Source organism: Polaromonas sp., assembly GCF_039932935.1.
Lineage (GTDB): Bacteria > Pseudomonadota > Gammaproteobacteria > Burkholderiales > Burkholderiaceae_C > Polaromonas.
In genome coordinates this window covers 1-51,264 of the sequence record NZ_JBDTPB010000137.1, presented here as the reverse complement: position 1 = coordinate 51,264, position 51,264 = coordinate 1, and the positions used below count along the sequence as shown (strand labels likewise).

The following is a 51,264-nucleotide window of genomic DNA, read 5'->3' as shown; positions in this document are numbered from 1 at the left end:
CGGCCCAGATTGCCGACGACGATGACTTTATTGACGGATGCCATGAGGTGTTCTCCTGATCTATCTTCAGAGTTTAACTGGCTGGGCTGCCGGCGCACCAGCATCGCCCGAAACGGCCGCGGCCTGGCGGCCGGGCGCTTTCATGGGCCAGGCCACCACCAGCCAGAGGAGCATCAGGCCGGCGCACACCATGAAAAGCCCGCCAGGACCTTGCGTTTTGGTGAGCCAGCCCCCAATGGCCCCACCGGCAAAAAAACCAAGAGACTGCAAGGTGTTGTAGACCCCGAGCGCAGCCCCGCGCGAATGGGCCGGCGCCAAGCGGGAAGCCAGGCTGGGCTGGGTGGCTTCGAGCACATTGAAACCGCAGAAAAACAGAAACAGCAGGCCCGCCAGTACGCCCAGGCTGTGCGGAGCCGGGAACGGCGATGAAGCCGACACCCACAGCAGCCCCAGCTGAACGATCCCAATCAGGCCCATGGCGCCCAGAAATACGGCGCGCAGGTAGCCGCGTCGCTCCAGTGGAAACAGCGTGCCGCCCATCACCAGGAAGGACGCCAGCACCGCCGGCAGGTAAACCTGCCAGTGGCTGGCCTTGTCCAGCCCGGCTCCCACCAGCAGCGCCGGAACCGCCATCCACATGGCCAGTTGCACCGCATGCAGCACGAACACGCCGAAGTCCAGCCGCAATAGCGCCGGATTCTGCAGAACTTCCAGCACACTGCCGCGCGGGCGGTTGGCGTGTTGCGCCGGCTCGGGCGGCACCCACCAGATGACCACCGCGATTCCGGCCAGCGCCAGCGTACCGGTTAGCGCGAACAGGCCGTGCAAGCCGATATGGCTGGCCAGCAGCGGCGCCATCACCAGGGAAAGCGCGAACATCAGCGCGATGCCGCCGCCCACCAGCGCCATGGCTTTGGTGCGCACCTCGTCACGCGTGGAATCGGCCAGCAGCGCGGTCACCGCGGCCGAAATAGCGCCGGCGCCCTGCAACGACCGGCCGGCTATGAGCCAGTTCAGATCGGGCGCCCACGCCGCGATGAAGCTGCCCAACGCAAACATGAACAGCCCGAAAACGATCACGCGTTTGCGTCCCCACCAGTCCGAAGCGATCCCGAAGGGGATTTGCAGGATGCCTTGCGTCAGGCCGTAAATGCCCATGGCCAGGCCCACCCGGGCCGGATCATCTCCTCCGGGGTATTTGGCCGCCTCCAGCGCAAACACCGGAAGCACCAAAAAGAGGCCCAGCATGCGAAGCGCAAAAATCGACGCCAGCGAAGCGCTGGCGCGCCGCTCGGAGGCGGTCATGGGGAATGACAAAGGGGTGGAAGGCGCAGTCAAGGGATAAAGAAGGCGAAAAATGCGGAAAACGGTCTGAAATAGGGCAAAAACTCGATTGACCCGGCAATTGCCCTTGAAGCGGACAAGCCCCGCCGACTTGGCCGCTCAACCGGCTATTGTGCTTGAAACAGTGCTTCGGTCTATGATGGAGAGTTTTGCGGCTGGCACATCTTGAACTCTCCTGACGACAGCAAATACCTCAAGCCCGATGTCCTGCCCGATGAGGCGATTCGTGCAGCGAAGGGCCGCCCCGAGCAAGCGACGGCCCCCTCGGGGGGCAGCGTATTACACGAAGTGAAAAGCGTGGGGGCTTTTCCCTCCCAGCGGATTAGCATTCGCGGGGCGCGCACGCACAACCTCAAAAACATCGACCTCGATATTCCGCGCAACCAGCTGGTGGTGATTACCGGGTTGAGCGGGTCGGGCAAGTCGTCACTGGCCTTTGACACGCTGTACGCCGAAGGCCAGCGCCGCTACGTGGAAAGCCTCTCCACTTACGCGCGGCAATTCCTGCAGCTCATGGACAAACCCGACGTCGACATGATCGAGGGCCTGTCGCCCGCGATCTCCATCGAGCAGAAGGCGACCTCGCACAACCCGCGCTCCACCGTCGGCACCGTCACCGAAATCCACGACTACCTGCGCCTGCTGTTCGCACGCGCCGGCACCCCCTATTGCCCCAACCACGACCTGCCGCTGCAGGCACAGAGCGTAAGCGAGATGGTCGACACGGTGCTGGCGCTGCCTGAAGACACCAAGCTGATGATCCTGGCGCCGGTGGCGCGCGACCGCAAGGGCGAGTTCGTGGACGTCTTCGCCGAGATGCAGTCGCAGGGCTATGTGCGCTTTCGCGTCGACGGCACGGCCTATGAATACGACGACCTGCCCAAGCTCAAGAAAACCGAGAAACACAACATCGACGTGGTGATCGACCGCATCAAGGTGCGCTCTGACCTGCAACAACGCCTCGCCGAGAGCTTTGAAGCTGCGCTGCGCCTGGCCGACGGAAAGGCGATCGCGATGGAAATGGACACCGCCAAAGAGCACCTCTTCAGCGCGAAATTTTCCTGCCCCGTCTGCGACTATTCACTGAGCGAAATGGAGCCGCGGCTCTTTTCCTTCAATTCACCCGTCGGCGCCTGCCCCACCTGCGACGGCCTGGGTCACATGGAGTTTTTTGACCCGGCACGTGTGGTGGCTTTCCCCTCGTTGAGTCTGGCCAGCGGCGCCGTCAAGGGCTGGGACCGCCGCAATGGCTATTACTTCTCAATGCTCGAGAGCTTGGCAAAGCATTACAAGTTCGACATCGACGCCGCGTTTGAAGACCTGCCCGACAACGTGCGGCAAGTCGTCCTGTATGGCTCGGGCGAAGAGGAAATCAAGTTCAGCTACGTGATGGACTCGGGTAATTTTGCCGGCAAAAAGATCAGCAAGAAGCACCCGTTCGAGGGCGTCATCACGAACTTTGAGCGGCGTTACCGCGAGACCGATTCTGCAGCCGTGCGCGAAGAACTGGCGCGCTACCGCAGCGTGCAGCCCTGCCCTGACTGCGAAGGCACGCGCCTGCGCACAGAGGCACGCCATGTGTACCTGGTCAGCGCACCCGAGGAAGGCCAGGACGCCTCGGCACACGGAAAGCGCAAGGCGATTTACGAAATCAGCCGTTCAACGCTGCGCGAGAGTTTTGCGTACTTCAACGGCCTCACCATGCAGGGCGCCAAAGCCGAGATTGCTTCCAAGGTCGTGCGTGAAATCGGCCTGCGCCTGAAGTTTCTCAATGACGTGGGCCTGAACTACCTGAGCCTGGACCGCAGCGCCGAGACGCTGTCGGGCGGCGAGTCGCAGCGCATCCGCCTGGCCTCGCAAATCGGTTCGGGCCTGACCGGTGTGATGTATGTGCTCGACGAGCCCAGCATCGGCCTGCATCAGCGCGACAACGACCGCCTGATCGGCACGCTCAAGCATTTGCGAGACATCGGCAACAGCGTGCTGGTGGTGGAGCACGACGAAGACATGATCCGCGCCGCCGACCACGTGATTGACATGGGACCGGGCGCCGGTATTCATGGCGGCCGTGTCATGGCCCAAGGCACATTTGAAGAGGTCAAGAACAACCCCGACTCACTAACGGGCCAGTACCTGGCGCAGACGCTGAAGATCGCCGTGCCCAAGCACCGCACGCCCTGGCTGCCCACAGTGAAGGCCGTGGAAGCCGCGGAAAAGAAAAAAGTCTCGCGCTTCCCGCAAAGCCCGGCTGCCGAGCGCCGCGCCGCGCGCGAGGCCGTTCACCAGGCCACGCTGGGCGACATGCAGGCCCTGCGCGTCATTAACGCCACCGGTCACAACCTCAAGGGTGTGAGCGTCGAGTTTCCGGTGGGCCTGCTGACCTGCGTGACCGGCGTCTCGGGCTCGGGCAAATCGACGCTGGTCAACGACACGCTGTACGCCGCCGTGGCGCGCACCTTGTACCGCGCCCACGAGGAACCGGCACCGCACGAAGCCATCGAAGGCATTGAACATTTCGACAAAGTCATCAATGTGGATCAGTCGCCGATCGGCCGTACGCCGCGCAGCAACCCGGCCACCTACACCGGGCTCTTCACACCCATTCGCGAGTTGATGGCCGAGATGAACACCGCGCGCGAGCGCGGCTACGGCGCGGGGCGTTTCAGCTTCAACGTCGCCGGAGGCCGCTGCGAAGCCTGCCAGGGCGACGGTGTGGTCAAGGTCGAAATGCACTTTTTGCCTGACGTGTATGTCCCCTGCGACGTCTGCAAAGGCATGCGCTACAACCGCGAAACACTCGAGGTGCAGTACAAGGGCAAGAACATCGCACAGATTCTGGACTTGACGGTCGAAGTGGCCGCCGAGTTCTTCAAGGCCGTGCCCACCATTGCGCGCAAGCTGCATACCCTGCTCGATGTGGGCCTCTCCTACATCAAGCTGGGCCAAGCCGCGACCACGCTCTCGGGCGGTGAAGCCCAGCGGGTCAAGCTCGCACTGGAGCTCAGCAAACGCGACACCGGCCGCACGCTCTACATCCTTGACGAACCGACCACCGGCCTGCATTTCGCCGACATCGACCTGCTGCTCAAGGTCTTGCATCAGCTGCGTGACGCCGGCAACACGATTGTGGTGATCGAACACAACCTCGACGTCATCAAGACAGCCGACTGGCTGGTCGACATGGGGCCAGAGGGTGGCGCGGGCGGCGGCACGGTGGTGGGAGTCGGCACCCCCGAAGACATCGCCGCCAACCCGGCCAGCCACACCGGCCGTTACCTCGCGCGTCTGCTCTGACGCGTTTCGCCGGGCAGCCCGTCGCGGCGCCCGGCACGTTTGCTTCCTTCTTAGTGGATGGTGGTTTGAACAGCCCTTCTTTTTTCACCCAGCGCAAGGTCGTTTTCCTGCTGGCCTCGCTGTGCTGTCTGCTTTGGGGCAGCGCCTATCCGGCCATCAAGAACGGCTACGCGTTGTTTCACATCGCCGCGAACGACATTCCTTCCAAGCTGGTGTTTGCCGGCTGGCGTTTTGCATTTGCCGGACTGGTGCTGCTGGTGTTTGCGGGCTTGAGCAAGAAGCCCGTGTTCCAGCTGGACCTCCGCACCTTCGGACAGGTGACGCTGGTGGGGCTCACACAGACCAGCCTTCAGTACCTGTTCTTCTACGTCGGACTGGCTTACGCCACCGGCGTCAAGAGTTCCATCATGAATGCCACCGGCACGTTCTTCAGCGTGCTGCTGGCGCACTACATCTACAAGAACGACCGGCTCAGCTTCAACAAGGTGCTGGGTTGTGTGGTCGGCTTTGCCGGCGTGATGGTGGTGAACTTCAGCGAAGGGCTGCTGACGTTTGACTTCACGCTGCTCGGTGAGGGCTCTGTGGTGATCGCGGCGTTTGTATTGTCGGCTGCCAGCATCTACGGCAAGAAGGTGTCGCAGCACCTGGACTCGGTGGTGTTGACCGGCTGGCAACTCACCATCGGAGGTGTCGCCTTGCTGCTGGCAGGCTACGCCGCCGGCGGCACGCTGTCGGGCTTTACGATGAAGTCCACCCTGCTGATGGTTTACCTGGTGGTGCTGTCGTCGGCGGCGTTTTCGCTGTGGACGATCTTGCTGAAGTACAACCGGGTCAGCATGATCACGGTGTTCAATTTCATGGTGCCGATTTTTGGAACCTTGCTGTCGGCGATGTTCCTGGACGAACGTTTTCTGGAGTGGAAAAACGGCCTGGCCCTGTTACTCGTTTGCTACGGGATCTGGCTGGTGACGAAAGAAGAGAAGAAGGCTACGGGCTGAGACTGGGCACTGCGAGCGCCCCGCCAGGCCCTCGGGTACTCAAACCCCGCCCGCCAGCAAAGCCGCATTTCCCCCTGCAGCGGTCGTGTTCACCGTCACGGTCTGCTCGGCGCAGAAGCGGTACAGGTAGTGCGGCCCGCCCGCCTTGGGTCCTGTTCCGGACAAGCCTTCCCCGCCAAACGGCTGCACGCCGACCACCGCGCCGATCATGTTGCGGTTCACGTAGATGTTGCCCACATGGGCGCTGGCGGCCAGCGCCTGGGCGCGCGAGTCGATGCGGGTCTGGATACCGAGCGTGAGGCCGTAACCCAGCCCATTGATCTGTGCAATCACGGCTTCCGGCGTGGCCAGTTCCCCGCTGCCCCAGCGAACGATCTGCAGCACGGGGCCGAAGATTTCGTCTTTCACTTCGGCCAGGTTGCGCACCTCAAAGGCAGTGGGAGGAATGATATTTGCTATCGAATCAGGAGCCGCTTGCGCTTGTTCTGTATGGGCTACAAGCACTTTTGATGTTGAACCGAGGCGCTGGAGGTGCTTCTGGATGTTGTCAAAGGCTTCGCGGTCGATCACCGGGCCGACATCCGTCGCCAGCTCGGCGGTCTCGCCCACCACCAGCTCCGCTGCGGCGCCCTTGATCATCTCGATCACGTGGTCGGCGATGCCTTCGTGCACGCACAGCAGCCGCAGCGCCGAGCAGCGCTGGCCGGCGGAGCGAAACGCGCTTTGCACCACGGCGTCGACCACCTGCTCGGGCAGCGCCGTGCTGTCGACCAGCATGGCGTTGATGCCGCCGGTTTCGGCGATCAGCGGGACGATGGGACCGTCTTTGGCGGCCAGCGCGCGGTTGATGATCTTGGCGACCTGGGTGGAACCGGTGAACACCACGCCGGCCACGCCGGGAGCGGCCACCAGCGCAGCGCCCACGGTGTCGCCCGGGCCGTGCGCCAGTTGCAGCGCGCCTTCAGGCACGCCGGCCTCATGCAGCAGCTTCACGGCTTCCCACGCCACGCCCGGTGCTTGCTCGGCGGGCTTGGCCATCACGGCGTTGCCGGTGGCCAGCGCGGCGGCAACCTGGCCGGTGAAGATGGCCAGCGGAAAATTCCACGGGCTGATGCACACCCAGACACCGCGCGCCGACAGGCGCAACTCGTTCGTCTCGCCCGTCGGGCCGGGCAGCGCCACCGGCTGCATGATGCGCTCGGCTTCATTGGCGTAATAGCGCAAGAAGTCCACCGCCTCGCGCACTTCCGACACGGCATCACCCCAGGTTTTGAAGGCCTCCTTCACCAGCAGTGCGCAGAACTTCGGCATCTGCTGCTCCATCGCATCGGCGGCGCGGCGCAAGATGGCGGCGCGATCGCCCACCGCAACTTTGCTCCACTTTTGATAGCTGCTTGCGCCCGTCCCTACTGCCCTGCAGGCCGATTTGGCATCAAACTCCGGCACCACCGGCACAGAGGTCACCGCCAGCGCAGCCAGCAGCGGCGCGCGCATGCTCTGCACCGTGAGGTCCAGCCCCAGGCTGTTGGGCCGGCCGGGGCCGTAGAGCGCAGGCGGCAGCGGCAACGACGATTCGGGCTCCAGGCGCAGCGGCGAGGTCAGCAGCTCGCCCATGCCGACCGACTCGTCGGCAAGCTGATGCACAAAGGAGGAGTTGGCGCCGTTCTCGAGCAGGCGGCGCACCAAGTAAGCCAGCAGGTCGCGGTGCGCGCCCACGGGCGCGTACACGCGGCAGCTGATCAACGGGTTCTTCAGCACCTCGCGGAACACGCCTTCACCCATGCCGTGCAGGCGCTGCAGCTCGAATTGGGTCCGCACCGCGGGTTCCGCCGACAGGCCGCCCTTAGGCGGAACAGCCCCCTCGGGGGGCAGCGCAGTACGCGAAGCGACAAGCGTGGGGGCCAGTACCCGCGACGCCATCTGCAAGATCGCGGCGATGGTGGCGGCGTTGTGGCCGGCAAACTGCGGATAGATCGCATCGGGCGCGGCCAGCAGCGCCTGTGCGCACGCCAGATAGGACACATCGGTGTGGTGCTTGTGCGTGAACACCGGGTAGTGCGGCAGACCCATCTCCTGCGCGCGCTTGATCTCCGAATCCCAGTACGCGCCCTTGACCAGGCGGCACATCAGGCGCAATTTGTATTTACGGCCGATGGCGGCGATGTGGCCAATCAGCTCCAGCGCGCGGGTCTGGTAGGCCTGCATGGCCAGGCCAAAGCCCTGCCACTGCGGGTAATGCTGGGCTACCAGGGCGGCCAGCGCTTCAAACACGTCAAGCGACAACTCCAGCCTGTCGACCTCTTCGGCGTCAATGGTGAGGTTGATGTTGGCCTTGGCCGACAGCTCGCACAGCCCCCACACGCGCGGCACCAGCTCGGTCATCACGCGCTCGCGCTGGGCGTCTTCGTAGCGCGGGTGCAACGCGCTGAGCTTGATGGATATACCGTCATTTTGCTCCGTAGCGCCCGTTGGGAGAGCGCCGACAGCTATTGATTTGATAGCATTTGTGTAACTGGCCAGGTAGCGCAGCGCATCGGCGTCAGTTCGCGCGCCCTCACCCAGCATGTCATAGCTGAAACGCAGGTTGGGGATTTTTTTACGTGCGTCGTCAGCTTCACCCATCGCATCGCCAATCGTCTGGCCCAGCACAAACTGCCGTCCCAGCAGTTGCACCGCACGCAAGGTGGCGGCCACCACGGTGCGTGCGCCCAGCTTGCTCATGATGTTGGGCCCTGAATCCGTACGTCCTGAGCCTGTCGAAGGATCGGGCAGGAATTTCTTGGACATCGCGATGGCCGAGGCCGACAGGCGCGCCATCACGCCGTCACCGGCGCTGTCGAAATCGGCGCGGCCGAGCTGGTCGGCGGTCAGGGCAATCGCGGTTTCAGCGTCGGGCACGCGCAGCAGGGCTTCGGCCAGCCGCATCAGCGCGAGGCCCTCGGCGCTGGAGATCGGGTACTCCTTGAGCAGGCTTTCCATGGCCCAGAAAGGCGGCGGGTTGTCTCGCACCGCCTGCACCCAGGGCTGGGCGGAGTACGCCGCCGCGGCCCAGTCGAGCGCGCCCGCCAGGCCCTGCAGGTGGCCGGCCACGATGTCGGCTTCGGGGCGATAGGGGAAAGGCAGGCGCGGGCTGGCGGCGGGCAGGGGCATCAGGGACTCCATGGAGGGTTTCACGGTGACAAATTCGGTGACAAACGCAGTGAAAAAGGCGGTGGGAAGCACGATACTCAGTTCAATGCATCGATGTTCTCTGGATTAATGCTGAATTTCCCGCTAAATTTAGCAAATTCACCGAACAACTCACTACCCATGTTTGAAGCATCACCAGAAATTGACCGCATTGACCTGAAAATCCTGAATGTTCTGCAGCAGGACGGGCGAATCTCAAACCTCAAGCTCGCTGAAAGCGTGGCCCTGTCACCCACTGCCGTCCTGGCCCGGGTTCAGCGGCTGACTCGGGACGGCTACATCCTGGGTTATGAAGCCCTGCTGAACCCGCTCAAGCTGGGCGCGGGAATGATGGTGTTTGTCGAGGTGCTGCTGGACCGCACCACGCCCAATGTGTTTGAGGCCTTCAAGGCCGCAGTGCAGGTACACCACGAAATCACCGAGTGCCACATGGTGGCGGGCGGCTTTGACTACCTGCTCAAGACCCGCATGGCCGACATGGCGGCCTACCGCTCGTTTGCCGGCACCGTGCTCTGGCAACTGCCGGGCGTGCGCGAAACCCGCACCTACGCGGTGATGGAAGAGGTCAAAAACACCACCCGGCTGGCGCTGGGGGTGTAGCGGCGGCAGGGGATCCGCGCAGAAAAATGCGGAAATCACTCCCCTTGTATGGGTCTTTTTCACAAATTCGGCCTTTAAACCGTCTACCCGGGGGCTAACGGTGTTGCCAAGACAGCGGCCTTCGCTTACCTTGAAGACCTAAGAAATGATTTGCATAGGCAGGTCGTAGCCAGACAACATCGGCTCATTGAGCTGGGAGGATCCAGGATGAACTTCAAGCCATGGTTCTTGTGCAGCGCAATGCTGCTGGCCTTTTCCGCCCATGTCGCCCACGCCGCAGAGGTCGGCGTCACCGATGCCGAAATTCGCGTCGGGCAGTTCGCCGCCCAGACCGGCCCCGCGGCCGAGCTGGGCAAGCGCATGGAGCTGGGCATATTGGCGCACTTCAATTCAGTCAATGCCACAGGCGGCATCAGCGGCCGCATGCTCAAACTGATCTCTCGCGACGACGGCTATGAACCCGAAAAAGCCGCGGCTGCCGTGAAGGCGCTGATCGAAGAAGACAAGGTGTTCGCGCTGATCGGCTCGGTCGGCACGCCCACCACGCTGGCGGCGGTGCCGGCCATCAACGCGGCGGGCATCCCGCTGATCGGGCCGTTCACCGGGGCGCAGGCGTTGCGCGAACCCTTCAACCGCAACCTGTTCCACGTGCGCGCCAGCTACTTCGACGAAACCGAGCGCATCGTGCAACACCTGAGCACGGTCGGCATCACCAAAATCGCCATCTTTTACCAAAACGATTCGTACGGCAAAGCAGGACTCGAAGGCGTCATGCGGGCCCTGACCAAGCGCAACCTCAAGCCGACGGCCAGCGTGACCGTCGAGCGCAACAGCGTAGACGTTGCCGCTCCGCTGGCGGAAATCCTCAAGGCCGCGCCCGAAGCGGTCATTCAGATCAGCGCCTACAAATCCTGCGCGGCGCTGATCAAGCAGGCGCGGACCAAGGCCTATGGCGGGCAGTTCTTCAACGTGAGTTTCGTCGGCTCCAAGGCACTGGCCGAAGAACTGGGCGACGCCGGGGCCGGCGTGACGATTTCGCAAGTCATGCCTTTCCCGTACACCCCGTCATCGGCCATCGTGCGCGAATACCAGCAGCGCATGACAGAAGCCGGCCACAAGGACTTTGACTTCTCCAGCATGGAGGGCTTCCTGGCGGCGAGGGTGTTCACCGAGGGCCTGCGCCGTGCCGGCAAGAATTTGACCCGCGAAAGCCTGATGACGGCGCTGGAGTCGATACGCGACCACAACATGGGCGGTTTCACCGTGAACTACGGGCCCAAGAACCACGAAGGCTCGCGCTTCACCGACCTGACCATCATCGGCCGCGGCGGGAAGTTCATGCGTTGAAGCGGCACCCTGCAATCTGCGCCAGGCACAAGCTGCCCGGGACTTGCCAGGCGGCGCGACCTGGCAATAATGCGATTTCAACCTTGACCCCTCCATTGACCCCCTACGAGGAATGCCCATGAAACTCACTGCCCCTTTGCTTGCCGCCGTCACCCTGGCCCTGTCCACCGGCGCCCTCGCGCAAACCACCAAGCCGGGCTTGTGGGAAGTTACCAACAAAATGCAGTCCAGCTCCGGCGAAATGGAAAAAGCCATGGCCAGCATGGAGAAGCAGCTGGCCGGCATGTCGCCTGAGCAGCGCAAGCAGATGCAAGAGATGATGGGCAAGCAGGGCATGTCCATGGGACCCAGCGCCGGTGGCGGCATGAGCATGAAGATGTGCGTCACCAAGGAAATGGCCGAACGCAACGAGCTGCCGCAGCAGCAACAGGGCGCCTGCAAGACCACCCAGTCACCGCGCAGCGGCAACACCATGAAGATTTCTTATGTCTGCACCCAGCCGCCCTCCAGCGGCGAAGGCGTGATGACCTTCAACGGCGACACCGCCTACACCATGAAGATGAACACCACGACGACAGTCAAAGGCAAGCCCGAGAAGATCACCATGGACGCCACAGGCAAATGGTTGTCATCGGACTGCGGCACCGTCAAACCAAAGAGGTAGAGCCCCCACGGTCGCTCACTTCGTGTAGCTCCCTGCCCCCCGAGGGGGCCGCCCGCCTGCAGTCCGGCAAAGCCGGCCCTGCGGCTCATGCTGGGGTGAAGATTCAGGACGTATGCAGGAGCTATTTAACCAGTGGGGGCCGCGGGACTGGCTTTGCCAGACCGCAGGCGCCGCCCCCTCGAGGGGGGGAACAGGCTACACGCCAGTGAGCCTGGACAGGGGGGGGTCTAGTCCACCGTGGGGGCTATCTCTTGCCGAAGATGGCCGTACCGATGCGCACCATGGTGCTCCCGCAATGGATGGCCGCCTCCAGGTCGGCGGTCATGCCCATCGACAGGGTGTCCATGGGCGCAGGCAATGCGCCTGTGGCGTTTATTTCATCAAATAAGGCTTTTGTCCTTGTGTGGACTGCGCAAGCAGCTACAAAATCAATAGCAGGCTCGGGTATGGCCATCAAGCCGCGCAGAACGAGGCGGGGTAATTGCGCGATCTCTTTCGCCAACGCCAGAACGTCTTCAGGGGCCAGGCCCGACTTGTTGGCGCCGCCGTCCACATTGACCTGCAGGCAAACCTGCAGTGGCGGCAAGTCGGCTGGCCGTTGCTCGCTCAGGCGCTGGGCGATCTTGAAACGGTCCACCGACTGGACCCAGTCGAAATGCTCCGCCACCAAACGGGTCTTGTTGCCTTGCACCGGACCTATGCAGTGCCATTCGAGCGCCTGCAGCGCCGGTTGCTGCCGTAGCGCGAGAATTTTCTCCACGCCCTCGCCAATATAGTTCTCGCCGAACGCCCGCTGGCCGTCTGACGCGGCATCAATCACGGCGTCGGCGCCAAAAGTTTTGGAAACGGCCAGCAGCCGCACACTGGCCGGATTGCGCCCGGCCGCGACGCAGGCCGTGGTTATCCGGTCACGGACAAGCTGGAGATTACGCACAATCGTGGTCATAATCGAACTGTAAACTTAGTTTAGAAACCATTTAGAGGGTCTTGGGATGGATATCACGCAGCTGCTGGCTTTTAGCGTCAAGAACAAGGCGTCTGACTTGCATTTGTCAGCAGGCTTGCCCCCCATGATCCGGGTTCACGGCGATGTGCGGCGCATCAACATCGACCCGCTGGACCACAAGCAGGTGCATGCCATGGTGTACGACATCATGAACGACACCCAGCGCAAAACCTACGAAGAATTCCTGGAAGTCGACTTTTCCTTCGAAATCGACGGGCTGGCCCGCTTTCGGGTCAATGCCTTCAACCAGAACCGCGGCGCCGGCGCTGTGCTGCGGACCATTCCGTCCAAGATCCTGACACTGGAGCAACTCAACGCACCGAAGATTTTCGGCGACCTGGCCATGAAGCCGCGCGGCATGGTGCTGGTCACCGGTCCTACCGGCTCTGGCAAGTCCACCACGCTCGCGGCCATGGTGAACTTTTTGAATGAAAACGAGTACGGCCACATCCTCACGGTGGAAGACCCGATCGAGTTTGTGCACGAGTCCAAAAAGTGCCTGATCAACCAACGTGAAGTCGGCCCGCACACCCTGAGCTTCAACGCCGCGCTGAAGTCGGCCCTGCGGGAAGATCCGGACGCCATTCTGGTGGGCGAAATGCGCGACCTCGAAACCATTCGCCTGGCCATGTCAGCCGCTGAAACCGGTCACCTGGTGTTCGGCACACTGCACACTTCCAGCGCCGCCAAGACCATCGACCGGATCATTGACGTGTTCCCGGCCGAAGAAAAGGAAATGATCCGCTCCATGCTGTCGGAGTCACTGCAGGCGGTGATCTCGCAAACCCTGTGCAAAACCAAGGACGGCACGGGCCGTGTGGCGGCGCACGAAATCATGCTCGGCACCAGCGCGATCCGCAATTTGATCCGCGAAGCCAAGGTCGCGCAGATGTATTCGTCCATCCAGACCGGCAACAGCGTGGGCATGCAGACGCTGGACCAGAATCTGACCGAGCTGGTGAAACGCAATGTGATTTCCGCCGCGGAAGCCCGCGGCAAAGCCAAAATCCCTGAGAATTTCCCAGGCTGAATATGGCCCCCACGCTTTTCACTGCGTCTTCGACTTCGTGTAATGCGCTGCCCCCCGAGGGGGCCGCTGCGCCTGCGGTCTGGCGAAGCCAGTCCCGCGGCCCTTGTCTGGTTGAAGAGCCCTTATCCCTTGCCGTGTTGCCGGCTACAGAATCTGTTTGAAAGGTATCGCAAATGGAACGCGACCAGGCCAGTAAATTCATCAACGACTTGCTGAAACTCATGGTCAGCCGTAACGGCAGTGACCTGTTCATCACGGGCGACTTCCCGCCGGCCATGAAGGTTGACGGCAAGGTGACCAAGGTGTCGCCGCAGCCGCTCAATGCCGGCCATACGCTCGCTTTGGCCCGTTCCATCATGAACGACAAGCAGGCGGCTGAGTTTGAGCGCACCAAGGAATGCAATTTCGCGATTTCGCCGCCCGGTGTGGGGCGTTTTCGTGTGAATGCATTCATCCAGCAAGGCAAGGTCGGCATGGTGATGCGGACCATTCCCGCCGTGCTGCCCACCATTGACGGGCTGGGTGTGCCGCAGGTCCTCAAGGAAGTGGTGATGAGCAAGCGCGGTCTGACCATCCTGGTCGGCGCCACCGGCTCGGGTAAGTCCACCACGCTGGCCGCCATGGTCGACTGGCGCAACGAGCAATCGTACGGCCACATCATCACGATCGAAGACCCGGTGGAGTTCGTCCACGCGCACAAAAACTGCGTGATCACGCAGCGTGAAGTGGGCCTGGACACCGACAGCTGGGAAGCGGCCCTGAAAAACACGCTGCGTCAGGCGCCCGACGTCATCCTGATGGGCGAGATCCGCGACCGCGAAACCATGGAGCACGCCATCGCGTTCGCAGAAACCGGCCACCTGTGCCTGGCCACACTGCACGCCAACAGCGCCAACCAGGCACTCGACCGTGTGATTAACTTCTTTCCCGAAGAACGCCGCACCCAACTGCTGATGGACTTGTCGCTTAACCTCAAGGCCATGATTTCGCAGCGGCTGGTACCCAAGCAAGACGGCAAGGGCCGTTTTGCCGCTGTGGAAGTCATGCTCAACTCGCCGCTGATTTCCGACCTGATCTTCAAGGGTGAGGTTTCCGAGATCAAGGAAATCATGAAGAAAAGCCGCAACCTGGGCATGCAGACCTTTGACCAGGCCCTGTATGACGCGTTCGAAAGCCATTTCATCACCTATGAAGATGCCCTGCGCAACGCCGACTCGGTGAACGACCTGCGCCTGCAGATCAAGCTGAATTCGCAACGCGCCAAGTCCGTCGACCTGGCGGCAGGCACCGAAAACTTCGCCATCGTTTGACCGCAGTGAATCGGCCTGCGGCCTCACGGCTGTGACGCCGGTTTACTTGCCAGGCAAAGCCCTGAATTCCGAAAAGCAGGTTTGCAGGTAGTCCATGGTGGCGCGAATCTTGGGCGCTCTGTGCCTCTCGGCCAGTATCACCGCGTGAATATGATGCTCGCCCGGCACCACATGGCGGGCGAGCACGGACTTGAGTCGGCCCTGCGCCACCAGACCGCGGCCCAGTACGTCGTTGATGCGCGCTATACCTGCGCCTGCCAACGCCAATGACAGTACCGCCGAACTGCTGTTAACGCGTATCTGCGCCTGGGTCTCCAGTGCAGTCGAAACGCCATCGACCAGGAAGTCCCACCGATTGTGGCTTGGCGAAACGGTATTGCCGATCAAGGTGTGGGCTCCGAGGTCGGCGGGCACTCGCGGTACGCCATGTTTGCGGAGGTAGCCGGGGGCGGCATACAAGGCCCGACCGTGCGTGCCCAGCAGACGCGCCACGAGAGTCTCAGCGGGAGGAACGCCAGCGCGCACTGCAATGTCAATGCCTTCTTCGGCCATGCTGACCAGCCGATCATCAATGTGCAAGGTAATGGTTAGCCCCGGATGCAGCGTACGCAACCCGCCAAGGCGGGGAATCAGGACGTGCTCGGCCAACAGTTGGCCCACCCCAATGTGGACCGTGCCGGTGGCCGCCTGGCTGCGCTGGCCGATGTGGTCGCGCAGCAACTGCTGCTCGGTCAGGATGCGCTGCGCATACTCCAGGAAGACCTCGCCGTCATCGGTGAGTGAAAGTCCGTGAGTCGTGCGGTGCGCCAGGCGCAGCCCGCATTCGGTCTCGATGCGCCGCAACCCGCGCGAGACCTGGCTGGCGGCGATATCTCGCTCGCGCGCCACATCCGAGAGTGATTGTGTCGCGGCGATCCGGGCGAACAACTGAAAGTCGTCAAGGCTGAGATTGTTCATGCTTGTGCTTTTTTTGCATAAGCATTGTGCAACACAAGGCGTTTCGCCGTTTGACCGTGAGCGCCACAGTTCCGTCTGTTGCTTGCAACATGTTCCTTCCCAATACTTTTCCTGATTGAAAGCGATCCCAACATGCCCATTTCCATCCAACTCAGCCATGGACTTCTCACCTCGCAAGGTGAGCGTGAGGTTTTTGCCAAGGTGGCAGACGCCCTGCTTGAAGTGCACGGCTTGCGTGGCAACGCGTTTATCGCGCCGGTTGTCATTGGTCATTTGGACATTTACCCAGAGGGCCACAGCTTTGCCGACGCCAAGGCGCAGTCTCTGGCTGTGATCGAAATCAAGATTCCCGCCGTTACCTTCCCCGACCAGGCTGTCAAGACGGCGTTCGTCAGCGCCGTGACCGACATCATCGACAAGCTCAAGGTGGGGCCGCACCCGCGCTCGCGTACCTTCGTCAATGTGGTTTACACCGTGGACGGAACATGGGGTATTGGCGGCCAGGCCTATACCAATGCGGATCTGGGTGCGGCCATCCAGGCCGCGGCCTGAGGCCGCCCACTAATGGGGCGTTGCCCTTGTCGGGAGTCTGGGGTGCGGCCATCACCCGGTATCCCGGCCCCATGCGCCACGATGCAGGCGAAATCATCGCCTTCGTCGAAGACCCGGACGGCGACAGGATCGAGTTGATCCAGCGCGCTGCCCACTGATTTCTTCAACCCTCTGCTTCAAGGAGTTTTAACCATGCCTCTGGTACGAATCGATCTACCCGCCACCACACCCGCCAACCAGGTGGCCTCAATCTCCGACATTGTTCATCAGGCCATGGTGACGACATTCAATGTGCCTGCTGACGACCGCTTTCAGACCATCACGCGGCGGGCCGACGACGAACTGGTCTGTACACCACAGTTTCTGGACGTCCCGCACAGTCGCCAGGTGGTGTTTGTCCAGATTATTTGCGCGCCGGGGCGCAGCCTGGAAATGAAGCGAGCCCTGTACGCCGCCATTGCCCGGGAGGTTGCCGCAGCCACCGACATTGGCATTAACGACATCATCATCAATCTGGTGGAAACCGCACGCGAGAACTGGTCCTTTGGGCAGGGTCTTGCGCACTATGCGCCAGTCGACCCTAAAATTTGAGTCTTTCTTCCCTCGTTTTTTTCATCTGACTCCGAAAGTACCCATGTCCTCCACCCAAGCCAAGACCTATTCGCCTGCTCCTTCACGGCAAGTCGCCTTCCTGGGCCTCGGCGTCATGGGCTACCCCATGGCCGGCCACCTGGCGCTGGCCGGTCATCAAGTCACGGTGTACAACCGCAGCCCAGCCAAGGCTGTCGCCTGGTGCGCCGAATTTGCCGCAACACCCAGCTCGGCGCATGCCCCCCTGCCCCGCCTGGCCGCAGCGGGAGCCGACATTGTGTTTTGCTGCGTCGGCAATGACGACGACCTTCGCTCCATCACTTTGGGTGAGGACGGTGCATTTGCCGGCATGAAGCCCGGCGCCATCTTTGTCGATCACACCACGGCTTCGGCCGACGTGGCACGCGAACTCCATGCCTTGGCGGCGAAGCTAGGTTTGCACTTTATCGACGCACCCGTCTCGGGCGGCCAGGCCGGCGCACAAAATGGCGCGCTCACCGTGATGTGCGGCGGCGATGCCGCTGCATTTGATGCAGTGAAACCTGCAGGCATGGCGTTTTCAAAAGCTTTCACACTGATGGGGCCAAGCGGCGCAGGCCAGCTCACCAAGATGGTCAACCAGATTTGCATTGCCGGCCTGGTTCAGGGCCTGAGCGAAGCCGTCGCTTTCGGCCAGAAAGCCGGACTGGATGTGAATCAGGTGCTGGACGTGATCGGCAAAGGCGCCGCGCAAAGCTGGCAACTCGACAATCGCGGCAAGACCATGGTGGACGACAAGTTTGACTTTGGTTTTGCCGTCGACTGGATGCGCAAGGACCTGGGCCTGGTGCTGGAAGAAGCCAAGCGCAACGGTGCACGCCTGCCGGTGACAGCCCTGGTGGACCAGTTTTATGCCGACGTGCAGGCCATGGGCGGCCAGCGCTGGGACACATCCAGCCTCATCAAGCGCCTGAAGTAAGCGAAAAAAAAGGCGCTGAAGTAGCGCCTGTTTATCTACGGAGTCATCGACTGCACCGGCGGCCTGCCGGCGCAGCCTCCAATGCATCAGCTCCCCGCGGGCTTGGCCTGGTTAGCCGGCGCTGCAGGTTTGGCCGGCTGCATGCGGGCCAGCTCTTCTTCGCTGATGACCTCAAATATCCGGATGACCTTTTGCACACCGGGCGTCGAACGCACGACTTCAGTCGCGCGGTCTGCCTCGCGCTGCGTCACGCGGCCCATCAAGTAGGTCGTACCACGCTCCGTCACCACCTTGTAGGCGTTCAGCGACAGGTCACGTGCATCAATCAGCATCGCCTTGACCCGGCCGGTGACGAGGGCGTCGGACGAGCGTTGCGTCAGGCTGGAACTGCCCATGACAGCCAGCTCATTGACCACCGAGCTCACATTCTCCACACGCGAAACGATCTGCTCGACCAGTTGCTTGTCCTGGGCATTGGGGACTTCGCCTGTCAACAGGACCTGCCGGTTGTAGCTGGTCAGATTGACGTGAGCACGATCGCCCACGTTGCTGCGAATCCGGCTCGCGGCACGCAATTCAATGCCTTCATCTTCCAGCTGCGCCCCCGAGGTGCGGCGGTCGGTGGCGACAAGCGCGCCCCCGGCCATGCCGCCCACCACCAAAGGAAAGCAGGCTGTCAGGCTGCTGGCAGCCAACACCATGGCGCCGATGGCCAAACTCAGCCGTTTCAACGAGGCAAATTTCATACAGAGGTCTCCTGATCACCAAGTAATTGAGTGTCCACACCATCACAAATGCAATGAAGGATTAGAAGGTGCACTTCCTGGATGCGCGCCGTCCGCTCATGCGGCACACAGATATGCACGTCGGTTTCGCGCAGGGCATGGGTCATCTTGCCGCCGCCTCGGCCTGTCAGCGCCACCACCGTCATCTCACGCTCGTGAGCCGCTTCGATGGCCGCCAGCACGTTGGCTGAATTGCCGCTGGTACTAAGGGCCAGCAACACGTCGCCGGCGCCGCCCAGGGCGCGCACCTGCTTCGAAAAAATGACCGAGAAGTCGTAGTCGTTGGCGATGGCCGTGAGAATGGAGCTGTCTGTCGTCAGTGCAATCGCGCCGAGCTCGGGCCGCTCACGCTCATAGCGACCGACAAACTCGGCGGCAAAGTGCTGCGCGTCGGCAGCCGAGCCGCCATTTCCGCAAGCCAGGACCTTGCCGCCGCTGGTGACGCTCGCCAGGATCGCCTGCACCGCGGCCGCAATCGGTTTGGACAGCACTTGTGCCGCCTGGTATTTGAGGTCGGCGCTGTCGATGAACTGTTGTTCTATACGTTGTTCAAGCATGGGCCAATGATAGCGGGTCGGGCTGCTGTGGCTAATAATTAAGTCTGATTTCAAACAATAAAGATTGATTTGAGCGACTATACAAATCAATGACTTACGAGCATGGCTGGACGTAGCGCGTCTCAATTTTGATTAAGCCCAAACCACTTTCTTCGAGAAGGCCCGCAGCCAGGCCCTGCCATATGCAGAGGCACACTGAAGCATTTGGAGTCCCGATTGCCTCACCCCTCGCTCCCCTTTCCAATCCCCGCAAACAATTTCCCAAGCGTGGCTTACCCACGCTGCGCCGGCTAGGTTTCGTGCCGTTTTTGTGAACTGGATCACATCATTCTTGTGAAATTTTGCAGCCTTGCGCAATTGAGTAAAACCGTGGAGTATTCGTAACAGAATGTTCGGCAAAAAAGGGGCGGTTCACATATGACAGAGAATGGCACGCCGCGGTATCTCCCGGCACTGAAGTGGAAACAGGGCGAACAATTTGCAGTTAAGCAGCTCACGCTAGGTCAAAAGTCTCGCCTATTGCCAATCGTTGATCTTCCAGACCGGCCGTATAACTGGGAGGAAAAGAAGTACACGAAGTCGTGGAATAAGCACATCGACGATATTGTCAAAGCGACTGTAGCGAGCTGGGGGACGATCCACGAACTTGCAGTCGATCAAGTTATCGACGACAACGATTCACTCGTCTCCAATTCAGGTACCCCTTGGGAATACCTGTTTGCTGAACTATGGGCAGCCGGAGTCAAGGCCATTCCAGTCTTGAGCAATAAGGCCAGCGCTTCCGAACAGGCGGCCCTCATTAGCATTGCCAAAACTTACAAAAAGACCCGTTGGCTACTGCGATATCGCGCGACCCCGCAGGGAGAAGTGCCCGCGGCTACACAAGCTCAAAGCTGGTTTGCTAACGCCAGAGTTGCCTTGGGTGTGAAGCCCAGCCAAATCGACGCCGTTCTGGATCTCGGCTACATAACTGGAGATCCAAAATCGCTTGTGGTCAGTACTACCCAGGCACTTCAAGCAATCGCGTCACTCGGGCCATGGCACCAGCTAGCGCTTCTCTCCGGCGGTTTTCCGGTGAATCTTGCAGGTGTGCAGAAAGGAACCAAACAGCTCTTCCGAAGCGACTGGGACTTGTATAAGCGAGTTGCAGTCCGTGCGGAGCTAGGGAGCATTGAACTGTCGTATGGTGACTATGGCGTGACTAATGTCGACGGGTTTGATGAGGACCCGCGAAAGATGGTGATGTCGGCAAACCTGCGATACACGCACTGGAAGGACTGGCAAGTCCTCAAAGGTAAAAGTGTGCGCGACTATGGCTACGACCAGTACAAGGATTTATGCGGAATTTTGGTGGCGCTACCGATTTACATGCAACCGGCCTTCAGTCATGGAGACACAAATTACGACAAAGTGGCAAACGACCCAAGGGTTGGGCCCGGCAATGCTACACAGTGGCGCCGAGATGCGACGAACCACCACATTCATGTAGTACTGCATCAACTCGCCAGTCTTCCCGAGTTTTGAGGCAATTGCGGACGTAGTCAGAAAGATCATCCACCGAGAGCGCAGCAGCCAAGGCGGCGAAGAGTGCAATTTTTGGCTTGGACTTCAGCCCTCTGCTCAACCCAAGCTCCTCTAATTTCGAGAGCAACTCGTTGCGCCAGAGCAATCGGGCGAGATGATTTCCGTCTCGAAGGCTGTTTCGTTTGGCGACCCGCAGCGGCCTTAGTGAGCCACCGGACGAATCCGCATAAGCAATGATCAGACCCCACTCTCGTGGTACCAGCCGACGAACCTCCGAGAGGTGGGCCTTTGTAGTGACCACCCATGAGAACTCGAACACCTTGTTGTACGCATCCACCTGATGTGGCAACCGGGCAAGGGTATCTCTGCCAGCCTTGATTTCGAAACCTTCGAGATGCCCGTTAACGAGAGCCAAGTCCGCCCTTACCGCGCCAAAGGCCAGCTGGAACTCATCCAAGATCCGGTCGCTGGCAGTGATCCTGTCGCTGAGATGGGCCTTGAGCAGGACACGCAGCTGATGATCGTGGGCAATGGCGTCCATGGGTGCTGGGCTGGCTTGAGAGTTGATCGCACAGTTTATGGCCATCTATGCATTATGCAATAATATACGCATGAATGTTCAAAGTGTTGTGCGGCAAATCCGCGCCTTCATGAGAGACCAGAAGCATAGCGAATCGTCACTCTCAAGAGCTACAAATATCCCCCAGCCCACCATCCATCGTGCGCTAAAGAATCCAGTGCGTTTGACAAACACACACCGCAACCTATGCAAATTTGCTGACATAGACATCACCGAGGTGCCCAGGCCGACCGAAACGCAGGACGAACTCATCCAGGAAGTGTTGGATATCTGGGACGGCAGTAGGGAGCACGCCCATTCCCTTGCTAGACTTCTCCGAGCGGCAGCCACGCTCCAAGCCTACGGGGCGACTCAATCTGGCCGCACTCGCTAAATTCCACCATGGTCGCCACGAAGAACCCCGCCAAATCGCTCATGAGTTCCTTTAAGGGACTCGGTTTGAGCGTGGGCCAAGTGCGCCACTTTGCTCCTGAATGGTGGGATGACGAAGCAGCTCTCGACGAGGGCGGGCTGTTGGAGCTGCAAATTATTCTTTCCCGCCGATTGAATGTGGCAATTGAAAGCTTGCAGGTTGGGACCTCGCCGGAATTCCGCGCGACGACCCAACGCTTCAAAACCATACATCCAGAAGGCTCAACCCAACTTGCCGTCGCCGCCGGGGTGGGGCACGGCTTGGCACACGTACTGGCCGATGCCAGCGATAGTGAGCCACCGCAACAGCTCCTTCCGTCGACAGACATACGGGCTCAAATTCTCAAGAATTACCCTGCCGTGACCCTTGAAGCCCTCTGTCGGTGGCTTTGGGAACATGGAATTCCCATAGTGCACATCACAAACTGGCCCAAACAATTGCGTCGGCCGGATGCGATGTGCGTGCGGATCGGCGCGCGCCCCACTATTCTGATTGTTCGCAAAGAGCTGGCGCCAGCCAAGCTCGCCTATCTTGTTAGCCATGAAATTGGCCACGTAATGTCTGGTCATCTGAAGGCGGACAACAATGCCGTTCTGGTTGATGACACGTTGCCAGTGGACGAGCAAGGTGTCGCGAAGGACGACGAAGAAAAAATCGCCGACAGCTACGCAATGGAACTCCTTGGTGGGGAGAAACTGCAGCAAGCTGGCATAGCTTTAGGCAAGCAAGACGAGGAGGTGAAGCTTGCTGTTGCCGCGCTTAAGGCCTGCAAGGATACCGGCCTCGATGCTGGGCAAGTCATTCTCAGCTGGGCGCGCCGCACCGAAGATTGGAAGCTTGCGGGGATGGCCATGCGCTATCTGATGACCGCTCAAGCAGCACCCATCGTGATCAATGATGTCGCAAAACGATACATCGATACGGATGCAATGTCGCCAGATGGCCTGGACCACCTCACTCGCCTGATGGGCATCCAGTTCGACGGCGAATGAAAGTCTTCATTGATAACGACATTGCCGTGAAGCTCGCCCAATGGGGGATTCTTAAGCGCTTTTCCCAGCATCTCACGAAACAAGGCGGCGCCGAGTTGTACATGGTCAGCACGCTCAAGTATCGGTTCAAGCTTGCAGAGCCCGCCAAGGCTGCCGTCTTGCTCGGTTCTGCTGCAGCGGTTGTACAGCTTACCGACTTCGTCGCTATGTGCAAGCCTGCAAAAGGGTACGACGCCGCTGTTGCTGCAGCTTTGACAAATATGCCCTCCGTCGATGCCGGTGAGGCCACACTCTTCGCCGCGGCGGCACACTTCGACGCAGCCCTCATTGATACAGGGGACAAGAATGCTCTACGTGCCCTCGGCACACTTGGGGAAGCGCACGTTGTGACTAGGTCCTTAGCCGGCAAGATTGCCTGTCTTGAGCAGACCATGCATTACTTGATCGGCCGCTGGACATTCGATGGTGTAAGCAAAGCAGTCCTGTCGGCGCCAGGGGCAGATATAGCTGCATTTAGGTGCTTCGATGGAGTGTTGGAACAAGCCGCACTTGACGCCCTGCACTCAAAAGTAGAAGAGCTCCGAATGCACTGTGCCGGCACGCTTTCGCTTGTTCCATTTGCCTGGATCAAGTAAGCGAGCGAGTTCGGACTACGCCGTAAATTACTAAAGAGCAAGGACTATGCCCAACATCGCCACCGTTTTGAAAGAAGAGATCGCCCGGGTTGCCCGCAAGGAAACTCGAGCTGATACACAACAACTGAAGAAGGCATCAGCACACTATCGCTCGGACATTGCAGCGCTGAAACGCCGGATCGCCGCTCTCGAACAACTTGTCGGCCGTCTGAGTAAAGCCGCCGCCAAAACGACGCCCGTCGACCTGGCAAATCAGCCTGCTGGCTCCTTCCGTTTCAGCGCCAGCGGCTTGCAGGCTCAAAGAAAACGACTGGGCCTGTCGGCCTCGGAAGCCGCTTTGTTGCTTGGCGTGTCCGACCAATCGGTCTACAAATGGGAAAACGGAAAGGCTAGGCCGCGAGCTAGCCAGTTTGCCTCGATAGCAGCCTTGAGAGGCCTGAGCAAAACGGAAGCGGTGACTCGATTGGCTGAGTTAACAAGGTAACCCACTTAACCCGTTGGCAAAAATTTGGCCACCAGCGCAAGTGAGGGAAGTTTCCCCGTGAGTGCTACAGCACCGAACAGGGTAGAAGCCAGGATAAGACACCGAAGCGACTTCCAGGCTTCATAAGCGAATAGCGCGCGGCGGCGCAATTCATCGTTTTTGAAGTCCTTATACGGATTTGAATTCGGTAATTTAGGTAGTTCGGGCATTGGGTATCTCCTTCGCCGTAGATATACGGACCAACCCAAATATGCTGTCACGACTGGTTTGCCGGCCGGACCCCTATTTTCCAATTCGGCGGAAAAGCCGCCATCCCACCTGCAGGCGGCTATGCCTGGCCCTGGTCGATGGAGGTGCTGTCGTCAAAGAGATCCCTGGCTTGGAGCCATCCTTGGGGAGTTTCCCAACCCGCGCCTGGCAAGGCCTCCAGCTCCTCTTTGCTAAGGTGAGTTAGATCCTCTGGCTTACGCAGCAGGGCCTCTGCCATCTCTCGGACAAACCATTCCAGAGATTTAAATTCTGTGGCCACCTTGGCCAGCCCTCTTTCTGTAATGCGAAAGACACCGGCTGCAAGTTCATCGGGATCTTTGCAGAACTGAATGGCCCAGTTTCCGTCCATTTGCGCGGTTGTGTGCAAACCCAAGGCTTTGAAGTGCGTCTTGATTTGCCTTATGTCGATGATGACGAGAAAAGATACTCTTCCGAGGACAAAATCAATGAGGTTTGCGGGTTTCAATGACAGTGTGAACGGATATGACGGTGTCCAATCTAGCGTTGGTGTCAGGTGATACACGGCATGAAATTTCCCAGCATAGGGAAGAACGCTTTGCACGACAACTTCCGCATCCCTGGAGCGAATGGCTACATACCGCAGGCCTGGCTCCGGTTCAACGGTAGCCGAAACTTGAGACAAGCTCTGGTCTATACAGGCATTGGCCGCGGCATTGTGGTTAATCTCCGGCGCGTGCATTTCGAAGCGCCGTAAATTGATCATGCCGCGAAACAATGGCGCACCATCGTTCTCGAAGTAGTTGTGAAGTTCCTCCCGATCAGCTTTTTGCCTAATGCCACGCGCATTCAGCCGCTTGCCGGACTTCGCTTCGATCGGCAGAGGGTCAGCGCCGGCCAATGCACAGACATCCCCGTGTCGAATAACGTTGGTGATGTCCGAGAGCACAACTGGAACATTCATTTGGATGCCCAGTTTCACGAGCCGCCATTCGAGGCGAAAACCGGATTTTCCTGTTAAAAACCCGGCTGATTCTTTGATATCGGAATTGCGGTCGAAATACAGGTACTTGAGCGAATATTTGCTCTGATACGCGCCGGCTATACCGTCGCCGAAACAGCGCCATATAAACATCTGCTGGCGCAGCCGCTCTTTGACGCTGGAGCATTTTTCAATGCTAAGTTTGAGCTTGTTTGCCGTCTCGCGGGAAGGCCGATCATTGCTCCGCCTCTTGCGCATGTTCTCTTCAGCGCGACCAACGCGCTTCAGCCGACGTTCAAGCCGCGAAATTTGGCGTATCAAAAAGCGCTGCAGTTCCAAGACAAGGTCAAGCCGGTCGCGGTCGCCCTTGACGGTGTGCAATAGCAATGAGGCTTTTGCCAAGTCTGACGTGTAGCGATCGAACATGCCGTTATCCTACGCGTCGATTCACGGTCGACATTTGCTTGAATCTAGAAGAGTTTTCTGGTCGCCGGAATCCGCCCCCCCCCCCCCCAGACCTACTTCAGGCCGCTCGCATCCCGCTCATGTTGATAGCGCTTCATGACGCGTTTCATGAACTCGGGCAAGCTGTATTCCAGTCCCTCAGCCAACCGCAGCAACACGCTGATGGTTGGCTGCTTACGAGCGACTTCCATAAGGGATATGTAAGGGCGATCAAGCTCGCAGCGCCCAGCCAGATCTTCCTGGCTCAATTCCAAGGCGTGCCGACGCGCCTTGATTTCAACGGCCATCGCCTGGATAAGTTCCTGATTCTTGCTGGGTCGCATTACCGACGACTATTGCAAGGCTGTATACTTTTGACACGTGTCTATAGACAGCTAAATAAGAATTGGGAGTTGATTCATGAGCGATGCCCACAAGTCCTCCAAAGCCGCCTTCGTCACCTTATATGTCTTGCTTCTTATCCCAGGCCTGAACTGGATCATCGGCACCTTGTTTGCCGGTCGGGCAGGCGTGCGACTGTTGTCCAGAGGTCAATTGGTCAGATTTCTGGGGGTGCTCGTCGGGGCAACGCTTTGGAGCATCCTCAGCTTCTACTTGTTGATCTTCACCAAGCACCCCATCCTCGCGACGCTCATGATGCTGGCCTTCTTCAGTGGGACTTGGTTCTTGCTGATGCTCATTGAGACCTGGGACACGCCGGATGAGCCCGCCCAGGTCTCCTTGACCGGCCGCATCCAGAGCTAGGAGGACGCCATGGCAAAAGGATTTGAGACGCGGATTCTGGTGATCCGATGGGGTATTTGGGTCAATCAGGCCGGAGAAGACGATAGAGCTGTCTGGGGCAACACCACGCAGGACAACGTCAGCATGTATCAAAAGATGGCTGAAAGCCTGATGTGGATCAACACTGGCGGCTGGGAGGTGGTGGCATCCATTCCGCTGGACCAGGGCGCTTATTACGGAACCGGCCTGCCGAACAGCCATGGAATGGGTCAACGGACCTGGGGCGGCGGATACGGCTACGGAAGCTCGGCGACCGCGGGCTCTGCGCTGGTGCTGAAACGAGAAATCGATGATGCCGGCAGTGTGGCGTCTTTTGACCGTGCGACCTCTTATGCCGCTGAACTAGAAAGAAGTGCCAAGGCGTGGCAGATCCGGTACACCTCCATTGAGAAGCGATCGGTCAAGAAGGGGATGTTCTCATCCTCGGATGAGGAGTACTTCTTCGATGGCAAGGGGTATCCAAGTTTGGCCGCCGCGGAAACGGCTCGTGCTGAGGCAGCGAGGCAAGTCGAAGAGGACAGCACCGCCTAGTTGAGCCTCACTGACCGTTGGCCCGATCTGCACCCCACTCATCGGTCACCGTCAGTCGTGCAGTGATGCCCAGTTCTGATTGAGCAATATCGATAATTTGCGGTTGCAATTTTTCTCTTGCAGAGTCCCGGTCCTACCTGTAATTTGCATTGGACAGACTACTCACCATGATCACGCCAGCAGCCACTCACATGAGCAAGAACCATGACATCCACACCGGGGAGATGCTCCAGGAGCGTTTCCCCTACATGTTCAATCAAGAAAACATAGGCTTCTCTTTCTACCGCGGCTGGATGCCTATCATCGCTGGCGCGTGCATCGACATCGATCAGGTTCTGGGTGAACGTCGTCAGCGTTTTTATTGGACACAGATCAAAGAAAAATTTGGCACATTAAGGCTCCATTTCGCCTTTGATGACCACTCTGAAGTCCGCATTGACATCTACTCAGCGGAAGATTTGAGGTCCTTTCGCACGCCTCTGGCCAGTGGCATCAACGCGTTGGAACTGAGAAAGGCCATTTCCGCAATAGTGTGTGCGGCAGAAGGCGAGTCGGGGCGCAGCTGCATGGTTTGCGGCGCGCCGTCGCGGCGCCAAAGCTATGGGGGGAACATCATGAATTTGTGCCCAGATCATCAGCCTCATAAAGTCAAACGGCCTGGTGAGGGAGGCTGGGAGACGATCCGCAAACTGATGGAGCCCAGGCGGCCAAGCGAGAATGGGCTTTGATACTGTTCCTGGATTTTGACGGCGTGACGCATCCGGAGTTTTGCAACTACGATGACTATTTCTGCAAATTGCCGCTCATCGAAGAAGTTTTGCGCGAATACCCCGCCGTGGATATTGTGGTGTCCTCGACCTGGCGATTGGAATTTGAGAACGAGACAGAAAGCATTGCACAAATGAGAAAACACTTCTCGTTTGACATTGCCCACCGGGTGATTGGGGTGACGCCGGATCTGAGATCTCCGGAGCGGAAAAGAGAGCCAAGCAAATGGCTGGAGCGTCCGCGCGATCGTGAGTGTATGGCCTGGCTCCACCAGTATCGGACACCAGGCACCCCATGGATCGCTCTCGATGACACCCCGGAGTGGTTCGGCGACAACACGGCGCAGGTGATGATTGTCAACGGTACTACCGGCTTCACGCTGGAGCACGAAGATGAATTCCGCCGGCGGTTGGACAACGCGTGACTTCTGTCTGGCGCGCTCAAACCAGAGACTTCACCGACCAAACCATCTGCTGAGCCAGGAGATGAGAAATGAAGCAGCTAACCATTTCAGACAGCGGTCTTTGAACCTCGGTGCCGAGAGTACATCCCAAATTGGTCAAGGCTCCGAGCGTCGCGGTATAGCCGTCACCAGGTCTGCATATACGGACTGCGCACGCACCTCGGTAATCATTGCTGGATTCCACATGAGGTACTGCTCGATCCGATATGTAAGAAGGCCTGTTCCACGCTCTTTGAAGAGAAACAGTACGCCATGAAGCACGTTCCGAATGTGCTCATACGTCTTGGCTAAGCTTTGGACATGCTCCGGGTATCCAGGGTGGGTACCTTGAAACAGCCCAAACACCTGCCTACGATAGACCTCCTCGACACCAGGGTCACCGTGCGTAGCCAACAGGCAGTCGTGCGCGTCCACAGTGCCTAGGATGCTTTGCGCCACATCAACGACGACGATGTTGATTACTCCAGCGGCAGTAGAGAAGAACTTGGTTGGTCTGCCATGCTTGTCCTGCACCTTGCTGACGATCGTATTTTTCATGCGCTCCACCTCGTCCTTTTCGGCCTGCTCGCCCATGACGACTCGGTAAAATTTTGACTTCTCCAACTGCACTTTTATTACCTCAGTGATCGACCTCGCCTGCTGCAAGAGGCGTAGTTCGAAGAAGACGCTATCTTCATTGGGTGTACGGCGCAAAAAATCAATGGAGCTCTTTTGCCGAGCGTTCTGCTTTACCTCGTAGGTCAATTGAAGGTCTCGCGATTCAAACTGGTAGGCAAAGTTCGCCTCAAGGACGAGCGCGAGAAGATTGCTCTTGTTGTTCGTTCTGACTAGTTGCGAAAGTAAAAGTTCGTACCTGCCGGTCTGCTGCAACAGATCGATGCGGGCCCATAGATCGTCAGCCTCATCCAGTGCGTTCGGGCCACCGCCAGACTTTCTGATCGCACGCTCGAGATCTTGTTGATTCATGTCGGCATCTCATCGGCCAAACTGACTCGCTCAAGAACTGATCGGTAAAGCGCCTCGGCATCATTCTGTCGGATCAGGTGTGGAGAGTGGGCGCGAGCGTCGATGATGCTCATCAACTCCGCCGGGCTGACAAGTTTGTAAAAATCGCGCAGTTTAGAACCAGACTGAGCTTCGACTTCCCACTTGAAGTTCGTAAGAATCCCGCTGCATTGGTTGCAAATAGTCACCCCGGCCCATTGACTGCGACCAACAATTGACCTGACATAGAAGCTCACTGCGCCCTTGCTCGCGACGTACACGGCCTGATTCTTTGATCGCTGACAGATTGGGCAGTGCCACTCTTGGGCGACGGAATCCCAATGCTGGGCAAAGGTACTCTCACTGCGCAGCATCGCAAGGAAGTTCACGGGTGGTGTTCTTCCGGGCTTCTGAACAACCGTTCGCCATCGGGTTAGATTCTTAACTACTTCTCTTTCCTGCGGGCCCAGAGCTTTTATAAGATCTGTGTAGGAGACCCATTTCAGTATGGTTGAATCACCAGCCCGGCGTCCAATTCCCAACACCGGAACTGCCTGGCTCGGACGGGCGTGAGGCTCGTACCAATGGGTATCAGTTGCGGCGGCATGGGCGACGGTGCGAATAAGCTGCATTCGAAGCTCATATGCAGGCATTGCCTCCGACCATACTTTCTGCGCCGTGGCCTCGTCCACCTCATGCGGCTGATGAATTTTGGGAGCAATAAATCGTGCGATTTGGCTAACTGAGAACGAAAAGTATGCAGGCGAGCCGACAAGCTTTTTGGCGTTGGTGTCCGCGTTGTTGCAGTCTTCGCAAACAAGTACTTCTTCGTATGCAGCAAACGCACCTCCGATCCGCTCCACAAGACGCTGACCTTCATTTTGTTCAACGTCAGTTCCGGCGGCCTCAAAGGCCTCATGGAATGCTCTTTTTAAAGCTTCGCCCATGTGATCGTGGTGAACGACCGACTTTGCTAATATTTGTCCCTTGCTTCCAACCCTGGTAATCTGAAATTTCGACCGGTTGCAGCAAGGACAAAACCAATCCTGAGAAGAGCCAATCCAGTTGCTGTTCATCTCGAAGTCATCAACTTTATGATGCCTTTTGATCGCTAGCGACACGGGACTGTTGACGCCATCAAGACAGGAAACCTCGCCAATGTTGACTGACTCCACCAGTAATGCCAGCGCGTCCTGCCGCAACGACTGAGTTTCTTCAAAGTCGTTTGGTTTTTGGGCTAAGGTCCAGCGCCAAAACCGGCTATCCAATAAATCGTCAGTCATAAGTGAATCCAAGGCCTATCGACCAAACTGTTGGTTAGCCGTCATTTCGCAGCTTCGAAGAAAGGTGGGCAAGCCGATTTTTGACAAATGCGGCCTTTGCATCAATTTCATTCGCGATGGAGTGCGCGTTCATATAGCAACTTGTCGTGTGGTCAACTCGTTCACCCTTGCGTTCTAGATAAAGAACATTTTTGAAATTCCCCCAAAAAACACTGATCTGTCCATCCAATCTTTCAATATCTCCCGCCAGAGTAGGTTCGTGCAAACCAGCAAATGCCCGAAGTTCATCCATCTCGCCGCAAGCTCGCAAATAGCGCAAGTCATACTGGCTTTCCGTGATCTTTGATTCTCGAAGGATGACAAGGTTGTCGACTGAGAATTCGCGAGCAATCTTGCTGAGAAGCATATGCGCATCCGAAAAGCGCCGAACAGCATCTGTCCTAGCTCGCTCCTCCCGTTCGCGGTGGTGCTTTGCGGCATCGCTTGTAAGCTGAAACTGCTGAGTGACGCGTTGACTACGCAACTGCACATAGGCAGTCAGCGCTACGCCGAGCAACGCTGATAGCGCCGTAACTATGGAAATAGGGATCGCAGTTTCCATTGACAATTACCTAAGTAGAAGTGAAGTTGAGAGAACAAGACTTTAGAGCTTCACCCTTGAGTCGGGTAAATATTCTCTACCGGGTCGTGGAGACTCATCGCCGGACATCCTCCGCAAAATCATTACCGAGCCTGCAGCTTTTCCGAGGTCCGTCGGCAGGCCATTTCGATGTTCTTAAAAACCCGATCTAAGTTTTTGAAGGCCTCGTCCGCATCATCGCCGAAGGCTTTAAAAAGAAGCATTGCCTGGTACCCGCGGCCTGGGCCTCCGGAACGCGAGATGATTTTGCCGTTCTTGTAGTGCGGTGAGGGAATGAGGTCCTTGTATACGGCAGGGCTGCAAGCAAACCCGACAACGCCTTGATTCCGGGTGAGTTCTCGATCAATAGAACTCAGTTCCCTCCCCATTGAGTTGTAGAGAAGTTCAAACCGTTCATCGCAGTTTTTTGACAAGTCGCGATGCATCAGCATCACTCGACCGTGAACGCTCAATAAGCGCTGCGAATATTTGAAGTCGTGCGGCTCAGGCCCCCGTAACGCGCAGTCGCAGCTTTCCAGCAACGAGTCAGGCCCGTTGAGCCAAGCAAGAAATCGGTAAAAGGTTTGAATTGCTGGCTCATGTCCGAGGGCAACAAAATCTTCCAAAACCTCGGCTATACGCTCCGGATGGTGTTTGAAATCAACAAAACCCGTCTCGCCGCGTCGTATCGCGACAAACGGATGCACACGCGGATTCGGGAACCCTTCGCTCTGGTCCTGATAGACGTCCATTGCTCCTCCCAATCGTTTGCCAGCTAGTTGTATCTAACATCCTCCCGTGCGGCCCTCACGCAACCGCCGGCGGCAAATTGAACTAGTTGATCGTCCCGGCCACCATCGTGCTGAGCAGGTCGGCCCTCTGCAAGACTTTGCCCTGGTACCGCACCACGCCAAACGTGTTGTCGACCAGGTACTGCCCGTCTTTGTAGACGTGCACATGTATGCCGCGCTCTTGAGGTCTTTCAGCAGTCCAGAGGACTGCTGGGGTGGACGCCCATACCTGAAAAGGCAGGCCTGCGTACTCATCCAAGTTGATCTCTGCGGTCACGTCGACATACTGATTCGCACGGCTGAACTGATCATGCAGCGGCTTGAGCGGCGTGGATGCGATAGGAATCTTGCTCCACGTGTTATCGCGTCCACAGTTGCCGCACAGATGCTTACGATGGGCTATGCGAGCGAAATCGCCCAGATCCAGGTGTGGGTAACCGCAGTCTCTGCAGTTAATGCAGTCCATCAATTTTCCGGACTCCAGCGCCAGGACGAACTCCAATGCGGACGGTGGCGTCAGATGGACCTTCGAAATCTCGGCGTTGCCAAATAGGTTGTCGGTGGCGTTGTAATGCAAGGATAGCGCCTGAAAGTCTTGATCGATGACCTTGTCTGCGCCTGGTTTCTCTCGCACATGCACATGAATTTTTGGACGCCGTGGCGGCGGAACTCCGTTATGGGTCAATGCCGGCGGCATCGAACACCAAATACCGACCTCAGCGAAGTCTTGGATCTTGATATGGCGAGGGTCCACTACATAGGACATTGGCTGAGCGTGACCTGAACAGCGCACAAGACCGTGTGCCACGGAATCTTGTATGTCGCCCTTTGTGCCCCAATGGCACTGATGTGTTCGGCACCACCAGCGGTCTTGGCCGTTTCGCATCTTGCCCGCTGCAACGATGTCGCAATCAAGAACGGCATCGTTGCCATGTTGCCCCGGGAAACGGCCTAACATGTCCTCGTTACATACCGCGATATTGCCTAGCGTGCGGCCATATGACCAACAAATCGCCTCGCGCACGACAGCAGCATGTTGCTGAGCGTTCTGGACCGGTTGCTCGTACCCGAGAAAGCTCCGGTTGACCTTCTTTGACACACTCTGCGTCAGGTCCCACTCGTAGGCATACAGCGCCAGCCGGCCCGTGTTCTCCTCATACTGCCGCTCGATTTCCATCTTTGGCTCCCAAAGTGCACCGTAGCGCCAAGACGCTGGGCTACATGTCGTAGTTGTACCGCTTATTATGGATGCGCGTGCGCGCTGAATTCACGCCTAAGAGGCGTTACGGCCAAAATGCTGAGTTCCATATACCTCCCATGAAACCCTGCCAGGTAGCTACCCTTCGATGATTCACGGCCTGTTGCTTGACTCAGAGCGGCCTACGCTCACCGCATCCCTTTCACCGCGCCAGAGCTACCCGCCTACCTGGCGGACCGTCGGCGTCGTGCGAGATCTACACACCAGAGTAGGTAAGGAGCCTGCACCCCGTCGCGTCTCCAGCCTCCAAGTGCTCGCCAACTACGGTATCGTTGGCGACCGGCATGCCTCCCCAACCTCACCGCGGCAGATTCTGCTAGCGGGAGAGATCGCGTATCGCAGGTTCCGGTTACCCGAAGCCGCATTACGCGAGAACCTCTTGGTCGACTTCTCCATGGATCTTCTGCGATCGGGCGACCTGCTCCGCATCGGTTCAGACGTCATTCTGTGGGTGACGTTCCAATGCGAGCCGTGCAGCCTGCTTGAGCGCCGCTGCCCAGGGACGATTAAGTCCATAGGCCCTGAGCGTGGCATGTTGGCCAGGGTTCTGCGTGGCGGTGTAGTGCTGGACGGTGACACGGTCTCACTGACAAGTTCTCCGATTCCAGCGATGAGCAATGACTGGCAGACACGGATTTTGAAGGTCGCCCGCGCCGTCCCACCGAAACACTACATCGGGTATCGCCAACTGGCAGAACTGGCGGGCGTGGCGAACGCCTATTGCAGGGCGTTCCCCAGAGTCCTCGCACGACTTCCTGCAGAAATTGGTGGAAGGGTTTTAAGCGCTTCAGCTGTCACGTCAGAACACCTTTGGGATGGCGCCGACTTGTTCGACACAAGTGCTCTTTTTATGAAGCCGGAAATGTGGGAGAGCGCTGAGCGGGAGTGAGTGCTACTCAGAGTAAAGTCGTTCAGGGTCTCGCGCGATCACGCACATTTGTTCTCAGCGTCGGCGTCATGCCACTCCCCCTGTGAAGAGCAGCTGGCGATGCCGTACGGCCGGATAGCTTAACCACCAGATCGTCTGAGACCTTAGCGCCTGCTTGCCAGCGCGTTGACAGATTTTCAGACCAGTATCACCTATTGATCGACTAGCTACGCTGCAGTCGCGCATGGTCATGGAACCGCTACTTCTTGACAGGGTAAAAATTCGCATAATAATATGCATAAATGCCAAGAATAGCCAAACCACCCCAGGCGAATTTGCCCCGCATCCGGAAAGAGCTGCATGCCTATCTGGAAAGGATGGGCTTGACACCCACTGCCTTTGCTACAGCACGGGGAGTCAATCAATCGACGATCCAAAGATTCCTGGCGGCGCGTACCAAGAACGTGACGCCCAAACTGAAGCCGTTGTTAGAGCATGCAGAGATTGACGTGAATATGTGCATAGACGATGTGGCAACTGCGGGGCGCGACAACGTCCGGATTCGCCAGGCGTTGGACAAGGTATGGGACGGCCGAGAAAGCACTGCTGAAATTTTGGCCACGCTGATCGAATCCGTGGGTCCGGTCATCGTGCAGGCGAACCATAGGAGCGCCCCTTGACGTTGGTCAGCCGCTACAGAACTTGTCAACGGCACGTGGACAAGTGCCAAAAACTTGTACGGTGTATATTCATACACCAAAATACGTCAATGGGCAAAGCTAACACCGACCACCAGCATCTCTTGAAGCTGCGCGACCTGTATGCAGTTGACCGCGCATTGCCCAGTTCACTGGCCCGGATGGCTGAGGTCCTGGGATTCAGCTCGGCCAACGCGGCTTTGAAGCTGTGCGACCGTTTGTGTTTGGCCGGTGTTTTGCGTAAGGGACCAGATGGTAAGGTGCTGCCGACGGATCGCTTCTTTGCATTGCCGGTGATGGAGACCAGCGTGCGTGCCGGCACGCCGGACGCTGTCGAGCCTCAGTCGTGGTCGGACGCGATGACGCTGGATAGCTTTCTGATCAGGCGTCCATCGAAGACAGTACTGCTCAAAGTCAAGGGAGACTCGATGCGGGACGCCGGCATTCTGGATGGGGACTTAGCCATCATCGAGCGCACGAAGCAAGCCCGGGAGGGGCAGTTTGTAGTGGCCTTCGTCGACGGCGCCTACACGCTCAAGGAGCTACGGTACGAGGGTAAGCGGCCGGTATTAATCCCGCACAACCCGGAACACAAACCAATCCGTCCTCAATTGGATTTAGAGATCTACGGGGTTTTTCGGGGCCTGGCGCGCAGCCATTGGCCCACCAATGCACAAGGAAGGAGCACTTCATGACTACGACCAGCAAAATCGAATGGACTGAGCAGACCTGGAACCCAACGGTTGGCTGCACCAAAATATCCGGAGGCTGCAAGAATTGCTACGCCGAGAGCATGGCGCACCGGCTGCAAGCCATGGGCACGCCTGGCTATGAAAACGGCTTCCAGCTCACCATGCTGCCGCAGCGGCTGAACGATCCGATACTGCGCAACAAGCCGACCACGTACTTTGTCAATTCGATGTCTGATCTGTTCCATGACCGAATCCCCGACGAGTACATCGAAAAGGTCTTTGAGGTCATCCACAAAACACCGCGTCATACTTACCAGATCTTGACCAAGCGCGCGGCTCGCATGGCGCGCTTCTTCAAAACCCGGGAGGTTCCAAAAAATGCTTGGCTGGGCGTCTCTGTGGAAAACAAGAAGCACGGCGTGCCGCGCATTGACCATCTTCGTAAGGTGCCGGCACACATCCGCTTCCTCTCTGTAGAACCGTTGTTGGAAGATGTGGGCGAACTGGACTTGACCGACATCCATTGGGTGATCGTCGGCGGCGAATCCGGCCCGAAGGCCAGGCCCATGAAGCCTGAATGGGCCGAGTCCGTCCGCGAGCAATGCGAAGAGCAGAGTGTTGCCTTTTTCTTCAAGCAGTGGGGTGGCTGGGGTGCCGATGGCAAGCGCCGCGCCAAGTCCGCCAACGGGCGGCTGCTGAATGGTCGAACCTGGGACCAAATGCCAGCGCAAATGATGGCGCTGGCCTGACGCTGCCGCGCCTGCCTTGAAATTAGCGTCAGTTGTACTAGCATAGGAGCTTCTTAGACTCAACTACAACTACATGACAAAGCGGGGAGACAAGTACAAATGGCGGATTGGTGCCGCGCCACCCTCCATAGACCACCATAGCCTTGTCAAGCACCAAATCGTCCGAGAGTATCTTGGACGCTATATCAAGGTGCTGATGAGCAACTACAACATCGAGAGATTGGTGCTGTCCATCGTCGACGGCTTTGCCGGTGGTGGCGAGTACATTGCGCCGGACGGCAAGGGGCACAGCCCGGGTTCCCCGCAGATCGTGGTCGACACCGTCACCGAGCAAGAGGCTTTGCTCAACATCGGTAGGGAAAAGCCTCGCAAGGTAGACGCCAAGTACTACTTCGTGGAGCAACATCCATCCACACATGCTTACCTGAACGCACTGCTGGCTACGAAATACGGCGATGCACGGTTGGGAAAGGACATCATCTCGGTTCCAGGCGCCTTTGACGCCCTCGTTCACAAGATCAATCAGGACATCATCCAACGACAAGGTGGGGGACGCGCGGTCTTCTTGCTTGATCAGTACTCCTATGACAAAGTGCCGGCTCCACTGATTAGAAAGATTTTCACCGAGGTGGAGAAGCCCGAGGTGATCCTGACCTTTGGCGTGGACTCGCTGATTTCATTCTTGGCAGACAACTCTCAAAGCCGAAAAAAGATGGAAGAGCTCGGCCTGGACGCCCACATTGACTGGGCATCCCTCGAATCGCTGAGGGGCGCGCCACCGGCGGTCTGGCGCTCGGCCATCCAGCGCAACTTGGCCAAGGGCCTGATCGAAAGCAGCGGTGCCACCCATTCCACCATCTTCTACATTACGCCCATGGGCAACTCGTCCTGGACGTACTGGCTGGTCCACTTGTCCAAGAATTACAAGGCGCGCGACGTCATGATGGAGTTGCACTGGGAGATGGCCAATCATTTCTCGCATTATTTAGAGCCCGACCTGTTCACCCTAGGCTACCGCGCTGGAAGCGACAAGGCCGCCACCAAGCAACATGACATTGAGCTGGGCGAGGCTCATTATTTCGATGCGATTGCCTCCGATAAATGCAAAAGAGGGCTTGGCGAAAAGCTCGTACCTCTGCTATTCGACCGCAGTGATCCTATTGAGTTCCGACAGCTCACCGAGTTGATTGGCAGCCTGACGCCGGCGACGGCCGGCATGATCAGGGACTCGCTCGACGAAGCTGTCCGGGCCGGCGAGTTGTTGGTGATGTCTGCAGATGGCAAGACCCGCACCAAGGGGAGCTCCATCAAACCGGGCGATCGGCTTCAGGCTAAACAGAGGCCACTGATCTTCCTCAGTTGAGGCCAGGGGGCGTCAGGACGAGCTGTTCCTTTTTCTCGTAGTGCAGTGGGTGCTTTGGCCGGAGGCTGGTCGAATTGACATTGCTGACTTTGCCCGCTTTGATCAAGCGAGCCAACGACGCCTGCAGGTCGTTGGGTGTCCACCCCTGCCGCTCCAAGATATCGGCAAAAGCGCCCTCGTCCACTACCGTGGGATTGGTCGACAAGTAACCCAGCCAGAACTGATCCACAACCTCTGGGCTGGCTTGCTCGCTATCGTCGTTCAGGTCGTCGTTCATATCAGCGAACATGTCGTTCATCCCACTTTGCTGCTGCCGGATCTCGACCTTCTTGGCGGCGCGGACGCGCTTCTGAATAAGCTCGACACCCTGCGATATTTGCATGAACTCAATGATGCCCACGGGGTGGGTAGTCAGGTAGACCAGGTGGTACTTGGCGCGCTCCCTGTCTCTGTCCATCACACGCACATAGGCCGTTCTCGGCCCAAACCTGGCCCGTTGAGGTGGTAGGGCGTTCTTGATGCCCGCGCGGTAGGTGCTAAGTAGCGCCATCTCCCGGATCTGGGGGGCCGCTCCTTCCAACCCCTGGACAACCTCAACTGGCTGATCGAGAAACTCGGCGATTTCATTCTGCCACTCGCGCATCGCTGCGGTGCGGTTGATAAAGTCGTACATGAAATTGATCAGAAATTCCGACCGTGGCCGAGCGAGAAGTGTGCGCAGGTTTGGAACGCCAACCGTTTTCCAGCCCTTGGGGTCGATGAAGAAGAACGCAAATGCTGTGTTCCCGCACCATTTGAGGATGTCCTGACGAAGGGCGAGGAAGTCGCCTTCCTTGCACTGGGCATCGACGCCTGCAGGTGTCGCCTTTTGCAGGTAGTCGGATAACCGCCCGAAGGCCCGCTTGTCCAATTCGATGTACAACGCGCGCATGGTCGCGTCGACACCGAGCTTGGCCAGCTTCTGCTTGCACATGGCCATGGTGCGCATAGAGATGGCGATGGAGGTGCCCTCCATTTGCTCCGAGTCGTCCCCCCAAGGACCAGCAAAGCAGTCGACGTAGCAAATCTCGACCTTGCCTTGGGACCGAGCAGCCATTCCTATGATCAGCAGCAACTTTTCCAGGTAGCTCTCAAGCAATTGGTGCTTGATCCAGGCCTGCTCGCGGCCATCGTAGATCGCAGGCACCAAGATCGCATTTTTTGTCATTTGTTCTCCCCCGAGGTTCACCCCTGAAACATTAAGCCACATCCATGGCTTCAGTTCATTAACAAGCCGCAGGTTTATCGGCGGCCTGTCGAGGGCGCCAGCAGCTCCCAAAGAGGGAGCGGAAGCTTCCGCTGCGCAGGAAGCGCCCCGCCCAGTATTGCCGCCTCCAACTGATTCAAGCTATCAAACGCATTAGCACTCAGCCCTCCCCGAAGATGCCGAACATAGTCGGCAATAGCCTCGTCGGTTTTCTGCGAGGTTATCCAGTACAGCACCTGCTCGATAGGGGCGATCTGTTGAAGAAACTTGTCGACTTGAGAACAACCCTCGGGGGTCAAGCAATAAAACTTCAATCGCCCATCACTGGCCGCGCGTCCAGGAACCTGATCGACCCGCGAGATAAAACCACGTTTGACAAGCTTAGGTAGCTGGTTCGCAATCCGGCTGTCGGGAATACAAAGTTTGCCCGCTAACTGGCCCAAGGCCTGCGGGGTGCGCGGCCGGACCGCGCCCTCCGCCGGCTCCGCCAATATCCAACAGACCTGAATCTCTGTTTGATTCATGTCCAGGCTGCGGCATGCCTCCCCCACGAGACTGCTAGCGATATCGCCCAATACAAGAAGATCTGTTAGACGCACGGCTTCATACAACTATGAGCCGCAAATTGGCAACAGGTGAGACCACGTTGTACTCCGGCGACGGTTTCAAAATTATTTTTACCCGGAATAAATTACGGAGTTCATTCAAATTTGAATGAACTTTATTCAATATTGAACGACTTTGAAGTTTACACAAGCGCGCGTTGCAAAGTTCCGCCAACTACATTTCTGCAGAAATTTTCCTTCAATTTCGAGGCGTCCGCGGAGGACTTGCACCGAATTGGAAGGCTGCTCATGATGAGCGGATGAGCAATGTAGATGCCTCCAAAGAGGCCGAACCTGTGCAGACCAAGGCCGAACTTGAAAACCTTCGGTTGCGGGAAATGGAGCGCTCCATCGCGGCGCACCTGATGGATCGCTACGGCCCTGTTCTCGATATTAATGCGTTGGTCGCCACCTTGAAATTCCCAAGCAAGGACGCTCTGGAGAGAAGTCTTGAGCGCGGACACCTTCGGCTCGCCATTACCGATATGCCGAGCCGGCGTGGAAAGTTTGCGCTTGCGCAAAACGTTGCACGTTATCTGGTGGAGCGGTCGGCCGACAAGGATTTTCAGGAAAGCGCAGAGGAGGCGCTCGACCTGGGAAAGGAGCGGCCGCAATAAGCAGCGCCGATAACAGCAGGTCCTGACCAGGTGTGAAGACCGAGGTCAGGACCTTTCGAGAGCTGCATCCACAGAGGATGTACTCATCTTATTGACCGCAGATTTCCTCGTCAAACTCGTGGGGGAATGAAGCGCGCATGCTGTTCTAGGTTGCCCTAGGTTCCACTCAGTTGCCCAATAGTCGTTGCCGAATTGCGACATCGCAAACCGGCATCTGGGCGGAGCCTTGCCGAAATCGGCCGCATTAAGCCTCGCGAGAGGTGTTTTTGTGGAGTGAACAGCATGTTTGAGCAAGCGAAATACAAGAAGCCCAACAAGGATTTGGAGCGACAGAAACGGGCCATGAGGAAAGGGCGCGGCCTAGGAGAAGAAGACCAATTCAGTCCGTTTATCCAGGTAGGGAGAGGAGACTTCCCGTCCCACGGGCGCTCGGAAGTAGTGAAGGATCCAGTGTCGGGGCGGCAGCACCACTTCCTGTCCTGGTTGGAGTACTTCATTTTCCTGATGCTTCTGCACTTGGGCGCAGTGGAGATCCGTGAGCAATTTCCTTTGGGCCTCGAAGATGATGATGCCGACTTCCCGGGTAGGAATTGGGAAGGCTTGGGAACCCTCTCCGCCGCGCAAGCGCTGTCCATCAAGCATCCGCAAATCACGATCGACGTGCCCCGAGTCCAGACCACCGATCTACTGGTGATTGACCCGTGGACTCATTTCGCAATTTTTATCCGGTATGAAAAGGACGTCCCTCGTTTTGGCCGTCAACTGGATCTTTTGAAGCTGCATACACGCTATTGGACTGAGCGAGGCATCAAGCACTATGTCCTGACGGACAAGGACATCCACCTACCGTTGATAGACCTTTTGCTCTGGGCCTTTCCAAGCCGACGAACTCATCCAGACGGAGCGTCAGCGGAATTTCTGGACTTCCTGAAAAGTTGCGAGCCGCATAACAAGCTGCAGGCTGAACTCATCAAATGGCGCGGCATCGACGGGCTACCTGATACCTTCGACGAATTTAAGGCGGGCGTTTTCGCCGGTCAGATTGCCGTTACTGTCAACTCATCCATGTTGCGCCCGTTGAACCGGCCTTGGGACTTCACGGTGGTTGATGACCCCTGTCCACATACACGGCTGCAGCGCTTCTTCAAAAGCAAAGTGGCGCAGCATGACTGACACCCAAGACCCTCCGGCGCCAGCGGTTCTGAAGCTGATGGTCCGCGATGCTATTTCAGTTTCTGGCTCGAATCTCTTGCCCGACGGTGCTCACCGATTGGTCTATATCAATCCGGACAACGACAGACATGTTTTCAAACGACTTACCACAAAGACCCTTGGGTCCGACGGCATACCGGTTTCCTCGGCCGGGAGAATCCGGGAAGACCTTATCAGCTCTGTACGGGTTACAGACCTCAAAACCCTCGAACGGCAGTCTTCAAGATTAAGCCTCATCGAGCCGGTCAAACGCCTGTCGACGGCGAAGGAGAGCTCAAAAAAGGCAGCCAAGCGAGATAAAGCCGCGCGAGACCCCAACGGTACAGCCGTAGAGCTAAAGCCCAATAAGCGACTCGTGCTCCTGAGGGCGATGTGCCATCAAGAAGTTCTCCACGAAGTATTGATTGAGAAATCGCACAAACCGTTATATGCGCTGGCAACCGAACACGGGGTAGCGCGCCAGCAGGTCAAACGCTTGTTCTATCGGCTTCTGGACGTTGGGTTAGATCCCGAAAGGGCCGCGGCCAGAGGCTACTCACGCGCGGGGAAACAGAAAAACCGCAGCTACGAGAAAAAGCAGGGACGGCCATTGAAGATGGTCAAGAACGAACTTGGCGCCATGTGGAGGGGCCTCAATACCGACGATCAGCACCGTCGCGATATTGCAACCTTCATCCAGAGCGGCTATAGGCCTGAAAATTCAAAAAAAACGAACTATCGAGATTTCAAACAGCGATTCGCCGTTCGGCAAATTCATGCGCTGGACAATGGCAATATCGTGAGGGAAATGCTTCCTGAAGAGGAGTACATCACCTATTCCCAATTCACGTATCACCTTCAGAAACTTATACCGGCCATACATGACCGGCTGAAAGCCCAGACCATTGAGGCAATCACGCTCCGGGCCATGCGCATCCACATCGGCAATGCGCGATCACACATCCTGTGCCCAGGCCATACCTTGCTCATCGACAGCACGGTTGCGGATGTCCATCTCGTCTGCTGTTTTGATCGTGCGAAGTTGATTGGCCGCCCCATCCTGTATTTTGTGGTGGACGCACTCACGTCAACGATCGTCGGGCTTCACATTGGCCTTCGATCACCTTCCGGCGTGGAGGCCAAAATTGCGCTTTATAACGCGATGTCGGACAAGACCGCGTGGCTGAATCGGTATGGTCTGGGTGCCTACGCGCCTCTTTTTCCGTGCGCACCCCACCCTCATGAGGTTCTGTCGGATCGCGCCGAACTCCATTCCATTGCCGGCCGCGCCATGTCAAATGATCTGTCGTTCAACATGGGATATCCGCCCCCGTATCAAGCAGCGTGGAAAGGCATTGTCGAGCGGCTGTTTAGAACCACGAACGACATCAGCATCCACTGGCTGCCGGGCTCAACGCGCGGACGCGCGCGTGAACGAGGTGAACGTGACGTCAGACTGGACGCAGTACTGACTCTGGACGAATTCATCAAGATCATCCTGTACGGCGTCCTGTTGTGGAATCAACGAGGCAGTACCACCGCCTTTCTCCCACCTGAGGTTTTTGAGGATGAGGTGTCTCCCGGCCCAGTTGGCTACTACAACTGGGGGTTGCAGAATCTTCACGGGTCACCGCGTTACTTTCCCCAGGACGAGATGATTGTCCGCCTGCTTGAGCCTCACGACTGTCGGGTCGCGGGCGCTGGCATTGAGTTGGATCGCCTCCGCTGGGTAGGCGATTGGATGAAGCAACCTGACATTACGCTCTCCGGTTTGATCCATCAGGAGGCGCAACTGTACCGTGATCCTCACAACCCAAAGGAGGGTTTTGTACGCTTGCACGGCGAACAAATATTGCGCCCGGTGCACATGCACGATATGCCGATTGACGGCACCGAACGTGACATCGAAGAGTACCAAGCGCACTTGCAAGCCGCGCAACAGATCCATCTCAAGAAGACCGAAAACCTGGAAACCACGTTGTTGCACCACGCGGACAAGGTTGTCGTCCAAGCCAAGCATCTCACCAAACAGGCCAAGGTGGCGAACCCTCAGTCCAACGCGTCGTTTCTCGCCGGGCTTGACGCCAACCGTGCCGCCGAGATCAACAACGCCCAAAGCTGTCCGTCATCCATGCCAACGCCTGCCGCCGCCGAGGCTCGCAATCTTGCATCTTCACTCGCCAGCCGCAACTTTCTCGCCGGCCTGGCCAATCTTTCCAAGGAAGCACCGAAATGAATACCAATATCACCGTCTACAACGCCTCGTCTGTCCCGTCTTTCTGTGTCGGCAACCCATTATCGGAGGCGCTACCGCCGCTGCCTTCGGATGGCGGCCTCGTCGGCGCGCTCCTCAAACCGCCTCGTGGCGATTTCTCACTAGAACGCGCCGGGTGCGCCTCGAGCTTCTATGAAATTTCTTCCCTTTTGGACATCAACGTACCTCGACCAGAAAGTCCGATCGTCACCACTCGGATTTTCAGCATGATCCACAACACGTACGCGCGGATAAACCCCCTCAGCGTTGACTTTGTACGCAGCGTCAACGAGATCGACAAGGAGCTTATTCTAAGAAATGAAAAGCGCGAGTTTCAAAGCGACGCAATGACACTGCTGGCCTGGAGCGGGATGGGTAAGACTACTCTGATCAGATCCATCGCCGAGTTATTGCCGCGGGTCATCGAGCACACCGCATACAACGGCAAGCCATTTATTCAAAAGCAGGTTGTCTGGCTGTCGGTGGATGCGCCTGTAGGCGGCTCTCCAAAGGGCTTCATGCTCAATGTTGGCCAAGCCTTGGACAAAGCACTGGGGTTGTCCGGGTCGGCCCGCTATCAGGACGCCCTGGAAGGGTTATCGGCCGAATCCATGAAGGTTCATATTGCACGCGCCCTTCGTATTCACTGCGTGGGCCTGCTTCACGTCGATGATGTCCAGCGATGGGGCGAAGCGGATGCCAAGCTCAGGCTAACGTCAGTCGCGATGCTGGTGGGCCTAAGCAACACGATCGGCTGCTCACTGCTGTTGTCAGGCACGCCTGAGGCGCTAACAGTTTTGCAGACCAGCTTCGAGTCCAGTCGGCGAGCCAACCGGCGTTCGGCCGTGATCCTTGAGTCGCCTCTTGCAATCGACGACGTTTTTTTCACCGCACTTATCGACTACTTGTTCAGCTTCCAGGTGTGTCAGCCGCAGGTAGCACCCACCACAGCTATGCGCAAGGTACTGTTGACCCTGACTGCAGGCGTGCCCGGCGTGCTGACATCTTTATACGTCGCGACGCAGGAAACTGCCCTGACGCTGAATGTGCCGTTGTCTTCCGCTTTGTTTCAAGAGGTTATGCAAAGCGACTTTGCGATCCTGAGCAAATCCGTCAAGGATTTACGGGCACTCCGCTCGAAAGGAAGAAATAGCTGGGACGCAGAAGTCGACAAGCAGTTCAGCAATTTTTTGGACACCCGTGCTAAGGAGAAGAAGTGACCTCGGATATGCTGACTTTCTTGCCCCCAGTCGGAGATACAGAAACGCTGTACTCCATCTGTTCGGCGCTCCACCATCTCCGGGGCGGGCCTTGCTGGAAAAGAGCTGGAATTTCCTTCTTCAGGGATCCTCGCGCCAGTTCCCATCGGCAACTTCCGCGAAATCTCGATCACTTTTGCCAGGTTACGCGCAACTTGTTTGGAACTGCCGAAGAAATTGTCCATGACAGGACGATCGTCGGATTTCACGCAAGATTTATGGATGACAGCGCCGCCAAGCGATTTGTAGCTGCCACCCGAGGTCCACGCAACAACTTAATCCGCTTCCCGAACCCTGAGGCGAGAAAGCTCAGACTCTGCGTTCAGTGCGTTATGGATGACCGGGAAGCACTCGGTCGTGGAACCTGGAGGCTCGAACACCATCTAGGAGCGAGAGTCTGCATGGACCATGGGCGCGATCTTCTTGAAATTGTATTCAATTCATATCAGTCCAGCTCCTGGTTGCGTCCAGATGATTTCGTAGATAAGAATCCTACGCTCACGCCCGTGATATTTTCCGAAGACCAGGTGAGCTGGATGGCCCTGGCGCAGATACTGTGGATACTTAAGTCACACCCGCGGATCTGCACTCCATTGCTACATCATGTGTTAGCCGAGAAGCTGGCCAACATAGGGGCAATCACCGCAGCGCGCTTTCTCAATTCGGCATCGACCGCCTCGTGGTTAAAAGAGAAGAGCCTCCCATTTCTACGCCATAACCTTCAGCCGTTGAGCGGGCAATGGCTAAAGTTTCTGGATGGGCGTGGTACCCATCACCCCTTGCGCTGGGCGGTGATATTTGCAGCCTGCATGGATCCTTGGGAGTTGAATGTTGCGCTGGGAAAAGCCTATTCGCTCCAGGCAACACTCGAAGGACGCTGGGAGGCTTCAGGCCAAGGGCATCTAGACCTACTTCCACAAGATGTCTGGGATGCGTTGCTGGACGGTATCAGCGTCCCTGAGGTCGCTCGCAATTGGGGGCGAGCACCGGCGAGCATCAACCGGGCTCTGCGCCTCAATCCCGAATTGAAAGCGCTGAGAGATGCGAAGATCACGAAAGATATCCTCACTCCAAAGCGCGAATGGGTCTGCGGGTTCCTGCAGCGGGTGCCACATGCATCCCGAGCAGACCTTCGCAAGGTAGACTCCGCAAGCTTGCGCTGGCTCGATTTAAATGACAAGGAATGGCTCTGGAGGCAACTGCCTCCAACTAAATCCGGCCGCTGGCCTCAGCGCCCCCTCTTTCCAGTCCAAACTACTTATGCACAAAGCCTTAAGTCAGCTAGAGCATCTTCTGCCATTTGACCAACCGGTTAATGATGAGCATTGGATTGAGACTTCAGCGGTTTTCGCTGAAACTCTGTGGGGTTTGTCGTCAAAACTTCTCCGCGCAGCGACAGCCACATTTCCAAAAAGGATTTTTGTCGAATCGAAACAAGAGGTCCTAGTAACGCGAGAGCCGGCCATCGTGGTCGCAGAATTTCGGCTGCGGCCGCAATCGAGTTATTACAAAAAGACCGCACAGGAAGTTCCGAGGCCGGAGAATCCAAAAGGTGACGATGCGACGGGCATCCAAGTCGGACTGCTACTGTGCCGGCGCCATGCCATACGGCATCGTCTTCACGGGCCTTATTTATCAGTCGAGTTCTCAGTGTGGGGAAGGCGTGAGCGTGCAAGTTTCCAAGAGTTCTTCTCGGGGCATCGCAGGTTTATTGAAAGATTGCTGAATGACAGCGGGTTGCGCTTCCGAACCTCAACGCCTTTTGCAAATGTTGACGGGTTTCGCGGTACCAATGCCTTCAGAAAGATGGACCTCTACTTTGAAAATGAGTTCGACCCGGAACATAGCTTTACGCTGGAAAGAACCGTCGACTCTACAGGCACGTCGGAAGAATTGACGCAGACCCTTGCATCGTTGATCGCCCTATACGATTGCGCGGTTGGGTACTGCAATGTGAAGAAGAATCGGGATAGAGCGTTGGATTATTCGACGTGGATCAGCAGCAAACAGTCTGGTGCAAAGGATCTATGAATAACACCCCTTACACAACGCCGGTCACCATCTGGTTTGAGCTACCTTACTTCGTGGGCGTTCAGTACAAGAAGCGGCATATTTGGACTTCGCCTAGTGGCCACAATGTTGTTGCTACGCTCAGTCTTCACCAAGACATAATTAAAGTCTACGAGGTTGACTACCTCGCGGAGAAGGAACAACAGGAACTTCGATTTAGCGCTATCAAGGCTGGCAAACGGGATCGCTCGCATAAAGTGTCTTGGCTCCCAAGATTTGTCGTCAAGTCCAAATATGAAGAGCTGTCTCTTAAATCTAAGGATCGAGGGTTCGGAGTTCCTACGCTATCAGCACTTAAGGTTCAAACTAAAGCGCCAGCAAGTGGACTCCTCCCGTTCTCTTTCTATTCTGACTTCCTTGTTGAATTGTTGAATGAAATCGTTACGGCGTACCGTGTGGCAGCTTTACCTGCCATGCGCTACCAGTTGCATCCCTTGTCGGAAGCAAACCTGGGAGCTGCTTATGTTTTCTTTCCAGGCAAAAAAGGGGGGACAAAGTACGGCTTTGATGTTCGCGGCCACGGTCAATCGATATTTGAGCATTACGGCGCCAGCGTTGGAGTGGGCGCGAGGTTTAAATCTGCGCAAATACAGCCGCCAACGGCGCAAGAAAGCACCTTTTCGTTGGTGTGGCCGCTACTTCACGCTCGCCGAGAGTCAGAGGCGCTGCTGATAGCAGTTGGGGTCTGCGATTCGCTGCTTCGGGAGCTCGTCTTTAAATGTGCGCCCAGTGAGCAAATTGCAGAGATAGTTTGGATGGCGAAGAGGTCAAGAACCGAAGACATCTTCAAAGAAATTCTTCCTGCATTTGGCGTACCTAGGCTAGATAAGGAGAATCCGGCACTTTGGACTAAGTACAAAAAAGCAAGAGCGGAACGCAGCACTGTGGCTCACGGCGCTGTGAAGCCCAAAGAGGCAAAAGAACATGCAGAAGCACTGGCTAGCATAGCTGCATGGCTATGCGCGAAACTGGGATCTCCGAGAGGTCTTTGGCGACTTGGCATGAATGATCCGGATACGGGCATCCCATTCAGTCAATTTCCCATTTGATATTTGGCCAATGGCGCTGACCGTAGAGTCTTCTTTTTCCGGCCGATTACCTTCGTTAGAGGCCCCTTCTAACAATTTTGTTTGATTTAGAAAATCAACTTTTTTGAAGAGCAATTCGGGCAAAAGGGTGCCGTAACCCGTTGATTCATATGGCGCCCGAAATCAATCTTTATTGTTAGGCACAGCTGCGCCGTCGGCTCCAAGGGGTTTGCCAGCCGGCAAAGAATGGTTACAAACTCCATGGCTCCTAGCCGTAGGGGTCAGGACGCGTCGAAGGCACCCGCCAGCCATTCGATGGCCGGTGCGGTTTTTCCGTCCTGCGCGCCGTTAACCAGTACCACGTCAAAGCGACAGGGCGGCAGGCTGGCGAGGTGCATCAGGTAGTGACGCGCGGCCAGGACGATGCGCCGCTGCTTGGCAAACCCGATACTGGCCGCCGCACCGCCATGTGTAGCCCCCGTACGCTGGCGCACCTCTACAAAAACGAGCGTGCCATCGGACGTGCGCATCACCAGGTCAATCTCGCCGCCGCCGCGTCCAGGCGTCCGGTAATTACGCGTCACCAGCACCAGTCCAGCCTTGGCCAGGTGGGCCTCTGCGGCGGATTCCGCCGCATCTCCCCGCGACTTGGTGGTAACCTGCCCGGGCAAGGCTGGGGCCTCAGAGGCTTGCGCATTCAACGCCGCCCCGCCAACCTGTTTTTTGGAAAACCACATTGAACGCTTCCTTCGAACTGGCACTGGATGCGGCACGCGCCGCAGCAGGCATGCAGCATTATCCGGAAAGTGCACTCTACGTCGTAGCCACCCCGATCGGGAACCTGGCCGACATCAGTCTGCGCGCGTTGCAAGTGCTGCAGCTCGTCGACGCCATCGCCTGCGAAGACAAACGGCACTCGCAGCCCCTGCTGAGGCAATACGGGATCGACAAGCCCTTGCTGGCCGTTCACGAACACAACGAGGCGCAAGCCGCGGGCCTGGTCATTGAGCGCCTTCAGCGCGGCGAGCGCGTGGCTTACATCAGTGATGCCGGCACGCCGGCGGTGAGTGACCCGGGGGCCCGCCTTGTGGCCGCCGTTCGGGCTGCCGGGCTGACCGCCATGCCCCTGCCAGGGGCCAGCAGCGTCACGGCAGTGTTGAGCGTGGCCGGACTTGGCAGCCCGGGCGGTGACACCAGTTTCGTGTTTGCCGGTTTTTTGCCCAGCAAAGCCGGCGAGCGCGACCAAGCCATCCAGAAGCTGCAGAACGACAACCGGGCCATCGTCATTCTGGAAGCGCCACACCGCATCGAGGCGCTGGCGAAAGCGCTGGCCGTGCTGCAAGACCGCCTGGTCACCGTGGGACGAGAACTGACCAAACAATTTGAAGAAATTGCGACCGTACCGGCTCAAGACTTCGCCGGCTGGCTGGCTGCAGGCGCCCAGCGCACGCGTGGCGAGTTTGCCTTGGTGCTGCACCCTTGCGCCGTCGCGGACAGCCCCGAAGACGGTACGCGGGTGCTGCAGCTGTTGCTGGCGGAGTTGCCGCTCAAGACCGCGGTGAAGGTCGCCGCAGAAATCACCGGTGTGGGGCGCAACGAGCTCTACGACACCGCACTCAAGCTGAAGAAGGAATGAACCCCAACGCCGACCAGCTCTGGCGCGCCCCGCGCTGGACACTTGCCGCCCTGCTCGCTGTGCTCGGCATGCTTGGGCCGTTTTCGATTGACACCTACATTCCCGCGTTTTCCGGCATGGCGCAGTCGCTGGGTGCCTCACCGGTGGAAATGCAGCAGACCTTGTCTGCCTACCTGTTCGGGTTCGCCTTCATGAACCTTTTCCACGGGGCCTTGGCCGACAGCTTTGGCCGCCGGCCCGTGGTGCTTTGGGGTATCGCGCTGTTCACTCTGGCGTCGGCAGGCTGCGCATTTTCGCAAAGCATTGGGCAGCTGGTGTTTTTTCGCGCGATGCAAGGCCTGTCGACAGGCGCCGGCATTGTGGTGTCGCGCGCCGTCATACGCGACATGTTCCCACCGGCGCAAGCCCAGCAGGTCATGAGCCAGGTCACCATTTATTTCGGCGTGGCGCCGGCGCTGGCGCCCATCGTCGGTGGCTGGCTGTTTGTGCATCTTGGCTGGCACAGCATCTTCTGGTTTCTGACGGGCGTCGGCGCGGTTCTGTGGATCACCAATTTCCGGTTTTTGCCCGAAACCCTGCCGCCGCAAGAGCGCCAGCCGTTTGAAGTCAGACACCTGATGCGAGGGTACTGGCAACTGGGCTCGAGCCCACGTTTCCTGCTGTTGGCGCTGGCCAGCGGTGTGCCTTTCAACGGCATGTTTTTGTACGTGCTGTCGGCACCGGCCTTCCTGGGAGAACACCTGGGGCTGCAGCCCACCCAGTTCTTCTGGTTCTTTGTGCTCACCATCTCGGGCATCATGTCCGGCGCGTGGCTGAGCGGGCGCCTTGCCGGCAAGATCGCGCCCAAACAACAAATACGGCACGGTTTCGTCATCATGCTGGTCACTTCACTGCTGAACCTCGCTGCCAACCTGCTGTTTACGCCTCATGCATCCTGGTCGCTGTTTCCCATCGCCGTGTTTGCTTTCGGCTGGGCACTGATGGTGCCCGTCGTGACGCTACTGGTACTGGACCTTTACCCGGAGCGGCGCGGCATGGCTTCTTCCCTGCAAGCTTTCGTGGGGTCCACCGCCAACGGCATCGTAGCCGGTGTTATTGCACCGCTGGCCATGCACTCAACGCGCGCATTGGCGGCCGTGTCGCTCGGGATGATGTGCATCGGGCTGGTCGCCTGGATCTATCTGCATCACCGCTGGCCGGACATTGGCAGTTCAGCCCAGTAAGCGATCCGCCGGGCGCCGGTTAGCAGCCGGAACAAGCAGGCAGCGGCCCCGGCCTTCATTCATCGGTCATTGACCCGCATGGGAAACTCCATGCCCTGCCCGGCGCGCTGGACCACATTGTTGCCGTCCAGGTAGGCCCAGAAAAACATCGGCTGGTCGCCGCTGTCTTGCCAGCGGTAAGTCATGATGTCCCCCGGCCACGAAGCCACGTGGTCAATCGTTGCCGGCCGGCCAAACTCACGCTCCATGTCCCAGCGTGTCCACTTCCCGGGCTGGACCCTGGCGAACTCCGCAGGCGTGAGGACCTGCCTTGCACTGACCACGCGGCCAGCGGTGTCCAGGTCCACCATGTTGGCGAACCGCCCGAGCGGCTGCCCCGAGTACTGCAGGCGCGTTCCTGTGTCGAGGGCCACAACACGCGACGGTTTGCCGTAGTGCGCGATGACCTCTTCACGTGTCATGCCCGGCTTGATCGAGGTGAAGGCGCAACCAGCCAACAACGCCACGCCTATAAAACTTGAACCCCATCTGAACCCATTCATCGCGCACTCCTGATATTGACGCCATCGGAAAACATGAGACTTTCGCGCACCCCGGAATGTTCCCGCCAAAGTGCTGGCTGTCGAATTTACTTTATTCAGATCGCGCGCGTTCCCGGGCTCCGGCAAAGACAGCGCGCGTGCCGAAAGCTTTTCGGCAGTGCACGTGGCACAAATGAGGAAGGATGGCGTGATTCGCTGGTTGCCTTGACAGGGTGCTTTAACACCCCAGGTAACGCAAATATGGTGCGGCTGGCGGGGA

Annotated in this window: 51 protein-coding genes and 1 pseudogene; 33 read left to right on the top strand and 19 right to left on the bottom strand. The window is 58.0% G+C overall.

Features of this window, described 5'->3' with window-relative positions:
* Window positions 1-66 precede the first annotated feature (66 nt).
* Window positions 67-1,305: an MFS transporter gene (locus ABI546_RS20435; protein ID WP_348049658.1), complete on the bottom strand. Its 1,239-nt coding sequence runs from the start codon at window positions 1,303-1,305 to the stop codon at window positions 67-69.
* Window positions 1,306-1,632: 327 nt separating this feature from the next.
* Between ABI546_RS20435 and uvrA the strand changes: the two genes are divergently transcribed.
* Window positions 1,633-4,638 carry an excinuclease ABC subunit UvrA gene (uvrA, locus tag ABI546_RS20430; RefSeq protein WP_348049665.1) on the top strand — a complete coding sequence of 1,002 codons (3,006 nt, stop codon included), beginning with the start codon at window positions 1,633-1,635 and terminating at the stop codon, window positions 4,636-4,638.
* Between the two features lie 65 nt (window positions 4,639-4,703).
* Entirely contained in the window at window positions 4,704-5,636 is a 933-nt protein-coding gene (locus tag ABI546_RS20425) for a DMT family transporter (protein WP_348049657.1), read from the top strand.
* A 39-nt stretch (window positions 5,637-5,675) separates the two neighbouring features.
* Here the strand turns inward: ABI546_RS20425 and ABI546_RS20420 are convergent, their stop codons facing one another.
* Window positions 5,676-8,786 (bottom strand): L-glutamate gamma-semialdehyde dehydrogenase, encoded by a 3,111-nt coding sequence (locus ABI546_RS20420; RefSeq protein ID WP_348049663.1) that lies wholly within the window; start codon window positions 8,784-8,786, stop codon window positions 5,676-5,678.
* Between the two features lie 159 nt (window positions 8,787-8,945).
* On the opposite strand from ABI546_RS20420, the gene ABI546_RS20415 reads away from it, so the two are divergent.
* From ABI546_RS20415 to ABI546_RS20405, 3 genes are all read left to right on the top strand, one after another.
* Window positions 8,946-9,425: an Lrp/AsnC ligand binding domain-containing protein gene (locus ABI546_RS20415; RefSeq protein ID WP_092130297.1), complete on the top strand. Its 480-nt coding sequence runs from the start codon at window positions 8,946-8,948 to the stop codon at window positions 9,423-9,425.
* 207 nt (window positions 9,426-9,632) lie between these two features.
* Window positions 9,633-10,772, top strand: a complete 1,140-nt coding sequence (locus ABI546_RS20410; RefSeq protein ID WP_348049656.1) for an ABC transporter substrate-binding protein — start codon at window positions 9,633-9,635, stop codon at window positions 10,770-10,772.
* Between the two features lie 118 nt (window positions 10,773-10,890).
* Window positions 10,891-11,436: a DUF3617 domain-containing protein gene (locus ABI546_RS20405; protein WP_348049654.1), complete on the top strand. Its 546-nt coding sequence runs from the start codon at window positions 10,891-10,893 to the stop codon at window positions 11,434-11,436.
* Between the two features lie 244 nt (window positions 11,437-11,680).
* Here the strand turns inward: ABI546_RS20405 and ABI546_RS20400 are convergent, their stop codons facing one another.
* Complete coding sequence (locus ABI546_RS20400; protein WP_348049652.1) at window positions 11,681-12,382, bottom strand: YggS family pyridoxal phosphate-dependent enzyme; 702 nt, start codon at window positions 12,380-12,382, stop codon at window positions 11,681-11,683.
* Between the two features lie 46 nt (window positions 12,383-12,428).
* Between ABI546_RS20400 and ABI546_RS20395 the strand changes: the two genes are divergently transcribed.
* A complete protein-coding gene (locus ABI546_RS20395) occupies window positions 12,429-13,472 on the top strand; it encodes a type IV pilus twitching motility protein PilT (protein WP_348049650.1) in 1,044 nt (347 codons plus the stop codon).
* Window positions 13,473-13,645: 173 nt separating this feature from the next.
* Complete coding sequence (locus ABI546_RS20390; RefSeq protein ID WP_348049648.1) at window positions 13,646-14,782, top strand: PilT/PilU family type 4a pilus ATPase; 1,137 nt, start codon at window positions 13,646-13,648, stop codon at window positions 14,780-14,782.
* A gap of 42 nt (window positions 14,783-14,824) precedes the next feature.
* On the opposite strand, the gene ABI546_RS20385 is transcribed toward ABI546_RS20390, so the two are convergent.
* On the bottom strand, window positions 14,825-15,739 hold the full coding sequence (locus tag ABI546_RS20385; RefSeq protein ID WP_348049646.1) for a LysR family transcriptional regulator: 915 nt from the start codon (window positions 15,737-15,739) through the stop codon (window positions 14,825-14,827).
* Between the two features lie 132 nt (window positions 15,740-15,871).
* On the opposite strand from ABI546_RS20385, the gene ABI546_RS20380 reads away from it, so the two are divergent.
* From ABI546_RS20380 to ABI546_RS20365, 4 genes and pseudogenes are all read left to right on the top strand, one after another.
* Window positions 15,872-16,291, top strand: coding sequence for a Tautomerase enzyme (locus tag ABI546_RS20380; protein WP_348049644.1), 420 nt, complete (start codon window positions 15,872-15,874; stop codon window positions 16,289-16,291).
* Window positions 16,292-16,341: 50 nt separating this feature from the next.
* Window positions 16,342-16,449 (top strand): annotated as a pseudogene (locus ABI546_RS20375) (lactoylglutathione lyase); the annotation flags it as partial.
* Window positions 16,450-16,483: 34 nt separating this feature from the next.
* Window positions 16,484-16,882, top strand: coding sequence for a tautomerase family protein (locus tag ABI546_RS20370; protein WP_348049641.1), 399 nt, complete (start codon window positions 16,484-16,486; stop codon window positions 16,880-16,882).
* 43 nt (window positions 16,883-16,925) lie between these two features.
* Window positions 16,926-17,840, top strand: a complete 915-nt coding sequence (locus tag ABI546_RS20365; RefSeq protein WP_348049639.1) for an NAD(P)-dependent oxidoreductase — start codon at window positions 16,926-16,928, stop codon at window positions 17,838-17,840.
* A gap of 86 nt (window positions 17,841-17,926) precedes the next feature.
* Here ABI546_RS20365 and ABI546_RS20360 read toward each other — a convergent pair whose 3' ends face one another.
* Window positions 17,927-18,586: a BON domain-containing protein gene (locus ABI546_RS20360; protein ID WP_348049637.1), complete on the bottom strand. Its 660-nt coding sequence runs from the start codon at window positions 18,584-18,586 to the stop codon at window positions 17,927-17,929.
* The gene (locus ABI546_RS20355) at window positions 18,583-19,182 is read right to left on the bottom strand and encodes a phosphoheptose isomerase (RefSeq protein ID WP_348049635.1); all 600 of its coding nucleotides are present in this window, start codon (window positions 19,180-19,182) and stop codon (window positions 18,583-18,585) included. Before ABI546_RS20355 ends, ABI546_RS20360 begins: the two co-directional genes overlap by 4 nt.
* A 417-nt stretch (window positions 19,183-19,599) precedes the next feature.
* Here ABI546_RS20355 and ABI546_RS20350 point away from each other — a divergent pair, with 417 nt between their 5' ends.
* Window positions 19,600-20,706: a beta family protein gene (locus ABI546_RS20350; RefSeq protein ID WP_348049633.1), complete on the top strand. Its 1,107-nt coding sequence runs from the start codon at window positions 19,600-19,602 to the stop codon at window positions 20,704-20,706.
* On the opposite strand, the gene ABI546_RS20345 is transcribed toward ABI546_RS20350, so the two are convergent.
* Entirely contained in the window at window positions 20,627-21,247 is a 621-nt protein-coding gene (locus ABI546_RS20345) for a sce7726 family protein (protein WP_348049630.1), read from the bottom strand. The two genes, ABI546_RS20350 and ABI546_RS20345, sit on opposite strands and share 80 nt — an antisense overlap.
* A 420-nt stretch (window positions 21,248-21,667) precedes the next feature.
* Here ABI546_RS20345 and ABI546_RS20340 point away from each other — a divergent pair, with 420 nt between their 5' ends.
* Genes ABI546_RS20340 through ABI546_RS20330 form a run of 3 tightly spaced genes read left to right on the top strand, consistent with a single transcriptional unit; the run spans window position 21,668 to window position 23,809 of the window.
* Window positions 21,668-22,690, top strand: a complete 1,023-nt coding sequence (locus ABI546_RS20340) for a hypothetical protein (protein WP_348049628.1) — start codon at window positions 21,668-21,670, stop codon at window positions 22,688-22,690.
* Window positions 22,687-23,325 (top strand): hypothetical protein, encoded by a 639-nt coding sequence (locus tag ABI546_RS20335; RefSeq protein ID WP_348049626.1) that lies wholly within the window; start codon window positions 22,687-22,689, stop codon window positions 23,323-23,325. Before ABI546_RS20340 ends, ABI546_RS20335 begins: the two co-directional genes overlap by 4 nt.
* A 46-nt stretch (window positions 23,326-23,371) precedes the next feature.
* On the top strand, window positions 23,372-23,809 hold the full coding sequence (locus tag ABI546_RS20330) for a helix-turn-helix transcriptional regulator (protein ID WP_348049624.1): 438 nt from the start codon (window positions 23,372-23,374) through the stop codon (window positions 23,807-23,809).
* Between the two features lie 5 nt (window positions 23,810-23,814).
* Here the strand turns inward: ABI546_RS20330 and ABI546_RS20325 are convergent, their stop codons facing one another.
* From ABI546_RS20325 to ABI546_RS20315, 3 genes are all read right to left on the bottom strand, one after another.
* Window positions 23,815-24,018, bottom strand: a complete 204-nt coding sequence (locus tag ABI546_RS20325; protein WP_348049621.1) for a hypothetical protein — start codon at window positions 24,016-24,018, stop codon at window positions 23,815-23,817.
* 119 nt (window positions 24,019-24,137) lie between these two features.
* Window positions 24,138-25,445 carry a hypothetical protein gene (locus ABI546_RS20320; RefSeq protein WP_348049619.1) on the bottom strand — a complete coding sequence of 436 codons (1,308 nt, stop codon included), beginning with the start codon at window positions 25,443-25,445 and terminating at the stop codon, window positions 24,138-24,140.
* Between the two features lie 92 nt (window positions 25,446-25,537).
* Window positions 25,538-25,771, bottom strand: a complete 234-nt coding sequence (locus tag ABI546_RS20315) for a helix-turn-helix transcriptional regulator (protein ID WP_348049617.1) — start codon at window positions 25,769-25,771, stop codon at window positions 25,538-25,540.
* A gap of 112 nt (window positions 25,772-25,883) precedes the next feature.
* Between ABI546_RS20315 and ABI546_RS20310 the strand changes: the two genes are divergently transcribed.
* From ABI546_RS20310 to ABI546_RS20295, 4 genes are all read left to right on the top strand, one after another.
* Window positions 25,884-26,228 carry a hypothetical protein gene (locus tag ABI546_RS20310; RefSeq protein WP_348049615.1) on the top strand — a complete coding sequence of 115 codons (345 nt, stop codon included), beginning with the start codon at window positions 25,884-25,886 and terminating at the stop codon, window positions 26,226-26,228.
* Window positions 26,229-26,237: 9 nt separating this feature from the next.
* Window positions 26,238-26,798: a hypothetical protein gene (locus tag ABI546_RS20305; RefSeq protein WP_348049613.1), complete on the top strand. Its 561-nt coding sequence runs from the start codon at window positions 26,238-26,240 to the stop codon at window positions 26,796-26,798.
* Between the two features lie 191 nt (window positions 26,799-26,989).
* Window positions 26,990-27,526 carry a hypothetical protein gene (locus tag ABI546_RS20300; RefSeq protein ID WP_348049612.1) on the top strand — a complete coding sequence of 179 codons (537 nt, stop codon included), beginning with the start codon at window positions 26,990-26,992 and terminating at the stop codon, window positions 27,524-27,526.
* Window positions 27,523-27,990, top strand: a complete 468-nt coding sequence (locus ABI546_RS20295) for an HAD domain-containing protein (RefSeq protein WP_348049611.1) — start codon at window positions 27,523-27,525, stop codon at window positions 27,988-27,990. The genes ABI546_RS20300 and ABI546_RS20295 overlap by 4 nt, the downstream gene beginning before the upstream one ends.
* A 135-nt stretch (window positions 27,991-28,125) precedes the next feature.
* On the opposite strand, the gene ABI546_RS20290 is transcribed toward ABI546_RS20295, so the two are convergent.
* From ABI546_RS20290 to ABI546_RS20270, 5 genes are all read right to left on the bottom strand, one after another.
* Complete coding sequence (locus ABI546_RS20290) at window positions 28,126-28,995, bottom strand: hypothetical protein (protein WP_348049609.1); 870 nt, start codon at window positions 28,993-28,995, stop codon at window positions 28,126-28,128.
* The gene (locus ABI546_RS20285) at window positions 28,992-30,296 is read right to left on the bottom strand and encodes a hypothetical protein (RefSeq protein ID WP_348049607.1); all 1,305 of its coding nucleotides are present in this window, start codon (window positions 30,294-30,296) and stop codon (window positions 28,992-28,994) included. The genes ABI546_RS20290 and ABI546_RS20285 overlap by 4 nt, the downstream gene beginning before the upstream one ends.
* A 34-nt stretch (window positions 30,297-30,330) precedes the next feature.
* A complete protein-coding gene (locus tag ABI546_RS20280; protein ID WP_348049605.1) occupies window positions 30,331-30,897 on the bottom strand; it encodes a hypothetical protein in 567 nt (188 codons plus the stop codon).
* Window positions 30,898-31,019: 122 nt separating this feature from the next.
* Window positions 31,020-31,667 carry a hypothetical protein gene (locus ABI546_RS20275; protein ID WP_348049603.1) on the bottom strand — a complete coding sequence of 216 codons (648 nt, stop codon included), beginning with the start codon at window positions 31,665-31,667 and terminating at the stop codon, window positions 31,020-31,022.
* Between the two features lie 82 nt (window positions 31,668-31,749).
* Window positions 31,750-32,883, bottom strand: coding sequence for a hypothetical protein (locus tag ABI546_RS20270; RefSeq protein WP_348049601.1), 1,134 nt, complete (start codon window positions 32,881-32,883; stop codon window positions 31,750-31,752).
* Window positions 32,884-33,052: 169 nt separating this feature from the next.
* On the opposite strand from ABI546_RS20270, the gene ABI546_RS20265 reads away from it, so the two are divergent.
* From ABI546_RS20265 to ABI546_RS20245, 5 genes are all read left to right on the top strand, one after another.
* Window positions 33,053-33,853: an MOSC domain-containing protein gene (locus ABI546_RS20265; protein WP_348049599.1), complete on the top strand. Its 801-nt coding sequence runs from the start codon at window positions 33,053-33,055 to the stop codon at window positions 33,851-33,853.
* Window positions 33,854-34,134: 281 nt separating this feature from the next.
* Complete coding sequence (locus tag ABI546_RS20260; RefSeq protein ID WP_348049597.1) at window positions 34,135-34,512, top strand: hypothetical protein; 378 nt, start codon at window positions 34,135-34,137, stop codon at window positions 34,510-34,512.
* Window positions 34,513-34,601: 89 nt separating this feature from the next.
* Window positions 34,602-35,225 (top strand): S24 family peptidase, encoded by a 624-nt coding sequence (locus tag ABI546_RS20255; RefSeq protein ID WP_348049595.1) that lies wholly within the window; start codon window positions 34,602-34,604, stop codon window positions 35,223-35,225.
* Window positions 35,222-35,971 (top strand): phage Gp37/Gp68 family protein, encoded by a 750-nt coding sequence (locus tag ABI546_RS20250; protein WP_348049593.1) that lies wholly within the window; start codon window positions 35,222-35,224, stop codon window positions 35,969-35,971. Before ABI546_RS20255 ends, ABI546_RS20250 begins: the two co-directional genes overlap by 4 nt.
* A gap of 73 nt (window positions 35,972-36,044) precedes the next feature.
* Window positions 36,045-37,334 carry a three-Cys-motif partner protein TcmP gene (locus ABI546_RS20245; protein ID WP_348049591.1) on the top strand — a complete coding sequence of 430 codons (1,290 nt, stop codon included), beginning with the start codon at window positions 36,045-36,047 and terminating at the stop codon, window positions 37,332-37,334.
* Here ABI546_RS20245 and tcmP read toward each other — a convergent pair.
* Together tcmP and ABI546_RS20235 are read right to left on the bottom strand one after the other, a co-directional pair.
* On the bottom strand, window positions 37,327-38,541 hold the full coding sequence (gene tcmP, locus ABI546_RS20240) for a three-Cys-motif partner protein TcmP (RefSeq protein ID WP_348049589.1): 1,215 nt from the start codon (window positions 38,539-38,541) through the stop codon (window positions 37,327-37,329). The two genes, ABI546_RS20245 and tcmP, sit on opposite strands and share 8 nt — an antisense overlap.
* A 74-nt stretch (window positions 38,542-38,615) precedes the next feature.
* Complete coding sequence (locus ABI546_RS20235) at window positions 38,616-39,104, bottom strand: hypothetical protein (protein WP_348049586.1); 489 nt, start codon at window positions 39,102-39,104, stop codon at window positions 38,616-38,618.
* Between the two features lie 239 nt (window positions 39,105-39,343).
* Between ABI546_RS20235 and ABI546_RS20230 the strand changes: the two genes are divergently transcribed.
* The 7 genes from ABI546_RS20230 to ABI546_RS20200 all read left to right on the top strand — a co-directional run bounded on the left by ABI546_RS20230 (window position 39,344) and on the right by ABI546_RS20200 (window position 47,625).
* Window positions 39,344-39,802 (top strand): hypothetical protein, encoded by a 459-nt coding sequence (locus ABI546_RS20230; protein WP_348049584.1) that lies wholly within the window; start codon window positions 39,344-39,346, stop codon window positions 39,800-39,802.
* A 282-nt stretch (window positions 39,803-40,084) separates the two neighbouring features.
* Window positions 40,085-40,975, top strand: coding sequence for a hypothetical protein (locus ABI546_RS20225; protein ID WP_348049582.1), 891 nt, complete (start codon window positions 40,085-40,087; stop codon window positions 40,973-40,975).
* A complete protein-coding gene (locus ABI546_RS20220; protein WP_348049580.1) occupies window positions 40,968-43,229 on the top strand; it encodes a hypothetical protein in 2,262 nt (753 codons plus the stop codon). The genes ABI546_RS20225 and ABI546_RS20220 overlap by 8 nt, the downstream gene beginning before the upstream one ends.
* Window positions 43,226-44,467: an ATP-binding protein gene (locus tag ABI546_RS20215; protein ID WP_348049578.1), complete on the top strand. Its 1,242-nt coding sequence runs from the start codon at window positions 43,226-43,228 to the stop codon at window positions 44,465-44,467. The genes ABI546_RS20220 and ABI546_RS20215 overlap by 4 nt, the downstream gene beginning before the upstream one ends.
* 8 nt (window positions 44,468-44,475) lie before the next feature.
* The gene (locus tag ABI546_RS20210; RefSeq protein ID WP_348049661.1) at window positions 44,476-45,810 is read left to right on the top strand and encodes a TniQ family protein; all 1,335 of its coding nucleotides are present in this window, start codon (window positions 44,476-44,478) and stop codon (window positions 45,808-45,810) included.
* Window positions 45,767-46,537, top strand: a complete 771-nt coding sequence (locus ABI546_RS20205) for a hypothetical protein (protein ID WP_348049576.1) — start codon at window positions 45,767-45,769, stop codon at window positions 46,535-46,537. Before ABI546_RS20210 ends, ABI546_RS20205 begins: the two co-directional genes overlap by 44 nt.
* Window positions 46,534-47,625, top strand: a complete 1,092-nt coding sequence (locus tag ABI546_RS20200; RefSeq protein WP_348049574.1) for a hypothetical protein — start codon at window positions 46,534-46,536, stop codon at window positions 47,623-47,625. Before ABI546_RS20205 ends, ABI546_RS20200 begins: the two co-directional genes overlap by 4 nt.
* A 260-nt stretch (window positions 47,626-47,885) precedes the next feature.
* Here the strand turns inward: ABI546_RS20200 and ABI546_RS20195 are convergent, their stop codons facing one another.
* Entirely contained in the window at window positions 47,886-48,341 is a 456-nt protein-coding gene (locus ABI546_RS20195) for a YraN family protein (protein WP_348049572.1), read from the bottom strand.
* A gap of 50 nt (window positions 48,342-48,391) precedes the next feature.
* Between ABI546_RS20195 and rsmI the strand changes: the two genes are divergently transcribed.
* Together rsmI and ABI546_RS20185 are read left to right on the top strand one after the other, a co-directional pair.
* A complete protein-coding gene (gene rsmI / locus ABI546_RS20190; RefSeq protein WP_348049660.1) occupies window positions 48,392-49,240 on the top strand; it encodes a 16S rRNA (cytidine(1402)-2'-O)-methyltransferase in 849 nt (282 codons plus the stop codon).
* Window positions 49,237-50,463: a multidrug effflux MFS transporter gene (locus tag ABI546_RS20185; protein WP_348049570.1), complete on the top strand. Its 1,227-nt coding sequence runs from the start codon at window positions 49,237-49,239 to the stop codon at window positions 50,461-50,463. The genes rsmI and ABI546_RS20185 overlap by 4 nt, the downstream gene beginning before the upstream one ends.
* Window positions 50,464-50,522: 59 nt before the next feature.
* Here the strand turns inward: ABI546_RS20185 and ABI546_RS20180 are convergent, their stop codons facing one another.
* Window positions 50,523-51,005 (bottom strand): hypothetical protein, encoded by a 483-nt coding sequence (locus tag ABI546_RS20180; RefSeq protein WP_348049568.1) that lies wholly within the window; start codon window positions 51,003-51,005, stop codon window positions 50,523-50,525.
* Window positions 51,006-51,264 lie beyond the last annotated feature (259 nt).

What these genes read in the sequence shown, in the direction of transcription:
- ABI546_RS20435 (WP_348049658.1), bottom strand. Translation starts at nt 1,305, where the DNA reads ATGACCGCCTCCGAGCGGCGCGCCAGCGCTTCGCTGGCGTCGATTTTT.
- ABI546_RS20420 (WP_348049663.1), bottom strand. Translation starts at nt 8,786, where the DNA reads ATGCCCCTGCCCGCCGCCAGCCCGCGCCTGCCTTTCCCCTATCGCCCC.
- ABI546_RS20415 (WP_092130297.1), top strand. Translation starts at nt 8,946, where the DNA reads ATGTTTGAAGCATCACCAGAAATTGACCGCATTGACCTGAAAATCCTG.
- ABI546_RS20410 (WP_348049656.1), top strand. Translation starts at nt 9,633, where the DNA reads ATGAACTTCAAGCCATGGTTCTTGTGCAGCGCAATGCTGCTGGCCTTT.
- ABI546_RS20405 (WP_348049654.1), top strand. Translation starts at nt 10,891, where the DNA reads ATGAAACTCACTGCCCCTTTGCTTGCCGCCGTCACCCTGGCCCTGTCC.
- ABI546_RS20400 (WP_348049652.1), bottom strand. Translation starts at nt 12,382, where the DNA reads ATGACCACGATTGTGCGTAATCTCCAGCTTGTCCGTGACCGGATAACC.
- ABI546_RS20395 (WP_348049650.1), top strand. Translation starts at nt 12,429, where the DNA reads ATGGATATCACGCAGCTGCTGGCTTTTAGCGTCAAGAACAAGGCGTCT.
- ABI546_RS20390 (WP_348049648.1), top strand. Translation starts at nt 13,646, where the DNA reads ATGGAACGCGACCAGGCCAGTAAATTCATCAACGACTTGCTGAAACTC.
- ABI546_RS20385 (WP_348049646.1), bottom strand. Translation starts at nt 15,739, where the DNA reads ATGAACAATCTCAGCCTTGACGACTTTCAGTTGTTCGCCCGGATCGCC.
- ABI546_RS20380 (WP_348049644.1), top strand. Translation starts at nt 15,872, where the DNA reads ATGCCCATTTCCATCCAACTCAGCCATGGACTTCTCACCTCGCAAGGT.
- ABI546_RS20370 (WP_348049641.1), top strand. Translation starts at nt 16,484, where the DNA reads ATGCCTCTGGTACGAATCGATCTACCCGCCACCACACCCGCCAACCAG.
- ABI546_RS20365 (WP_348049639.1), top strand. Translation starts at nt 16,926, where the DNA reads ATGTCCTCCACCCAAGCCAAGACCTATTCGCCTGCTCCTTCACGGCAA.
- ABI546_RS20360 (WP_348049637.1), bottom strand. Translation starts at nt 18,586, where the DNA reads ATGAAATTTGCCTCGTTGAAACGGCTGAGTTTGGCCATCGGCGCCATG.
- ABI546_RS20355 (WP_348049635.1), bottom strand. Translation starts at nt 19,182, where the DNA reads ATGCTTGAACAACGTATAGAACAACAGTTCATCGACAGCGCCGACCTC.
- ABI546_RS20350 (WP_348049633.1), top strand. Translation starts at nt 19,600, where the DNA reads ATGACAGAGAATGGCACGCCGCGGTATCTCCCGGCACTGAAGTGGAAA.
- ABI546_RS20345 (WP_348049630.1), bottom strand. Translation starts at nt 21,247, where the DNA reads ATGGACGCCATTGCCCACGATCATCAGCTGCGTGTCCTGCTCAAGGCC.
- ABI546_RS20340 (WP_348049628.1), top strand. Translation starts at nt 21,668, where the DNA reads ATGGTCGCCACGAAGAACCCCGCCAAATCGCTCATGAGTTCCTTTAAG.
- ABI546_RS20335 (WP_348049626.1), top strand. Translation starts at nt 22,687, where the DNA reads ATGAAAGTCTTCATTGATAACGACATTGCCGTGAAGCTCGCCCAATGG.
- ABI546_RS20330 (WP_348049624.1), top strand. Translation starts at nt 23,372, where the DNA reads ATGCCCAACATCGCCACCGTTTTGAAAGAAGAGATCGCCCGGGTTGCC.
- ABI546_RS20325 (WP_348049621.1), bottom strand. Translation starts at nt 24,018, where the DNA reads ATGCCCGAACTACCTAAATTACCGAATTCAAATCCGTATAAGGACTTC.
- ABI546_RS20320 (WP_348049619.1), bottom strand. Translation starts at nt 25,445, where the DNA reads ATGTTCGATCGCTACACGTCAGACTTGGCAAAAGCCTCATTGCTATTG.
- ABI546_RS20315 (WP_348049617.1), bottom strand. Translation starts at nt 25,771, where the DNA reads ATGGCCGTTGAAATCAAGGCGCGTCGGCACGCCTTGGAATTGAGCCAG.
- ABI546_RS20310 (WP_348049615.1), top strand. Translation starts at nt 25,884, where the DNA reads ATGAGCGATGCCCACAAGTCCTCCAAAGCCGCCTTCGTCACCTTATAT.
- ABI546_RS20305 (WP_348049613.1), top strand. Translation starts at nt 26,238, where the DNA reads ATGGCAAAAGGATTTGAGACGCGGATTCTGGTGATCCGATGGGGTATT.
- ABI546_RS20300 (WP_348049612.1), top strand. Translation starts at nt 26,990, where the DNA reads ATGAGCAAGAACCATGACATCCACACCGGGGAGATGCTCCAGGAGCGT.
- ABI546_RS20290 (WP_348049609.1), bottom strand. Translation starts at nt 28,995, where the DNA reads ATGAATCAACAAGATCTCGAGCGTGCGATCAGAAAGTCTGGCGGTGGC.
- ABI546_RS20285 (WP_348049607.1), bottom strand. Translation starts at nt 30,296, where the DNA reads ATGACTGACGATTTATTGGATAGCCGGTTTTGGCGCTGGACCTTAGCC.
- ABI546_RS20280 (WP_348049605.1), bottom strand. Translation starts at nt 30,897, where the DNA reads ATGGAAACTGCGATCCCTATTTCCATAGTTACGGCGCTATCAGCGTTG.
- ABI546_RS20275 (WP_348049603.1), bottom strand. Translation starts at nt 31,667, where the DNA reads ATGGACGTCTATCAGGACCAGAGCGAAGGGTTCCCGAATCCGCGTGTG.
- ABI546_RS20270 (WP_348049601.1), bottom strand. Translation starts at nt 32,883, where the DNA reads ATGGAAATCGAGCGGCAGTATGAGGAGAACACGGGCCGGCTGGCGCTG.
- ABI546_RS20265 (WP_348049599.1), top strand. Translation starts at nt 33,053, where the DNA reads ATGATTCACGGCCTGTTGCTTGACTCAGAGCGGCCTACGCTCACCGCA.
- ABI546_RS20260 (WP_348049597.1), top strand. Translation starts at nt 34,135, where the DNA reads ATGCCAAGAATAGCCAAACCACCCCAGGCGAATTTGCCCCGCATCCGG.
- ABI546_RS20255 (WP_348049595.1), top strand. Translation starts at nt 34,602, where the DNA reads ATGGGCAAAGCTAACACCGACCACCAGCATCTCTTGAAGCTGCGCGAC.
- ABI546_RS20250 (WP_348049593.1), top strand. Translation starts at nt 35,222, where the DNA reads ATGACTACGACCAGCAAAATCGAATGGACTGAGCAGACCTGGAACCCA.
- ABI546_RS20245 (WP_348049591.1), top strand. Translation starts at nt 36,045, where the DNA reads ATGACAAAGCGGGGAGACAAGTACAAATGGCGGATTGGTGCCGCGCCA.
- tcmP (WP_348049589.1), bottom strand. Translation starts at nt 38,541, where the DNA reads ATGACAAAAAATGCGATCTTGGTGCCTGCGATCTACGATGGCCGCGAG.
- ABI546_RS20235 (WP_348049586.1), bottom strand. Translation starts at nt 39,104, where the DNA reads ATGAATCAAACAGAGATTCAGGTCTGTTGGATATTGGCGGAGCCGGCG.
- ABI546_RS20225 (WP_348049582.1), top strand. Translation starts at nt 40,085, where the DNA reads ATGTTTGAGCAAGCGAAATACAAGAAGCCCAACAAGGATTTGGAGCGA.
- ABI546_RS20220 (WP_348049580.1), top strand. Translation starts at nt 40,968, where the DNA reads ATGACTGACACCCAAGACCCTCCGGCGCCAGCGGTTCTGAAGCTGATG.
- ABI546_RS20215 (WP_348049578.1), top strand. Translation starts at nt 43,226, where the DNA reads ATGAATACCAATATCACCGTCTACAACGCCTCGTCTGTCCCGTCTTTC.
- ABI546_RS20210 (WP_348049661.1), top strand. Translation starts at nt 44,476, where the DNA reads ATGCTGACTTTCTTGCCCCCAGTCGGAGATACAGAAACGCTGTACTCC.
- ABI546_RS20205 (WP_348049576.1), top strand. Translation starts at nt 45,767, where the DNA reads ATGCACAAAGCCTTAAGTCAGCTAGAGCATCTTCTGCCATTTGACCAA.
- ABI546_RS20200 (WP_348049574.1), top strand. Translation starts at nt 46,534, where the DNA reads ATGAATAACACCCCTTACACAACGCCGGTCACCATCTGGTTTGAGCTA.
- ABI546_RS20195 (WP_348049572.1), bottom strand. Translation starts at nt 48,341, where the DNA reads ATGTGGTTTTCCAAAAAACAGGTTGGCGGGGCGGCGTTGAATGCGCAA.
- rsmI (WP_348049660.1), top strand. Translation starts at nt 48,392, where the DNA reads ATGCAGCATTATCCGGAAAGTGCACTCTACGTCGTAGCCACCCCGATC.
- ABI546_RS20185 (WP_348049570.1), top strand. Translation starts at nt 49,237, where the DNA reads ATGAACCCCAACGCCGACCAGCTCTGGCGCGCCCCGCGCTGGACACTT.
- ABI546_RS20180 (WP_348049568.1), bottom strand. Translation starts at nt 51,005, where the DNA reads ATGAATGGGTTCAGATGGGGTTCAAGTTTTATAGGCGTGGCGTTGTTG.